We start from the raw sequence: 57,671 nt of genomic DNA on the forward strand, positions 1-57,671 counted from the left end.
GAGTGGTGCCTTAGGAAATGCATGGGATCGATATTATCTAGGCGCTGTTGTGGATTTCTTTGACTTTAGAATTTGGCCTATATTTAATGTGGCTGATATTGGTATTTGTATAGGTGTAGTTCTATTGGCTATACATGTTTGGCGTTCACCACAGGGAGGAGAACATAATGGATAATGAATTGGCAACAACGGTTCAGTTTGAACCTGGCAAGACGATTACCGTAGTGGTGCCTCAAGATAAAGAAGGCGAACGGTTGGATATATATTTGACCTCTCTTATGGAAGGGTCACGTAGCTATGTGCAACAGTTAATTAAGGGGGGCGCTGTTACGGTAAACCATAAAGTGGGCAAGAGTAATTTAAAATTAACAAGTGGTATGACTATTACGGTGGCTGTACCTAAACCGCAAGCCGTGGAAGTAAGACCAGAAGACATTCCTCTTGATATTTTATTTGAAGACCATGATATTATTATTGTCAATAAACCGCGGGGGATGGTTGTCCATCCAGCTATAGGAAATTATACAGGTACATTAGTTAATGCTTTATTATTTCACTGTAAAGATTTATCAGGCATTAATGGTGAAATTCGTCCTGGCATTGTTCATCGTTTAGATAAAGATACGTCTGGTGTTATGATGGCGGCGAAGAATGACTTAGCCCATATTGGCTTAGCAGAGCAGGTTAAGGCTCATTCAGCGACACGCACATATTATGCGCTAGTTCAAGGCAATATTGTTGAAGAACGAGGGACTATCAAAGCGCCTATAGGGCGCCATCCTAAAGACCGTATGAAAATGGCCGTGGTATTTGAAAATAGCAAAGAAGCGGTGACGCATTTTAAAGTGCTAGAACGATATGGTAAGCATACTCTGGTAGAATGCGTGTTAGAAACAGGTCGGACACATCAAATTCGTGTTCATTTTGCGCATATTGGACATCCCGTAGTGAATGATCCATTTTATGGATATCGTAAGATGGAGTTCCCTATTGAAGGGCAAGCGTTACATTCTTATAGTTTAGATGTGAAACATCCTATTTCAGGACAGGCCTTACATTTTGAAGCGCCATTACCAGATGATTTTTTAGCTTGTCTTGAATATGCTAAAACTCATAATGTATAAGGAGTCTAGTTATGGAAGAAAAGCGAATCCTTATGGACGAACAGGCTATGATGCGTGCTGTTCGGCGTATTAGTCATGAAATATTAGAACGAAATAAGGGCCTAGAAAATGCGTTGATTTTGGGCATTGAACGACGTGGTATATATCTCGCAGAGCGATTACAGGCGCAAATTGAAGCTATTGAAGGTGTTCATATTGAGGTAGCTACAATCAATGTAGCTATGTATCGAGATGATCGTACCACTAAAGGCAAAGAAGGCCCGCCCTTTACCTTGGATACAACGGGTAAGCTTGTTATCTTAGTGGATGATGTACTATATACAGGGCGCACGATACGGTCCGCTTTAAATGCATTAATGGAAGTTGGGCGTCCGCGTGCCATACAATTAGCCGTTTTGGTGGATCGCGGTCATCGGGAATTACCAATACGTGCTGATTATGTGGGAAAAAATATTCCTACATCGCATATGGAAACTGTACGGGTTAATGTGAAAGAACAAGATGGGGAAGATAGTGTTACTATTTCCTAATAAAAGAACCTCAACATATTGTATACCCTTAGGTTAACGTGAATCGAGTTAACCTAAGGGCGCAATGTGTTGAGGTTCTTTTTATATATACCAAGGCGTGAACGTGTAGTCTGTACGCCCCCTTCGTTTTTGTGGGGCGAATAGGCAAAGCTGTTGTATATCGGTAGCTTTTTGGTCTAATCGAGCTAATTGAGCCGTTAAGCCTTGTGCCTGTTTTACAAAAGGAGCCCATTTCTGGATGAGGGGAATGGTAAAATTTTTAGCTTGTAACCAAGGTCGTGCTTCGTGAGTAAAGCCTAGTAAGCGGGCATAGGTTGGCCCTTGATGATGGGCGTTTGTTTGTAATTCTTGCGTAATATTAAGCAGCGTATAGCTGGCCATTCGATTTAAACGAGCATAGGAATAGCGTTTTGTTTTTAGTAGTTCCCGTGCGTCAGCCCAAGTGGCTGCTTGGCTGGCCTGGAGCCAACGATTTTCTAAACCTTCGTTAAAATCGCAAAGCCTTTGTAATTCTGATTGTGTTCGGCACCGACTTTCGTACAATATAAAATCTTCATAACGCTTAGGATCCAGCAAGTCACCTTCCTTAATTAGCGTGGCGTAGTCGGTATGTATAGAGCTAGGAATATAGGACGCTATATCGTGTATGATGCCTTGAGGGGTGTTTGCGTAGAGATAGTGACGTAAAGCGGAACCAGACGGCCAAGTGTTAGTTAATATTTCACTATGATGTTCGCCATCGCGTTGCAGAGGGTAAACGTCAATATTTAAATGATATTTTTGGATCGCTCGTATATATTCGACCCCCAGCAATGCATTAGGCTGTTGCAGTAGTGGTTCTATTTCAGGGGCTTGTATAGCCATGGCTTGGCGTAGAGCGGCACCGTAAAACAAACCTTCCTTAAGTAACGCTTGGCAATGGCTTTGTACGCTTGGTGAAGTGCTGAGCTGGGCCATTCGCGTTAGAGTCGGTAAATCGGTTGTTTCAGAACCAAAGGATATAGCGGTAGCGCCCATGGCCGCTAATAAGCGTATGGCGCCGGCTGCAAAGCGTTCCGCATTAGCTGTGGCATAAATAGTGGGGAGTTCTATGACGGCGTGAGCGCCATTGAGTAATGCCCAACGAGCTCGTATAAACTTATTGAAAATGGCAGGTTCGCCTCGTTGCACAAAGGATCCGCTCATAGCAACGACGATAAGTGCATCGGGGTGATCCTTGCGTAGTTGTTGTAATTGATGGGCATGGCCAATGTGAAAGGGATTATATTCGGCAACAATGCCAATACATTTCATATATATCTCCTTTTAAATGTATTTATAGATGGGTATGTATTGTATGCTCATTATAGCATATATAGCGCATAATATTTATCATAAGTCATATTGCCATTCGTTATAAAGGGCGCAGTTCGTATGTGTAAAATTAATAATGAATATGTATAAAAAGAGAGGTGCAATGATTAAGAAAGAATGGTATAATTTAAGCGTACGTGATTACTTGTACAGACAAACTGAATCGAGGGATAGTATGAAGAAATGGTTCACTGTATGTCTTATGGCGCTTATGGTGCTCGTTATGAGTGGCTGTGGCAGTGATAATGCATTAGATTCTTATAGTTTTGGTCACAAGGTGATTAAAGCCGGTTCATCGGAGGTTACAGTGGCATTGCCGTATGATATTGGGGTTCAACCTAATACGTCGCAAAATGCACTAGGGTATCCCGTGACGACTTATTTAGGGGCCGACAAGAATTTTTTAGTTTCTATTGAAGCGGTGACTCCTAAAGCGGGGCAACCATTGCCAACGGCACAGGCGTATGGCGCGGAAGCTAAACAATTTTTTGAAAAAAGCTTTGGTAAGAGTTTGACTTGGGCAGAAGCAATGAAGACTGTTGATGGTGTAACAGCTTTTACAGCGGATGCTTCACTTAATTCAGACAAAGCAAAAATTCGTTTCTTTCAATACACGTTTGTAGATAAGGGTGTATTGTGGAATATAACCTATCAGTACCCAATAGATAGCACGATGGGTGCTCAGATTTCTGACCTCGTGGTAGGCAAAATTCAAATTACTAAGAAAGAGGGATAAGTAATGAATGTTTTAGTAGTAAACTGTGGTAGTTCTTCCTTGAAATACCAGCTTATTGACATGGACAAAGAAGCGGTATTAGCTAAAGGACAATTTGAAAAAATCGGCGCTGAAGATGCTATCTTCACTCACAAACGTCCTGATGCTGAAAAGTTGGAACGTGTAGAACCAATTTTGGACCACAAACAAGCACTTAAAATTTTGCTTGATATCTTAATTGATGCTGAATATGGCGTAATTGCATCTATGGATGAAATTGATGCTGTAGGTCATCGTGTGGTTCATGGGGCTGAAAAGTTTGCTGACTCCGTGTTGATTACACCTGCTGTTATGGAAGCATTACAGGAATGTGCTAAAATTGCACCTCTTCATAATCCACCAAATATTCAAGGTATTGAAGCTTGTGAAGCGATTATGCCAAATGTACCACAAGTTGCTGTATTCGATACAGCGTTCCATCAGACTATGCCTGCAGAAGCTTTCCTTTATGGTTTGCCTTATGAAGCATACACTGAATTAGGTGTTCGTCGATATGGTTTCCACGGTACTAGTCATAAATATGTATCTCAACGTGTTGCTGAATTAATGGGTAAACACATGAGTGATTTACGTATTATTTCTTGTCACCTTGGTAATGGTTCTAGTGTGGCTGCTATTAAAGCAGGTCGTTCCATTGATACATCCATGGGCTTCACACCACTATCTGGCTTGATTATGGGTACTCGTTGTGGTGATATTGACCCAGCTATCGTGCCTTTCTTGATGGATAAATGGGATATGACATACCATGAAATCGACGCTATTATGAACAAAAAATCTGGCGTACTTGGTATTTCCGGTGTATCCAATGACTTCCGTGTGATTGAAGAAGCTGCTGAAGAAGGTAACAAACGTGCTCAATTGGCACTTGATATGTTCCATTACAAAGTTCGTTCCACAATTGGTGCGTATGCAGCTGTTATGGGCGGTGTAGATGCTATCGTATTTACGGCTGGTATCGGTGAAAACGGTATTGGTAACCGTGATGCTATCTGTAATGGCTTAGAATACCTTGGCACTCGTCTTGACCGTGAACGTAACAACGTACGTGGTAAAGAAACTGAAATCAGTGTAGAAGGTTCTAAAGTTAAAATCTTTGTAGTTCCTACTAACGAAGAAATCATGATTGCTCGTGATACTAAACGTATTACAGCAAGTCTTGTAATGAAAAACTGGTAATTACATATTCGTGTGAACGAAATATAACACATACGCGCAGTACCTTAGCAGGTACTGCGCGTTGTAGTTTATAGTCTAATCGGGGGTAAGGATAAACGATGAAATTATATTTGGCTTCTGGTTCGCCACGGCGACGAGAACTATTAGATCAATTAGCTATTCCTTTTACAGTCGTAAAAAGTACCTATGAAGAGCATAATGAACAATATGAATCGCCATATGAGTTGGTGGAACAACAAGCTTTAGGTAAAGCCTTAGAAGCGGTGCTACCTGAGATTACAGCTAATGAAACTCCTTATGTTGTGCTAGGTGCTGATACGATAGTTGTACATAGAAATCATAAATTAGGCAAACCAGCCAATGAGATAGAAGCTAAGACTATGTTACAGGAATTGTCTGGTGAATACCATGAGGTCGTTACTGGTGTTGCCCTTTGTCGGTATGAGGGAGCACATCAACTAGTTAGTCAAAAGGTATTTCATGTGCGAACGAAAGTTTATTTCTTTCCACTCAGTGATAAAGAGATTATTGATTATGTGGCTACTGGTGAACCACTTGATAAAGCGGGTGCTTATGGTATTCAAGGCAAAGGCGCGTATTTAGTAAAAGGGATTGAAGGGTCTTATACCAATGTGGTGGGATTGCCAGTAGAAATGGTAGCTAGAGAATTAACGCAATGGTAGCTAGAGAATTAACGCAATGGTAGTAAAATAGGGGAGACGATATATTCATGAGAGCGATGACAACGGGCTGTGTTCGAGAATGGCAGCCTTGGCAACAACCGCGGGAGAAGTTTTTTCAATTAGGACCTAATAATGTAAGTACGGAAGAGTTATTGGCGATTTTATTGCGTACAGGGCGGCCTGGGGCTTCTGTATTAGAATTAGCGAAGGAAGTGTTGCATACCGTACAACATGGTGCGTATGGACTCAATGAAATTACAGTGCAGGGTCTGCAAACTATCAAGGGGATTGGCCGTGATAAGGCTGTTACTGTGTGTGCAGCTATTGAATTGGGACGACGGCTAGGGCAATTAAAAGTCAAACAACGCTATGAGGATTTTAGTAATCCTAAAGCCGTTGCATCCTATGTTATGGAACGATTGCGATATGAAAAGGAAGAACATGTATGCGCTGCTTTTTTAAATTGTAAAAATAAGTTGATTACGATTGATACGATGTCTATTGGTGGGCTCACTGGGAGTTTGGCGGAACAGCGAACCGTGTTCCGCCAAGCTTTGCAGGCTAATGCGGCCAGTCTAATTTTAATCCATAATCATCCATCAGGCGACGCCACCCCTAGCGAAGATGATGTGACGATTACAAAGGTGTTTATTAAAGCGGGTTTGGTGATGGGCATCCCTGTGCTTGATCATATAATTATTGGTGATGGCATATATACCAGTCTTTGTGAAAAAGGGTTGTTATAATTGAAGAACTCCTATGTGGTTGGTTGATTTATCCTTGCTGGCAATAGTATAATTAAGAGATGAGTTAAGTAAGGAGACTAAACAAATGATTCGTATATTTTCGTCCTTAGGACGAGACTTAGGCATAGATATAGGCACAGTTAATACACATATCCATGTACAAGGACGTGGTGTTGTTTTATCTGAGCCATCATTAGTAGCGACTGACACTAAACAAGAGGGCATTGTAGCGGTAGGGGCGGATGCAGAACGTTTGTTATTACGCACCCCTGATATGCTTGATGAAATGCGTCCTTTACGGGATGGTTTTATTGTAGATTATCGGGTAATGCTTACGATGCTTCGCCATTTTATGAATAAAGCATCTCGCTCAGTAGGGCGTACGCGCGTGATTATGGCCGTTCCTTGTGGGATTACGGATGTAGAAAAGCGGGCTATGACAGATGCTATTATTCAAGCTGGTGCACGGGAAGCCTATTTGTTAGAAGCCCCTATTGCAGCGGCCTTAGGTTGCCATTTACCTGTATTTGAAGCTTGTGGGAGTATGGCCGTTGATATTGGCGGGGGAACTACTGATATTGGCGTTATGTCTTTAGGTGGCAAGGTAATAGCGCATTCTGCCCGTATTGGCGGCCATGATTTTAATGAAAGTATTTTACAGTACATAAAAAATACCTTCTCTGTTATGGTGGCGGTAGAGACTGTAGAAGCGATTAAATTAGAATTAGGTACAGCGTTACCACCGCAAGAAGAAATGGAATTATCTTTTTTAGGCCGCGATATTGCGAATGGTCTTATGAAGCGGATTATAATTCGTAAATCAGAAGTTTATCAAGTGATGCAGGAAACCTTGCAACGCATTGTAGATGAAATTAAATCAGTTGTGGAACAAACACCGCCTGAACTTGCTGCTGATATTATGGAACGGGGTATGATTTTAACGGGGGCTACAGCGCTTATGGAAGGGCTAGGACAGCGATTGAGTGAGGAATTAGGAATTCCTGTACAAGTGCCACCAGAGCCGGGTTTTGCAGTGGCTGTGGGTTTAGGTCAGGCGGGCAAGGAATTTGCGCGCATGGAACGCTTTATAATTGCCTCGAAGAATCGGAAAGGAAGGGCGTAATGTTTTCATCAGAACGACGTTTAATTGCTATAGTAGGGCTTTGTTGTGTATTCTTAGCCCTATTAGGCTATGCTTGGAAACAACGGACGAGTATTCCCTATGTAACAGTACCATTTGAGCGGATTACAACACCTTTTACATATGGCGCTTCACGGTTCTTAGGAGCTATTCATACGGGCATTTCTGTTATTGATACAGCTATTAATGGCACGAAAGAAATGGATGCTATTCGGGAAGAAAATGCGCAACTAGAGCAAAAGATGACTAATTACGATGAAGTGGTTGCTGAGAATATGCGCCTGCGCCAATTGTTGTCGTTTCAGAATAGTCATCCTCAATTTGATATGATGGCGGCGGCCGTGGTGACTCGTGATGTAGGTACTTGGACTAATACCTTTACTATTGATCGTGGTAGTGAGGATGGCATTGAACCTAATATGGCGGTAGTTATTCCTGGTGGGGTCGTTGGTTTTATTAGTGACGTGTATACGCATTCGGCACGGGTTCAGACAATCCTTGATCCCCGTACTGCCATTGGGGTTATTGTACAGCGACCTGAATCGCGGGTAGCATCTATTGTAAAAGGCAATGGGAGTAATCCTGATGAGCCTTTATTGGTGAATGTGGCTCGTGACGGGGATGTGTTGACGGGTGATACGCTGATTACGTCAGGCTACGGTGGCATTTATCCTAAAGGTCTTTTAGTTGGTCATGTGGCTCGTATTGATAATGACTCAGAAGGATTTGTGAAAAATGCTGTTGTTCAATTATCCGCTGATTTACGTAATGTAGAAGAAGTATTTGTCATTCTTCGTTCCCGTGAAGGGGAGTTAGATAAACCAAGTTTAACACCTAAATTGGTACCTCAGACACAGCGTGACCAAGTAGAAGGGGTTAAAGGAGCGACAAAACAATGAGAACTATGATTTATATACTCATGGGCGTTTTTACGTTTCTTATTCAGGCCAATGTATTTCCTATGTTATTTCGCCAAGGCTGGTTACCTAATTTGATTTTAGTATGGGTTATTGTACTGGCACTGATTAAAGGACGCCGTATTGGTTTGATGGCAGCTATTGTCGGTGGCTTGGTGCATGATATACTCATATCTAATTCCTTTGGGTTACATTTTTTCCCTTATATTGCTGTGGCTTATTTGGTAAGCATTTGGTCTCATAGCGTATATGAAGAACAATGGTATGTTACCTTTGCTTGGGTATCGGTAGCCACGATAGTTGATATGCTGGTGCGCATAGGTATGTTATGGCTAGGCCGTGAAGATATATTGATTGGCACTTACATTTGGCATCACATTTGGCCCGTTTGGTGGCTCAATGGATTGCTGGGGATTATGATTCATGAAATTCTCTGGAATATGGAAGAGAAAGATGAATATATTTGGTAGTACTTTATAATAGGAGGCATCGGCGTGCTTGAAGCATTATATAAAAAGAATAAAAAAGGCCGTTTTGATGCCTTAGCATATACAGTGATGGCAATTTTTGTCATCTTGGTGATTCGCTTGTTTTACTTGCAGATTATGGATGGCGAGTATTATCACACAAAGGCAGAAGGCAATCGATTGCGCATGGTATCGGTGACGGCCGCTCGTGGTGTTATGTATGATCGCAATGGGCAAATTGTAGCGGGTTCACGACCAGCTTATACGGTATCTATTGTGCCAACCGGTAAGGATATTGATCCTGCCGAATTAGAGCGTTTGGCCACGATGCTTAATATTAAGCCTGAAACGATTCAAAGTAAGATTGCTGATCATAAAGGGGGCTATGAACCCATCCGGTTGGCTACGGATATTACGATGGATAGGGTGACTATGATTGAGGAACATCGACATGAGTTGCCGGGCGTATCCATTGAAGTAGAACCATTGCGTTATTATCCGTATGACTCCTTAGCTTCTCAGTTATTTGGCTATGTAGGCGAAGTGAGTGAGGATGAATTAAATGAGATTAAAGCTGAAAATCCTGAAACTACAGTAGGTCCAGGTACAATTTTAGGTCGTTCTGGCTTAGAAAAAATGTATGATGATGTATTGCGAGGTACTGATGGCGGTAAACAGGTGGAAGTTGATGCTACGGGCCGGCCTGTAGCAGAAGTAGGGCGTAAGGATACGATTCCGGGGCGTAACATTCACTTGACGATTGATTTACCATTGCAAAAGGCGGCTGAAAAGGCGGTGGCGGATCAATTAGCTTCATTGCGTTCACAGGGTATACCTGCTCGTGGGGCGGCCGTAGTTGCTATGGATCCTAATACGGGTGCAGTACTCGCTATGGTTAGTGCTCCAGGTTTTAACCCTAATTGGTTTGCTCGTGGCATTACTTCGGCGCAGTGGAATCAACTCAATACAGATCCTAATCATCCTTTTGATAATAAAGTTATTTCTGGTGAATATCCACCAGGGTCACCTTTTAAAATTGTTACAGGCGCCGCCGCATTAGAGTTAAAGAAAGTGACGCCTAATGAAATGATTTTCGATAGTGGGCGTCACTGGTTAATTGACAAACGAAATGCAGAAGGTGAAGCCTTAGGTTGGCTTGATTTTAATACGGCATTAGCTAAATCGGATAACGTGTATTTCTATGAAATGGGGAATCGCGTAGGGATTGAAGAATTAGATCGGTTTGCCAAACTGTTTGGTTTAGGTGAGAAAACTGGCATTCGGCTCTATGGTGAGTCTAGTGGTAACTTAGCTAGTCCGGAATATAAGCGCAAAGTATTTGATCAAGACTGGTATTTAGGGGAAACCTTTGATGCGGCCATTGGTCAGTCCTTTACTCTCGTAACGCCTATTCAAATGGCGGTACTTATGTCGGAAGTGGCGAATGGGGGTATTCGCTATCAACCATATGTAGTAAGCCGTGTAGATAATAGTGATGGTACTCCGGCTGAAATTTTTGGCCCTAAAAAAATAGGGGTATTGCAAGTGTCTAAAACGGTAATGGATTTAATTCGCAATGCGTTGCGTGATGTTACTGCTGAAGGTGGTACGGCCGGCTCTTTATTTAAAGGTTGGCCCATTGAAATTGCCGGTAAAACAGGTACGGCCGAAAATGCTACGGGACGTGACCACGGTTGGTTTGTAGCTTATGCACCGTATGATAAACCACGTATTGTAGTGGTTGCTTTAGTAGAACAAGGTAGTTTTGGCGCTGGTTCGGCGGGGCCTATTGTAAAAGATGTATTAGCAGAATATTTTCAGATTAATGAAGGTAAAGGACCTAATAATGCTAATGGCACAGCTGGTGCTGGCACTAATACGGCAACGGGTACGACTACGAATGATACCGTTACAGGGCCCAAAGTTCCATAAAGGGAAAGAAGTCTAAAGGAGAAAGGAGTAGCTATGGGAAAAATTATAGCCATTATGTCAGGTAAGGGTGGCGTTGGTAAAACCACGTTGACTGCTTATGTAGGTGCGGCATTAAATCGTCGAGGGTATCGCGTACTCATTACGGATGCCGATTTTGGCATGCGTGATCTTGATTTAGTGCTTGGCAAGGAAAATGATATTTTCTTTGATGCTGTTGATATTTGGAAAGACCGTTGTAATAAAGATAATGCTATGGTACCTTTGCGTGAAGGGTTTGATTTTTTACCAGCTACTCAAAGCCGTCGTTGGGAAGATGTGGGCCGTAAAGGGTATGGTAAGTTAATTAAAAAAATTGCGAAAGATTATGACTATGTAATCATTGATGCGCCAGCCGGTATTGGACGAGGTAATGAAGCTATTTTTAGAGTGGCTGAACAGTTATTACTAGTGGCTGAACCGATGTGGGTTTCCTTGCGGGCTGTACAGCGAGTTATGCAATTATGCCATGAAGAGCGTTTATTTAATTATGGTTTGGTGTTAAATAATGTGGGCCGTAGTGAAGCGGCTGTACCTGTTGAGGAAGCACTACAAAGTTTACAAGTAGAAAACTTAGCTACCATATGGCCTCACAGTGCTAATATTTTGAATTGGTCGCAAGCCGGGGTCCTTCATGAAGAATGCGACGAAGCCATCGAAACTATGATGGAACCATTATTAACCTATCTTGAGTCAGATACGGCTTGGGAAGAAACTGATATTTTGGAACGGTGGCATTCCTTGTTTGACGTGCAGAACGTTGATGAAGAGGAAGCGATTACTGAAACAGATACAGATACAGATACTGATGAGTCTGTTGAGGTAGCTATGACACCAGAGAATAAAACTGAGACTATTGAGCTAGTTACAGAGACTCAAGCTAATGAGGTTGAACAACAAAACGAAGAGCCCCCTAAAAAAACAAGTTTTGGGTCGCTTTTAAAACGTCGGTTTGCGAGTTTTTGGAACCGTGGCGGACGTTTTCGCTAGGAGGTATATATGTGGCATAAAATCTGGCGTGAATGGGATTGGACAGTAGTAATTTCTACAGTTTTGCTCATTTGCGTAGGGCTTGTCATTATTGGCAGTGCTACCCATGTGAACCGAGAAGGTTTAAATTTTACAGATTTAGTGAGTAAACAAATTTTATTTTTCTTTATTAATGCAGTCATTGTTGTACTTATGCAATGGTTTGATTATCGCCGTTTGCGGGCGTGGGGACGACCTTTATATTTCGTTACCATAGTTTTACTATTAGCCGTTATGTTCATTGGGACGTCAGCTCTAGGGGCTCAGCGGTGGATTCAAATTGGGCCAATTACGATTCAGCCTTCTGAATTTACAAAATTGCTTATGATTATTAGTATGGCTAAAATGATGGAACATCGAGTGAATCAGTTAAATACGTTCCGCTCTTTGGTGCCCATAGTAGTGTTTGTAGGGATTCCGGCGTTATTAGTGTTTAAACAACCTGACTTAGGAACTTCCTTAGTATATTTGGCTATTCTTTGTGGGATGCTTTTTGTAGGTGGCATTCGAATGCGCCTTGTTCAAATTATTGTAGGCGTAGCGGTGGTACTAGCTCCACTAGGATGGTTTATTTTAAAAGAGTATCAGAAGCAACGTATTTTGGTTTTCTTAAACCCGAATATCGATCCTTTTGGCGCTGGCTATCATATTATTCAGTCTAAAATTGCCATTGGCTCGGGTATGATTTTAGGTAAGGGCTTATTTGAAGGTACGCAGAGCCAGTTAAACTTTTTACCAGAAAATCATACAGATTTTATTTTTTCTGTAATCGGCGAAGAATTAGGCTTTGTAGGTTGCGTTATTGTGTTAATTTTGCTATTTACTTTAATTTATCGCAGTATTGTCATTGCTCGCAGTGCTAATGATACCTTTGGGATGTTGTTGGCCACTGGCATTGGCTCTATGTTAGTGTTCCAAGTATTAGTTAATATTGGTATGACTACTGGGATTATGCCTGTTACAGGGATTCCACTACCATTCATTAGTTATGGTGTCAGTGCATTGACGACGAATATGATTAGTGTTGGTTTATTGCTCAATATTGCTATGCACCGGAAAAAATTAATGTTCTAGGCTAATCCTATACCTTATATTTGGCGAAGGTAACCGTTATATTGTATAATAAGAATCTGTACATGATATATCGAATGTTATAGATGTTATGATAGAGTTTGAATCGGAGGTCCTATGGTTCAATTAGATGCTAGCTGGTTGCAACATGTGCAAAAACCGGCCCGCTATACTGGCGGTGAATGGAATAGTGTTGTGAAAGATCACAAAGACATGGATGTGACCATGTGTTTTGGTTTTCCTGATGTATACGAAGTGGCTATGAGCCATTTAGGAATTAAAATTTTATACTCCTTATTAAATGAATTACCATATGTGGCGGCTGAACGAGTTTGTGCACCTTGGCATGATATGGAAGAGGAGATGCGCAAGCGCAACATTCCATTATTTTCTTTAGAAACAAAAACACCAGTTAAGGATTTTGATTTTCTCGCCTTTACTTTACAGTATGAAATGAGCTACACCAATATTTTAAATATGTTAGATATGGGGGGGATTCCGTTTTATAGTAAGGATCGTGACTTATCCTTCCCATTGATTACAGCGGGTGGTCCTTGTGCGTACAATGTAGAGCCTATTGCTGACTTTGTCGATATTGTTAATTTGGGCGAATCAGAAGAACATATTGTAGAGATGGTAGAACTATATCGCCAAGAAAAAGCTGCTGGATTCCCTGGGGGGAAAGAAGGCTTGCTTCGTAAAATGGCACAAATTCCAGGTAACTATGTACCATCTTTATATGAGCCACAATACACAGCTAATGGCGATTTTAAGGGCATGAAAGTATTGGCTGATGAAGCGCCTGCAGTGGTTAAAAAGCGTATTATTGAAGATATGGACAATTGCCATTATCCAACGAAACCAGTAGTGCCATACATTGATGTAGTGCATGATCGGGCTGTGTTAGAATTGTTCCGCGGTTGTACACGTGGCTGTCGTTTCTGTCAGGCGGGTATGTTGTATCGTCCAGTCCGTGAACGTTCGCCAGAAAAATTGGTGCAATTGGCAAAAGAAATTATTGCTAATACGGGCTATAATGAAATTTCACTTATGTCTTTAAGTTCAGCCGATTACTCTAAGCTACCAGAATTGGTAGATATGTTAATGGAAGAATTTAAAGATAAGCAAGTGAGCGTTAGTTTGCCATCTTTGCGTATTGATGCGTTTTCCATTGATATTGCGAAGAAAGTACAACAGGTTCGTAAAAGTGGCTTAACCTTCGCACCAGAAGCTGGCTCGCAACGCATGCGTGATGTTATTAATAAAGGGGTAAGTGAAGAAGATTTAATCGCTGCTTGTACGAATGCGTTTAAGTCTGGATGGAATACTGTGAAATTGTATTTCATGATGGGCTTACCTACTGAAACAGATGAAGACGTAGCCGGTATTGCTGATTTGGCATATAAAGTGTTAGATTTACATCGTGAAATTACCGGTAAACGAAATGGTAAAGTCACAGTGAGTGTATCTTTCTTTGTTCCCAAAAGCCATTCACCGTATCAATGGTATGGCCAGCAATCAGTGGAAGAAATTCATCGTAAACAACAATATTTGAAAACCTTAATTAACAACCGAAATATTTCCTATCATTATCATGATGGGGCAACGGGTTACATGGAAGCTGTATTTGCTCGAGGGGATCGTCGTTTGAGTAAAACGTTGATAGAAGCTTGGAAACTCGGTTGTAAATTTGATGGTTGGACAGAGTTCTTCTCCATTGATAAATGGATGCAAGCCTTTAAAAATACAGGGATTGATCCTGATTATTATGCACGGCGAGATCGTGATTTTGATGAGCCATTACCTTGGGATCATTTGGATGATACTGTGTCTAAGAAATATCTTAAAATGGAATGGGATAGAGCGGTTGAAGCAACATTAACGCATGATTGTCGCCGTTTACCATGTAATGGTTGTAATGTATGTCCTGAATTAGATACTGCTATTGTTGATTATAAGGAGGGTGGCCGTGTTGAAAAAGTTACGTTTGGCCTTAAGTAAGGGCGAAGCTATGCGATTCTTGTCGCATTTAGATTATGCACAAGCTGTAGAACGCATGATTCGACGGGCTACCATTAAAATGGCCTATTCAGAAGGTTTTAATCCGCATATGAAGATCAGTTTTTCTTCGGCGTTGGCCTTGGGGATTACAGCTGAAGTAGAATATTTAGATATGGATATTGTTGAAGATTTGTCCGTCGCTGAAGTTACAGACCGATTAAATCAAGTGGCACCGCCTGGGTTACAGGTGCTTGCAGGTCGTGAAATGCCTGATAAGGTAAAAAAATTGATGGCTATTTGTAACTATGCTGTGTATGAAGTGTCTGGCCCCGTAACAGCTGATGTAGATTGGAATAATTTGTTGAAATCTTTTAATGAAGCTACTGAGATTGCTTATGAAAAGGTGACTCCTAAGAAAACACGGACTATTGATGTCAAACATTTTGTAAAAGAGCCTATTACAGCTAAGCTTGAAGGTAATCGGGTTACCTTGACTATGGGAATTGGTATTTATCCCGAAGGGACTATGAAGCCTGGGGATGTTTGGCAATTAGGCCGTGATGCTTATGGCTGGCCAGTAACGGATGGATATTCAATCCATCGTAAAGCGATTATGGTAGAACGGGACGGGCAGTTGCTATCACCTTTAGATGTGACTATATAAGAATTATGGCATAGGTAAAAGCTTTGCTGATGTAAGAACGTAAGAATGTAAGAACGTAAGAAAGGAGTTTGCCATGAAACGAATTGTAGCCAATGTAATGGCTGAAGAAATTCGTATGGTTTTGTTAGATGAAGCGAATCAGCTCATTGATACAGCGTTTCATAGACCGAGTCGCGAAGAAACGATTAACCATATTTATAAAGGGATAGTACGCAATGTATTACCTGGTATGTCGGCTGCGTTCGTAGATATTGGACTTAAACAAAATGCCTATTTGAATTTGAAACAAGGCAAACAGACTAAGGCCATGGGCAAACTCCATGTAGGGCAGACTGTATTAGTACAAGTTGTCAAAGAAGAGATGTTAGGCAAAGGGGCTCGCGTTAGTGCTGACGTTAGTTTGGCTGGCCGCTTTATGGTGCTATTACCTTATTCTGATGGCTTGCATATCTCAAAACGTATTACAGACGATGCGTTGCGGGCTCAATTGGCTGAATTGGCCGCTCCTTATTTAGCCCGGGGATGTGGATTTATTTTGCGTACCGCTGCGGCCACAGCTTCCGCAGAAGCGCTTCAAGGGGACATGGAATTTCTTTGGAATACCTGGGTTCAACTACAAAATCGTTATAAAGTGGCTAAAGGCGCTACGGAATTATATAGTGATGCTGATTTTTGGTTTCGCTTGATTCGTGAATACTTAAGTCGTGACGTTAGTGAAATTATTGTTGATGATAGAGGCGCTTATGAACATTTGCGTGATTTACTAGAGGTTACGAATATGTTAGATACCGTTAAGCTCATTTGTCACGAAGGAGCAGAGCCTGTATTTAAGGAATGGCAAATCGAAAGTCAACTCGATACATTACTTAATTCACGCGTTGATTTGCCATCAGGAGGCTTTTTAAAAATTGATACTACAGAAGCTTTGACGGTCATTGATGTCAATTCAGGTCATTATACTGGTCGTTCAGGTACTGCCAGTGAAGTGGCCTTAGAAGTCAATCGTGAAGCGGCCCAAATGATTGCTCGACAATTACGGTTGCGTGACATTGGAGGTATCATTATATGTGATTTTATTGACTTACCTAAAAAGACACAACGAGAAGCTTTGGTAGCTTATTTAACTGAGTTAGTCCGTAAAGACCCTATAAAAACAGTGGTATGTGGCATTACGTCCTTAGGTCTAGTAGAAATTACGCGCAAGCGAGAACGGCAAGGATTACAGACTATTTTGTATGATACTTGTTCACAATGTGGTGGCACGGGGCAATTACTATCGGCTGAAACGGTATATTTACAAATTGTAAGACGGTTACGCGAATTATATAGAGCGGGGCGTTTGAAATCAGATATTCTTATTGAAGTGAGTGAGGATGTAGGTCGTTATTTTACCAAAGCGGTTATAGCGCAGTTGGAAGGTGAATGTAAGCGTACGATTCGTCTTGATGTGCAGTCAACAATGAATCGAGAAGCGTACTCCTTATTAGCAGTTAATGAAAATTAAGAAGACTTAGGTTGCTAAGTCTTCTCTTTTTTTATATAATATATAGGTTATCATTGCGCCCGATTGTTTAGGTGTAGATACCGTAGAATTGCCCTAATCTTGAGAGAGGATGTCCGTATATGTCGATTTGGGAATTATCTTTGATTGCTATAAGTTTAGCTTTAGATGCCTTTGCCGTAGCTGTCGCTAAAGGACCGTGTTTAACGGATCGTGAAATTGCTAAAAAAGTAGGCATGCCTGTGTTATTCGGTGTATTTCAGATGATTATGCCAATTATCGGTTGGCTTATTGGTGCTCAACTAGCAGGTAACATAGATGCGTATGATCATTGGATAATATTTGGTCTGTTAGCCTATTTAGGAATTAATATGATTCGAAATGGCAAAAAGGAAGAACGCGATGAGGACGATTTAATTATTTGTAGTCTTTTAACTTGGCGTGAAGTCTTAGTATTGGCCTTAGCGACTAGCATTGATGCGCTAGCTATAGGCTTAACGCTGGCTTTCTTTGATATAAATATTATAGCGGCTACCAGTCTCATTGGGATTGTGGCGTTTGTATTATCTTTAGCTGGCGTATATTTGGGGCAACAGCTTAAAAAGATATTTGCTGGTGAGGCTGAAGTTGTTGGGGGCGTTGTATTAATTCTTATCGGTCTAAAAATATTGTTGCAACATTTACAAATTATTTAAGTAAAATAATAGTCATGGCTCGCTGTTAGTGGGCGTCTATCTCTTATGGTTTCAATAAATACTCGCAGTAAGTAGTTGACTTACTGCGTTTTTTCATGTAAAATAAATTAGTCATAGTTTGGGTACGCCCAGCTATTGCAGCCGCGTGGAGAGGTTTGTAAATGTCCCTCATTCCATCAGGCATGAGAGAATACCGTATTCAGCGAGTTCGAAAACAAGGAGGTGTCACAATGTACGCAATCATTAAAACTGGTGGTAAACAATATCGCGTTGCTGAAGGCGATGTAATTACTATCGAAAAATTGGAAGCAGCTGCTGAAGAAACTGTAACGTTTGACGAAGTATTAACTGTAGTTAATGACAGTGATGTTAAAGTAGGCGCTCCACTTGTGGACGGTGCAAAAGTAACAGGTACAGTACTTGAACATGGTAAAGCGAAGAAGATTTTAGTTTTCAAATATAAAGCAAAATCCAACTATCGTCGTCGCCAAGGTCATCGTCAACCATTCACAAAAGTTCGCATTGAATCCATTCAGGCATAAGCTATGATTCAGATTCAAATTAAACGTAATGAGGCACAACAGATTGTAAAGTGTCACATTAGTGGACATGCTGATTATGATGAGCATGGCTATGATATTGTATGTGCGGCTGTCTCTGTGTTATCTTGTACGGCTATCTTAGGGCTGCAAGATATTGCTAAACAGGCAGGAACATATAACAATCATTCTGGTGAATGTACCATTTCATTAGAAGGGGATATCACTGAGAATGGACAGGCTATATTGGCTACCATGAACCTTGGTTTACAAGAGATTGTTAGACAATATGGTGATTTTGTATCACTAAGTGAAACATAGGAGGTGAACGGAATGTTTACTTTTGATTTGCAATTATTTGCACATAAGAAAGGTGTATCTAGTACACGTAATGGTCGCGATAGCGAATCCAAACGTCTTGGCGTTAAATGCCATGATGGTTCCGTTGTAAAAAGCGGTAACATCATCGTTCGTCAACGTGGTACTCATTTCCACCCTGGTACTAATGTAGGTATTGGTAAAGATGATACTTTATTCGCATTAGTTCCTGGTAAAGTTGCTTTCGAACGTGCTGGTCGTTATAACCGTAAAGTTAGCGTATACCCAGTAGAAGTGTAAGTAAATAATAAGTCCCTATTAACTGAGTTATCAGTTAATAGGGGCTTTTTTATGTTATAGTAGATTTTTTCTTAGCAATTAAAGATTGAATATATTCATGATTCCAGGTGCCTGCACCACCTTTTGAAAGATTTTTATAGTGATTGACTTTTTGATTCAGTATGTCGAGTTGTACTTGTAGTTCGTTTAATTGTGATATAGTTTTATCGCGTTGTTCTTGCATTAATTTGAGGCGTTCGGAGAGGGTGACATCTCCTTTTTTGTATAAATCAAAATAGTGCTTTATCTTTTTTAAATTCATTCCTGTATCACGAAGTACTAAAATCATAAAAATCCATTCTAAATCATTGTCATCAAATAGACGCGTGTTTGCTTGCGAACGTTTTGCATAAGGGATTAACCCTAAATCATCATAATAACGAATTGTGTGAACTGAAAGTTTAAAAATTTTAGCAACATCTTTAACAGTATACATACTTACTCCTAATAATTTAAAATTATTTTTTCTTTTATAAAATTCTGTCTGGGTTGATAGCCGCTAAGAACTCAAAGGCGCCATCAGAAATTTGCAATGTATCTTTTTCGATAGGCGACATAGTATGGCGGATTGAATCATCTTGGTGAGTAAGAATTTTTTGAATCCAATGTGGATCTAGTAAAATAGCAGAACCTATAGCTGCTATATCAGAGTGTTGTAGGGCGGCTTCTAAATCTTTACGAGTATGGATTTGGCCTACAGAAATTAAAGGGATACGGCCGTTAATTGTTTCATAAATATATTGTAGCATGGATTTCTCTTGATAGTCTGGTAGATTTGTTTTTCCGTGAAAGTATGTTAGTGAGAGATGCAAATAATCAAGATCTGTGTCAGCTAATTTATCGACTAGCCACAGAGTTTCTTCTAAATTATAGCCTGGGGTAGTTTCTTCACGCGGTGAAATGCGATAACCTACAATAAAATTTTGTGGTGCTAATTCATCCACTGTTGCTAAAACTGCATCAACTACTTCTCTTATAAATTGATAACGCTTTTCTAAACTGCCACCGTATTTATCAGTACGTCGATTACTGTGTGGTGAAAAGAATTGTTGTAATAAGAAATGATTAGCACCATGAAGTTCTATACCATCAAAACCAGATAAGATAGCTCGCCTTGTAGCTTCTTTAAAGTTTTGGATAATGTCTTCAATGGATTCGATGGTAAGTTCTTTAGATATTTCAGCATTTGGTCTATTGGCAGGAACTTTACTAGGTGCAACGATAGGTAGCCCTTGTAAAGTTTGGCTATTTGTCATACGTCCAGCATGAAAAATTTGTAAAATAGCACGGGAGCCATTTTCTTTAATGGCAGCGGCAAGTTTACTTAAGCCAGGAATACAGTCATCAGAATGGACACCTAGTTCTCCAGTCCAACCGATACCATCAGGTTGTATATAGGCTACTCCAGTAATGAAAAGACCAGTTTCGCCAGTTCGACTAGCATAATAGTTTATTTCGTCGTTGGTTACTTTACCGTTAAAATAACTCATACGCGTTGTCATTGGTGCGATAGCAATACGATTTTTAATAGTGAGTCCATGTTTAAATGTGATAGGATTAGTAAATTGTTTCATATAATACCTCCCGATATTAAAAAATAAGAATTTATAGAATCATAGATATTTCTATAGTTTAAAATATATAATTAATGTATATAGTGAGTAGAGGGGAAATTTGACTCTCTATAATTAAGAATAAGGGCTCGAGTTAACTCGAAGTCAAGTTTTCAAATATATGTAAAATAATGCAGTATCTTAGAGCCGTGCTATTTTCAAAAGTGGAGAAAGAGTGTATAATTAATACATATTCAAGAGATTCAATATAGTAGAAACGAAGTGCATACGTGGTATGCTCAACCTGAATAGACTATCAAAGTGTAGATGGTTATTGTAGCTCATATTAGGGAAAGGCGAGCGCACAGGGTTTCGCTATGGTAGAGTAAAGGAGATCAATATGTATGATGTAAAATCCTCCAAGGCGGAAGAATTTATTAATCACGAAGAGATTTTAGATACCTTAGCCTATGCTGAGGCCAATAAAGAGAACCGAGAATTGTTAGATCAAATCTTGGCAAAAGCAGCGACGTATAACGGCTTGACTCATCGTGAAGCAGCTGTATTATTGGAATGTCCATTGCCTGAGTATAAAGAGAAATTATTTGCGTTGGCAAAGGAAATTAAACAAAAGATTTATGGGGATCGTATTGTATTATTTGCCCCTTTATATTTATCTAATTACTGTGTAAATGGTTGCGTATATTGCCCATATCATGCTAAGAATCGCCATATTGCACGTAAGAAATTAACACAAGAACAAGTGCGTGAAGAAGTCTTAGCGTTAGAAGCTATGGGACATAAACGTATCGTTATTGAATCTGGTGAAGACCCTGTTAACAATCCATTAGAATATATTTTAGAATGTATTAAGACAATCTATAGTATTAAAAATAAAAATGGTGAAATTCGCCGTGTTAATGTTAATATTGCAGCTTGTGAAGTAGAAGATTATAAAAAACTTCATGAAGCAGGCATTGGTACGTATACTTTATTCCAAGAAACCTATAATAAAGAAAACTATGAAGCTCTTCATCCACATGGGCCAAAGAGTAATTATGCATATCACACAGAAGCTATGGACCGTGCTATGAAAGGCGGTATTGATGATGTAGGGATTGGCGTATTGTATGGTCTTGAACATTATCGCTATGATTTTGTAGGCTTGTTGATGCATGCGGAACATTTGGAAGCTGTTTTTGGGGTAGGGCCTCACACAATCAGTGTGCCTCGTATTTGTCCGGCTGATGATATTGATGTAGATGATTTTAGCAATGCGGTGCCAGATGATATTTTTGAAAAAATCGTAGCATTAATTCGTGTATCTACACCATATACAGGTATGATTATGTCTACTCGTGAAAGCCAACGTATGCGTGAACGTGGTTTAGCACTTGGTATTTCTCAGATTAGTGGTGGTTCTCGTACTAGTGTTGGTGGCTATAAAGAAGAAGAGTTGCCAGAAGATAATTCGGCACAATTTGATACAAGTGACCGTCGTAGCTTAGATGAAATTGTGGATTGGCTATTAGAACTTGGTTATGTACCAAGCTTCTGCACCGCTTGTTATCGAGCAGGGCGTACAGGCGACCGCTTTATGGCGTTAGCGAAGAGTGGCCAGATTCATAACTGTTGCCAGCCAAATGCATTGATGACATTGAATGAGTATTTACTTGATTATGCATCTGATGAAACGAAGGCGACAGGGGAAGCTGTTATTGAAAAACAACTTCATAAGATTAAAAATGAAAAAGTAAAAGAAGCATCGACTAATTATATTAAACAAATGGAACATGGGGAACGAGATTTCCGTTTCTAATATAATTGTTAATGAATTGCTGTACAATAAACGTTTTATATACGCTATAAACAAATAGGAATGATAGAGAATGAGTGGTTATAAATTGATAATCGCTCATTCTTTTTTTATAGTTTTAAATATCTCGTATTGAGAAAAAGAATAGAAAAGAGTTTAATTTAATTGGTAAATGATGTATAATAAAATATATTGAGAATGATAATACACTATTTTTAAATGAATATTTTTAATATTGAGATTGAAATTCGATACCTGAATATATAAGTGAGACGAGATAGATATGAGACAGAGTAAAGCAAAACGATGGCGCTTAGCAACAGGTAATGAACAAGCCGAACGCGAGTTAGTACGTCATTTAGGCGTATATCCTGTAGTGGCTAAGCTATTAGTAAATCGGGGCATCGATACAGTAACAGCTGGGCAAGATTTTTTATATGGCACAGTGAATGATTTATTAGATCCATATGACTTAAAAGGTATGGCCGAAGCCGTGCCCTTAATTCAACAGGCCATTGAAGAACAGCAACGAATTGTTATATATGGCGATTATGATGTAGACGGTATTACGGCGACCTCTTTGATGTATCGCTTTTTGGTACGCTGTGGAGCTAATGTGAGCTATTATATACCGGAACGTCAAAGTGAAGGCTATGGACTTAATGCAGAGGCTCTCGAGCATATTATTGAGCAAGGTACTGAACTTGTCATCACAGTAGACTGTGGTATTAGTTCGTATGATATTGTAGAAGCAGTTCGTAATCGGCTGACTATGATTATTACCGATCATCATACAGCACCACCAGATATTCCACGGGCAGCGGCCGTCATTAATCATAAACAGCCAGGTTGTCCTTATAAAGATAAGAATTTATCTGGTGTAGGGGTGGCGTTTAAGTTGTGCCAAGCGCTTTGGCGAGAACGTACAGGCGAAGCCTATTTAGAAGATTTAGATATTGTGGCTTTGGGTACTGTGGCTGACGTAGTTCCTCTAGTTGGCGAAAATCGTATTATTGTTCGTGAAGGTCTTAAGAAAATGACAGAATCGCCAAACCTTGGTATTGCGGCCTTAGTAGAAGTGGCAGGCCTAGGGGGGCGTAAATTAACGACGGGTCATATTGGCTTTACGTTGGCCCCACGACTTAATGCAGCCGGTCGTGTAACTCATGCAACGCGAGCCGTAGAGCTTTTAATCACGAAAGATATAGCCACGGCTAATACGATTGCAGAAGAGTTACAAGCGACGAATCAAGAGCGACAACTCATTGAACGGTTAATTCACGAAGAGGCGCGGCTTGATGTAATTAATCAAGGTGAGGAAGCGAATAAGGTCATTGTAGTGGCTGGTGAGAATTGGCACTCAGGTGTGATTGGGATTGTGGCCTCACGCTTAGTTGAGGAGTTTTATCGTCCCGCGATGGTGATTAGTATTCATGATGGCATTGGTAAGGGATCATGCCGTAGTATAGAAAATTGTAATATTTACGAAGCCTTAAAGTCGGCTGAAGATTTACTGTTACAGTTTGGTGGGCATAAGCAAGCGGCTGGCTTTAGTATTACTGCTGAGAATATTCCTGCTTTACGTCAACGCTTAACGGCTTATTGTGAAGCTAATTTAACGGAAGAAGACTATGTCCCTATTATTGATATTGATACGCCTTTAGAGCCGGCTGAAGTGACCGTAGAGTTGGTGGATCAAATTGAAACATTAGAGCCTTATGGTATGGGGAATAGTACACCTGTATTTTCTATTGATCCCATAGCAGTGCAAGATGTGTTTTTATTAGGGCAACAAAAGAACCATTGCAAGATTATTTTACAGTCACAAGTCGGGCCTTTAGATGCAATTATTTGGCATGGGGCTGACTATCATCGGGAGATTTTTCCAGATGAAAAGCTAAAGGTGGCGTTTGCCTTACAAAAAAATGAATGGCAAGGTCGCGTTTCACCACAATTAATGGTACAAGATTTAGCTCTTTTAGGGGAGCAACGAGCGCATTTAACAGCGGAAGGATTACGTGAAATGTATGTCATTGTACGCAGTGTATTCCGCAGTGCCACGGCGCCTCGCTATATTGTCGAATCAGAAGTGTTACATCGTCATCCAGAGAATCAGACCGACAAAGAGGCTATGTTAGCCTTAGACGTTTTTAAAGAATTGGGAATTTTACAAGAAGAAGCAACGGAAGATGGGATGGCTTTGTATCGTTGGTGTCATGTGAAAGAAAAATTAGAATTGATTACGTCATTGACGTTTCTAAAATACAGTGCTTAAGGAGGTGGGACGTATGGTAGAAAATGAAGAAGGCAAAGTATTGGTTGATATGCCAGCCTTTAATAAAGACGTTGAATTAGCCCACCTTATGGAAATCGTTAGGGTGTATTTGGATGAGGCTGATTGTGAACTCATTATGCGTGCCTTTGAAATGGCGGATAAAGCGCATGCCCCGCAAAAAAGAGCCTCTGGAGAGCCTTATATTTTGCATCCGTTAGCTGTGGCTACCATTTTAGCTAATTTGCAAATTGATGCTACAACTGTTATTGCAGCTTTACTTCATGATGTGGTGGAAGATACCGATGTGACACTGCCACAAATTGAAGAAGCCTTTGGTAAAGAAGTCGCTTTTTTGGTAGATGGGGTAACAAAATTAAATCAATTTCAGTATCACACTAAAGAAGATCAACAGTTAGAAAATTATCGTAAGATGATTTTAGCCATGGCGAAAGACGTGCGCGTAGTTGTTATTAAACTTGGTGATAGACTGCATAATATGCGGACTTTGAAGCATATGCGCAGTGATAAACAAAAGCGAATTGCTCAGGAAACGTTGGAGATTTTTGCACCATTAGCGCATCGGTTGGGTATCTTTAATATTAAGTGGGAGTTAGAAGATTTATCGTTCCGCTATTTAGAGCCTGATAAATATTATGATTTAGTTGAGCAAATGCAGGAAAAACGGCATGTGCGCGAAGAAATCGTCAATGACACGATGGAGCAGCTTAAAAAAGCGCTTGGTGATGCCCATATTAAGGCGGATGTAAAAGGGCGGCCTAAACATTTTTATAGTATTTACAAAAAAATGAAAAAAGATAATCGTGATTTATCACAGATTTATGATTTGTATGCAGTGCGTGTTATTGTAGATACAATTCCTGATTGTTATGCAGTGTTAGGGATTGTTCATAATTTGTGGAAGCCTTTGCCTTATCGTTTCAAAGATTATATTGCCATGCCTAAGTCCAACATGTATCAATCATTACATACAACGGTCATTGGTACGATGGGGCATTCAGTAGAGATTCAGATTCGTACGTGGGATATGCACCGCGTTTCAGAATATGGGGTAGCGGCTCATTGGCGGTATAAAGAAGGGGCTAAGAACGGTGATAAAGATTTTGACCAAAAGGTGGGTTGGCTCCGTCAAGTATTAGAATGGCAAGATTCGAGTAATCCAAAAGAATTAGTGAATGCTTTAAAACTCGATGTATTTTCTGGCGAAGTATTCGTATTTACGCCGCGTGGTGATGTTTTAAAGCTGCCAAAAGGGGCTGTTCCATTGGACTTTGCCTATCGAATTCATACTGATGTGGGGCATCGTTGTGTTGGGGCTAAAGTAAATGGCAAGATTGTATCGCTTGATTACACCTTACAAAATGGTGATATTGTAGATATTATTACGTCTAAAAATGGAAAACCTAGCTTAGATTGGTTGAATATTGTAGGCTCTACGGAAAGTAAGAGCAAGATTCGCAATTGGTTTAAGAAAGAAAACAAAGAAGAAAATGTCGTTAAGGGTCGTGAACTTCTTGAAAAAGAAGCTCGTCGTCTAAATTATGATTGGAAAGAGCTTAATAAGCCTGGTCGACTAGATCAAATCGCTAAAGCATTAAATGCGGGGAGTGATGCGGAATTGCTGTCGGCTGTTGGGTATGGAGGGATTCCTGTCAATTCTGTATTGCTTCGCTTTGTTGATTTATATAAACGCGATTTAGCAAAGGAAGATAATCGCCGTGATACCATGGCTTTACTTGAACGGTTAAAGACTCATGAGCCGGTGCGTCGCAAGAGCAGTACAGGTATTTTAGTGAATGGTGAGCCTGATGTGATGGTCCGTATGGCTCGTTGTTGTAATCCTGTACCAGGCGATGAAGTTGTTGGTTATATAACTCGAGGCCGCGGAGTATCCGTACATCGTGCTGATTGTCCGAATATTGGTCATACACCAGAAGATGTGGATCGTATGATTGAAGTGGCTTGGGATGTAGGTACTCGTGAAAACTTCCATGTAGCTATTGATATTACGGCTTATGACCGAGGCGGTATGCTCATGGAGATTATGGCCTGTCTATCGGAGATGAAAATTAATATTGTCAATATTAATGCGAAAGTCGACGATACGAAGAATGCCAATATTAGTTTAGTTATCGAAATTCGAGACGTGTCAGAATTAGATTTTGTTATGACGAAGATTCGCCGTATTCGCGATGTATATACGGTGCAACGAGCGAATGGAGGTAGCTAATGAGAGCGGTAGTACAACGTGTCAGTGAAGCTAGTGTTACTGTGGCAGAGACTAAAGTGGGGGCTGTTTCCCAAGGTCTATTAGTTTTATTAGGCGTGGGGAAAGATGATACCGTAGCCGATGCCAATTACTTAGCAGAAAAGATTGTTAATCTTCGTATTTTTGAAGATGATGATGAGAAAATGAATTTATCCTTACTTGATGTGGGCGGCCAACTATTAGCCGTGTCACAGTTTACCTTATATGGGGATGTACGCAAAGGTCGTCGCCCAGGTTTTGATCAGGCCGCCGCGCCTAAGGAAGCGGAAGCGTTATATGAAGTGTTTGTCAAACGTTGCGCAGAATTAGGAGTGGCCGTAGAAACGGGCCAATTTCAAACTCACATGATGGTGGCCCTTGTGAATGATGGGCCCGTGACGATTTTATTAGATAGTCAGAAACAGTTTTAAAAGAAAATGTAATATACAACAAGTATAAATGGAGAAACACTGTAAAGGTGTTCCATAGAGATATTGGAGAGTGATGCCCATGAAGTTATATCGTATGCCCTTAGGACCACTAGGTACCAATTGCTATATTTTAGAAGATGAAACGACACATCATTGTTTTATCACAGATCCTGGCGGTGATGGGGCGCAATTAGTGGCCGTTCTTAATGAAAAAGGGTTAGTGCCAGAGGCCGTGTTATTGACACATGGTCATGGCGATCATATTGGTGGTGTGCAAGCTGTAATTGATGCTTTTCATGTACCGGTATATATTCATGCAGGGGATGAAGCGTTTCTTACGGATAGTGATTTAAATTTGAGCAGTGCTATGGGGCTTACCATAGAAGTCCATGGCGATATTAAATTGGTGAAAGAAGACGATGTAATTTCGTTAGGTAATCATCAGTTTACTGTTATTGAAACGCCAGGTCATACACCAGGTGGTGTTTGTTATTATGGCGAAGGCTTGTTGCTTGCTGGGGATACTTTATTCCAAGAGTCCATTGGTCGCACTGATTTTCCGCGTAGTAGTTATGAGGATTTGATAGAGGCGATTAAGACGAAGCTCTATGCCTTGCCTGATGAAACGGTAGTTTATCCAGGGCATGGGCCTGAGACTACCATAGGTCATGAAAAGACCTATAATCCCTTTGTGCGTTAGGCGGTGAGGGATATGTTAAAAAAGTCAACGCAGTATTGGCTTCGCGTGGTATTAATTGTATTGGCGGTCATATTTTTATGGGCGATAATTCCCGTACTTTGGCCGTTAATTGTATCATTTATTTTTACCCTAATTTTATTGCCTATTGTCAATGGGATTCAAGACTATATGCGTCATCGTGTAGGGGCAACCTGGTTTCCACGGTGGTTAGCTATTTTACCCGCCTTTCTGTTAGTGGTGCTAGTGACAGCCTTGGTAATCCAATTCATTGTTTTGCCATTTATTGTGGAGTTTACTCGTTTATTGAATAATTTACCGTATTTGATTTCCCAATTGATTGTCTTATGGCAAACATTGACTTCAGGACAATGGGTGGCCTTACCGCCACAAATTGATGCTATTGTAATGAATACATTAGCCCGTATTAGTGCGTATGGCGTGGAATTAGCACAACGTGGTATTTTTGCCATCTTTTCCATAGCTACGACCATGTTAGAGCTTCTCTTGGTGCCCATTATGACGTTTTATCTGTTAAAAGATGGGCGTCGTTTGAAGACTAAGGCGTTATCTATCTTTGCGCCCCCTCATAATCGGTACCTGTTAGATGTGGTCAATCAAATTCATCGCACCATGGGTGGGTATTTGCGAGGTCAACTTGTTTTAGCGACTAACATGTTTTGCGTAACTTTGATTGTGGCGTATATTTATGATTTACCGTATCCATTAGTGCTTGCGTTATTAGCGGCGATTGCTGAATGGATTCCTATTATTGGGCCGATTGTGAGTGCTGTACCAGCCATTGTATTGGCTTCTTTAGTAGGCCCTGCATTGGTAGTAAAAGTAGTTATTACCTATGCGCTTATCCAGTTAATTGACGGACAGATTGTTATGCCTAAGATTATGGGGCATGTTATTAAATTGCATCCGTTAGTTATATTAACCGTCATTTTTGTAGGTGGTTATTTCTATGGCATCATTGGTATGATGACGGCCGTGCCGCTTACAGCAATGCTACAAATTGTGCTTACAAAGCTTTGGTATTTTAATTCGTTTTACAAAAAGGATGGGACCGTATGAACACGACATTAGAAAAATTAAAAGAACGTATCAAAGACAAAAAGTATAAATTGACGACACAACGTCAAACGATTTTGCAAGCGTTTATTGATGCTGAAGAAAAACATCTTTGCGCTGAAGATGTGTATGTATTGGTAAAAGCGGTAGCTCCTGATATTGGTTTGGCCACTATTTATCGTACCCTAGATTTATTTACTGAACTTGATTTGTTGAAACGTTTGGATTTTGGGGATGGCCGTAATCGCTATGAATTAAATGATGAAGAATTTGCTCATTTTCATCATCATTTGATTTGCGTAAAATGTGGTTGTGTTAAGGAATTTGAAGATGATATGTTGGAAACGTTAGAGTCAATTATTGCAAAAAAACTTAACTTTAAGACCATTGACCATCAGTTAAAAGTATATGGCTATTGCGGTGATTGCCAAGAAAAAATGAAAGCTGAAGAGGAAGCCGAGGCGGCTCAAAAAGGTGAATAAGTTAACCTATTCGTATAGTGGGCCATTACCACTGGGGAGTGTGGTCGCTCATTATTGTGGAGCGGCTGGGCTCACTACTTATAAGGAAAACCCTATGTGGCGTTTGGCTGGACAAGAGGACGAACATCAGTATGTGCTGTCTGTCTATCGGGACGGGCAATTCATCGCCATTTTTACAGGAGCGCACACGAATGAAGGACGTTTGCAAATTGGTGGCCAATTATTACGATTGTTACGGACCCATCGAGGGTTACCACCTTTGGGTGATTGGGGGACTTTAGTCGGTGTTCGGCCTACCAAGTTATTTCATAAACTCTGGGATAAACTAGGATCTGCTGAGGCAGCTGTGGACTGTTTGCGTCAGCAGTATGAAGTAACCGAGCCTAAAATTGACTTATTGCAACAAGTAGCAACGTTACAGCGACCTTATGTAGCACCCAACGCTAAAGCTGACCGTATGGTGAGTGTTTATGGAGGAATTCCGTTTTGCCAGACTCACTGTACCTATTGTTCATTTCCCTATGGGCTGATTCAAGATTATAAGCGTGTGCCGCAGTTTGTAGAGGCTTTTGTAAAGGATAGTCAGCATTTACAAAGGGTAATAGCTGAGTATGAGTTACAGTTAAGCACGCTCTATTTAGGTGGTGGTACGCCCACAAGTTTGAGCGACGCTGATTTTGAAACGATTGTTAGCTCATTAGCTGAGTTACAGGGGCCAAACGTAACTACGAATGCCTTAGAGTTTACCGTTGAAGCGGGGCGTCCTGATTCGGTGACACCTCATAAATTGCGTGCTATGGAACGAGTTGGGGTTAATCGCATTAGTATTAATCCGCAGAGTATGCATGATTTTATTTTAAAAGCTATTGGTCGTGGGCATACAGCTAAGGCCATTAGGGATTTATATCGCTATGTACGACAACATACGTCATTTCAGGTTAATATGGATTTTATTGCCGGTTTGCCGTATCAGACAGAAGGTCATATGATAGAAAATATGGATTATATTTGTCAGGCTATGCCTGAAAATGTTACAATTCATACATTGGCTTTAAAACGTGGTAGTCCTTTATATGAAGGGGTTGGCCGTGAAGCTATGCCTGAGGAACAGGCGGTAGAAGCTATGGTTGCCTATTGTAAAGGTCGTTTGGAAGCGGCTGGATATGTACCTTATTATGTGTATCGTCAACAGTATATGACCAGTCAAACCGAGAATATTGGTTATACGTTGCCTGGTCATGTGTGTGAATATAATATTCGCATTATGGAAGAGCGACAAAGTATTTTGTCAGTGGGGCCAGGTAGTTCATCTAAATGGATGCGGGCTCCGGAATATCGGCAGTTGCAACAACATATGCCGAAAGATGTATCAGTATATATTGATACACTCGATACACTACTCGGTAAACGTAGTCAATTATGTAAACAATTTTGGGAGGGATAATCATGGGAATTCAAAAACCACGGGGCACACAAGATTTATTGCCTAATGTGATTGGCAATTGGCGCTATGTTGAAGACCGAATTCGCCGTATTTGTAAGGCCTATGGCTTTGAGGAAGTACGGACACCAATGTTTGAAGAAACGGGTCTTTTCTTACGTGGCATTGGTGAAACGACGGATGTAGTACAAAAAGAAATGTATTCATTCCCTACAGGGGATAAAAAGGAACAGACTTATACTTTGCGTCCTGAAAACACGGCTTCTGCTGTGCGGGCGTACTTAGAAAATAAGGTGTATGGTCAAGAAAATTTAACAAAATGGTTTTATATTGGCCCTATGTTCCGTCACGATAAACCACAGGCTGGGCGCTATCGTCAGTTCCACCAATTTGGGGTAGAAGTGCTTGGTACGCAGGCACCAGCGACTGATGCGGAAGTCATTTTAATGGTCTTGCAATTATTTAAAGATTTTGGGCTGCAGGATTTAAGTGTGCAAGTTAACTCGGTAGGCTGTCCAAATTGTCGACCTGCTTATCGTGATAAATTAATTGCCTTCTTTGAACCAAAGAAAGAACAATTATGTGAAGATTGTCAGTCGCGTCTATATAAAAATCCATTGCGTATTTTAGATTGCAAAGAAGAAACTTGTAAAGCATTGTCGGTAGGAGCTCCTGAAATTCACGAAAATCTTTGTGAAGACTGTTCGGATCATTTTGAACAGTTACAGAAATACTTAACGGCGGCTGATGTTAACTATGTAGTAAATCCTCGCTTAGTTCGTGGTTTAGATTATTACACTAAGACAGCTTTTGAAGTACAATATGCGCCATTAGGCTCACAAAGTGCGGTAGCCGGTGGTGGCCGTTATGATGGCTTGGTGGAAGAATTAGATGGTCCACATACACCAGCTGTTGGCTTTGCTATGGGGATTGAACGTCTATTGTTAGCCCTTGAAAAACAAGGCTTATTGCCAGAAGAAACCATAGATCCATCTGTATTTGTAGTCGCTTTAGGTGAGGCTGCTCAAGTGGCTGGCTTTAAAATGGTACATACACTTCGTCAGGCTTATATTAAGGCGGCTATGGATGGCGAAGGCAAAAGTATGAAAAGTCAGTTAAAACATGCTAACAAAATTAATGCAAAATATGTTATTATAGTGGGTGACGATGAATTAGCTCGTGGCGAAGCTATCATTCGTGATATGCAAAGCAGCGAGCAAGAAACCGTGGCATTATCTGAAGTAGTGGCACGAGTAACTTCACTAGTGAAAGGATGACAATAATGGAAACAATGCAAGGATTGCACCGTACCCATGGATGCGGTACTATCAGCGAAGAACAAGTAGGTAAGGAGGTTGTTCTTTGTGGTTGGGTAGAACGCCGTCGTGACCATGGCGGGTTAATCTTTATTGATTTGCGTGACCGTTCTGGCGTGGTTCAGATCGTAGCGTCTCCAGATCATAATTTAGAATCATTCCACAAAGCAGAAGATGTACGTAGTGAATATGTACTTTGTGTGCGTGGTAAAATTACGGAACGTGATGCAGAAGCGATTAATCCGAACTTGGCAACCGGTCGTTATGAAATGTACTGCGAAGAACTTCGTGTATTAAATGCATCTAAAACACCGCCTTTCTACATTCAAGATAATATTGATGTAGATGAAAATATTCGCTTGAAATATCGTTATTTGGACCTTCGTCGTCCTGAAATGCAACGCAATCTAATTTTGCGCCATCGCGTAACGAAAGCTATGCGAGATTTCTTAGATTCTCGTGACTTCCTTGAAATTGAAACTCCAATGCTCACGAAGAGCACACCAGAAGGGGCGCGTGACTATTTAGTACCATCGCGTGTTAATGCCGGTACTTTTTATGCATTGCCTCAATCTCCTCAGATTTTTAAACAAATCTTGATGGTAGCTGGTTATGAAAAATACTTCCAAATTGCTCGTTGCTTCCGTGATGAAGACTTACGTGCTGACCGTCAACCTGAATTTACACAGCTTGACTTGGAAATGAGCTTTATTGATCAGGAACAAATTTTAGCTACCTTAGAAGGCTTGATTCAGCATGTATTTAAAGTGGCCATGGATATTGATGTGCCAGTACCAATGCCTCGGATTACTTGGGATGAAGCAATGGATAAATATGGTTCTGATAAACCAGATTTACGCTTTGGTATGGAATTTACCGATGTAACGGACTTAGTTCGTACGACTGAATTTAAAGTATTCCGTTCCGTTATCGACAATGGTGGTGTCGTTAAAGGTATCGTAGTGCCTGGTGATGCAGGGATTCCTCGTCGTGAATTAGACGATTTAGTAACCTATGTAAATCAATATGGTGCTAAAGGTCTTGCTTGGGCTTGCTTCAATGAAGATGGTACGATTAAATCTCAGATTATGAAATTCTTAGGGGAAGATACAATTCGTGCTATTGGTGAAAAAATGCAGGCTAAACCTGGTGATTTAGTGCTTATGATTGCTGATAAACCAGCCGTTGTAGCGAAAGCCTTAGGTGAACTTCGTCTTGAAATGGGTCGTCGCATGAACCTTATTGACGAAGATCAATTAGCCTTTACTTGGGTTACAGACTTCCCAATGTTTGAATATGACGAAGAAGAAAAACGATATGTAGCTATGCACCATCCATTCACATCGCCTCGTGAAGCAGATATGGATAAATTAGAATCTGATCCAGCATCTGTTAAAGCCATTGCTTATGATATGGTACTTAACGGGGTTGAAATCGGTGGCGGTAGTCTTCGTATTTATCAATCCGATGTACAGGAAAAAGTATTTAAAGCGATTGGTCTTTCCGAAGAAGAAAGTCGTAGCAAATTTGGATTTATGTTGGATGCGTTCCAATTTGGGGCTCCGCCACATGGTGGCTGTGCCTTTGGTCTTGACCGTTTAGTTATGCTTATGGCGAAACGTCAATCAATTCGTGACGTAATTGCGTTCCCTAAAACGCAAAGTGCAGCTGACCTTATGAGTCAAGCACCTTCCACAGTGGCACCTAAACAGCTTCGGGAACTTCACATTAAAACAAATACCGAAAAAGAAAAATTAGTATAATATCAGTTTGTAGGGAATAGCTGGTTAAAAGGTGTTAATGTTGCTCTCTTTTTAGACAATGAGTTAGTACTTTTTGGTCTACCATCCTTTGATATATGCTAAATAAATATCAGTCGTTTGTTTCAAGACCTTGAAATAAACGACTGATTTTGTTAATATAATAGTAAAGAAACACCCCTGCTGTGTGCGTGTGGTATCGCAGTTTTGAGCCAACACTATTACATCGGGAGCTTGGACTCTTGTAATGGCGCTATGCCTGCAAAGGACAGTAAGATTACAAGGAAAGCACCCACCTGCTATCGCAGGATCAAAACACGGTACATATACGGCATGGTGGGGCTCTTTTTAGCCGCCTTAGGGCGGTTTATTTTTTTACCCAAATTTAGAGTATAATAGAAACAAGAATAATAAGAAACAGCAGCAAGAATAGATATGAGTTTCTTTAGATGAAATACTTTAGCTAGTTGGATTATGTATTGCTAAGTTAGCGTTGATATAGATTGCTACGAAAAAGGAGCGTTTAGTTATGGATAGTTTATTTGCTGAATATGAGCCCAAACGTTTTGAGCCTTTGGCTGTTCGCCTTAGACCAACATCCTTAGATCATTTTTATGGTCAAGAAAAGGCCGTTGGTAAGGGTAGCTTCTTACGGGCTATGATTGAAAAGGATACGATTCCGTCACTATTATTTTATGGTCCTTCTGGCACAGGGAAAACGACCTTGGCAGGTATTATTGCGGCTATGACACATAGTCAGTTTGTCGTTCTCAATGCGACAAATGCAGGCATTGGGGAGCTTAGGACGATTATAGATACAGCACGGAAGACTATTCAAAATTTACAACAACGGACGATCTTATTCCTTGATGAAATTCACCGCTTTAATAAAAGTCAACAAGATGTCTTATTACCTTGTGTAGAAGATGGTACGATTATATTAATTGGTGCCACTACAGAGAACCCTTTCTTTGAAGTCAATCGGCCATTGTTATCACGGCTTCGCTTGATAACGCTTGAAACATTGACACCAGAGGCCATTGTGAAGGTATTGCAGCGAGCATTGACTGATGAAGAGAAAGGGTTAGGCAAACAGCAGTATAAAGCAACACCAGAAGTACTTCGTGAAGTAGGCATGTTTGTGAATGGCGATGCTCGCATGGCGCTAAATATATTAGAGCAGGCCAGCGCTATGATTGAACCAGGTGGGGAATTAACTCTTACTGTGCTAGAGGGCGTTGTGGGGCGACGGATTTATAGCTATGATAAGAAAGGGGACAATCATTACGACACGATTTCTGCTTTTATTAAAAGTATGCGTGGTTCTGATCCGCAAGCGGCTGTTTATTATTTAGCCCGTATGATTGAAGCTGGGGAAGATCCCAATTTTATAGCTCGCCGTATTGTAATTTGTGCTGCTGAAGATGTAGGTCTAGCAGATCCACAGGCCTTAGTAGTGGCCAATGCAGCTGCGCAAGCCGCCCATTTAGTGGGATTTCCGGAAGCGCAGATTATTTTATCAGAAGCTGTGTTATATGTAGCTTTGGCGCCTAAAAGTAATAGTGCTTACATGGCTATTGCAGCCGCTACCAGCGATGTGCGTCATTATGAACATGGTGAAGTACCGGCCCATTTACGAGATACGCATTATAGTGGCGCTAGTAAATTGGGACATGGTGTTACCTATAAATATGCTCATGATTATCCGAATGGTTATGTAAAACAACAGTACCTACCAACAGCCTTAAAAGATAGAGTGTATTATAAAGGAATTGACCGTGGTTGTGAAAAAGAATTGTTAGCCCATTGGAGCGAACGTACAGGCGGTAAAACTTCTAAAAAGTAGTCAAGGTGTGGTATAATAAAATGCTAAGGTATTTATTTTTATAACAGATGATTACAAGGTTGAGGTGTACATATAGATTATGGCAGAACAAAAGGAACGAGCGAAAGCAACGCCTCGAAAAACAGCTACGAGACGTAAAGCGACAACCTCGTCAAAAACGACAAAAAAAACAACAGCAAATACACAGGTCCCTAAAATTCGAAAAGAAGTGAGAGGCCTTTTTACCATGCTATTTGCCTTTGTGGCATTATTAGGGATGTTTAATATTACCTCTGGTACAGTAGTAGATGTAATTGCTGGCATTTTTAAATACGGCTTTGGTTTTGGCGGTATTATTCCTTGCCTCTATGTGGGGTATGTAGGGTGGCGTATCTTATACGCTGATGAAGGTTTTAGTTTTACTAAGCGAGGCCTATTATTGAGTCTTGTTTACTTATTTGGCATTACCGTTATTACCTTATTGTTGGCAGATCCAGGTCAGGAATTATTGACAACTAAAATTGCCACTCAAGGTGGTGTTATCGGTGGCTTATTGGCCGTGTTACTACGCACCCTATTAGGTGATGTAGGGGCTATTATAGTGGCTGTTGTACTTATTTTAGGGTTATTGCTATTGATTTATCAGATTTCACTTCGTTCTGGTTTGCATAAAGCTAAAGAAAAAACAGACGTTGGGTTAGAGATTGCTCGCAATATTACAGAAGAAACAGTACATCAAGCCAAAGAACGTTATACGGAATGGAAAGAACAGCAAGCTGAAAAAAGACGGGCCTATAATCAGGAAAAAGATGAACGATTTACTAAAAGTGCGGCTGCTGAAGTGATTGCTAATGCCGCACAAGTATCCGCGGAGGCGCGCGCTGAAGCCGAAGTTGTATTAACGACAGAAACACCGAGTCAAGGTATTACCATTGAATCTTCCGTTGATTCTAATCAGATTAAAGAAGTTCTTGTTTCACAAGCTTCGCATCAATCGGATGAAAGACCGGCTGAGGAACAGGTAGCTAATATGGTGGCTGATGAGGATGATGCGGACGATGAATTAGAAGTACCACCATTTTTGCGGGGCCCTTCATCATATCCAAGTGTGGTTGATGATTCGGCACATAGTGAAGCGGTTGAGTCTACAGCAGCTCAAGAACGTTATGAGGATGAAGCTGTAGCGATTGATGAGTCTGACATAGAAGCAGCGTCTATTACAAAACCAGTAGCGCCGAGCACGGCTAGTTTAACGGCTATGCATCCAGTACCTACTATGGATGGGACGGCCGAAGATACAGCGGCCGTGGCCGTTACTGTGGGTGGTGCACCCAAACCGCGACGCATTGAACTGCCGTATCGTTTTCCGTCACTTACTATGTTATCTAAGGGAACAGTAAACCCTGTGACGGGGCAAGAAGTAACGCATAATGTTACGGTTTTAGAAGAAACTTTAAAAAGTTTTGGTGTGACTGCGCGTGTAGTAAATGCAACACAGGGGCCAACGGTTACTCGCTATGAAATAGAACCGGCACCAGGTACTAAGGTAAGTAGAATTTTAAATTTATCCGATGATTTGAAAATGGCACTGGCTGCTATTGATATTCGTATTGAAGCCCCAATTCCTGGTAAATCGGCGGTAGGGATTGAAGTGCCTAATAAAAATGTAACAGCCGTTCATTTGCGTGATGTATTAGAAGCTGAAAAATTCCAAAAAGCACGTGGTGGTATTCCCGTTGGTCTTGGTAAGGACATTGCAGGCGAAGCTGTCATTACAGACCTAGCTAAAATGCCTCATTTATTGGTAGCCGGCTCTACGGGTTCTGGTAAATCTGTATGTGTAAATACTTTGATTTCGAGTATTTTATTTAGTCGTAAACCAAGTGAAGTACAGCTTATCTTAGTGGATCCTAAGATGGTAGAACTTTCGGTATATAATGGAATCCCTCACTTAAAGGTGCCAGTAGTAACAGACATGAAAAAAGCGGCAGCTGTCTTGCGCTGGGCGGTTCGTGAAATGGAAGCTCGTTACCTTGCTATGTCAGAAAATGGAGTTCGCAATATCAGTGGTTTTAATGAACGGTATCCAGATAAAGCAATGCCATTGATTTTAATTATTATTGACGAATTGGCAGACTTAATGATGACGGCACCAGACGTGGAAGAAGCGATTAATCGTTTAGCCGCTAAAGCCCGTGCGGCAGGGATTCATATGGTATTGGCAACACAGCGTCCATCGGTAAATGTTATTACGGGTACGATTAAGGCTAATGTACCAAGTCGTATTTCCTTTGCCGTCGCTACGCAGATTGATTCGCGGACTATTCTTGATATGGCGGGCGCGGAAAAATTATTAGGCAAAGGTGACATGCTCTTTAATCCAATTGGTGCGAGCAAGCCAATTCGTATTCAAGGGGCTTTCATTTCTGACGAAGAAGTGGAAGAATTGGTGGCCTTTGTTAAGCAACAAGGTCGTCCAGAGTATGATGAATCTATTGTAGAAGAAGTAGAACAAGAGCTGGTAGAAGAAGCGGATCATGATACGGAAGAACAGGATGAATTATTGGAACGAGCGGCAGAACTTGTTATTAGTGCTGGTCAAGGCTCTACATCCATGTTGCAACGTCGTTTCAGAATTGGTTATTCAAGAGCGGCGCGTTTAATTGATACGATGGAAGAAATGCGAATTATTGGTCCGGCTAATGGTAGTAAGCCAAGAGATATATTGATGACCTTCGCAGCGGCTAAAGAGAAATATTTTACGAAATAAGGAGGTAGACCTTGTCAACCATTGGGGAAGAATTACGGCGCGAACGCAATCGTCGTGGATTAACCATTAAAGATATTGAACAAGTGCTTCACATACGATCCGCGTATTTGGAAGCCATTGAAGAAGATAATTATAAAATTATTCCTGGCGATGTATATGTAAAGGGCTTTATTGGTAATTATGCTGATTTGCTGGGCCTTGAACGGCATCGCATGATTGATCGTTATAAAAGTCTGATTGGGGAGCCTTTAGGCGTTCCTTTGCGGCGTATGAAACCACGGAAGTTGGCGCCTCATGAAGAAGTGGAGCGAGAAGTAGATAAAGTGGTGCCGCGCTCAAAACGCTTGAGCTATACTTCTAGGCAACAGCGTCGTCAAAAAACATTAGCCCAAGAGCGCTTAGCTGTTGGTGTTATTATATTTTGTATTATAGTCTTTTTAGGTTGGTTATTTTTTGTATAAAACTAAGTTGTTGATAAATCAAGGAGATATGTGTAGTGAGCGACTTTTTAATTACGGAACGGGCAGAGATGGAGGCACGTGGTTGGGCTGAGCTCGATTTTGTGTTAGTTACAGGTGATGCCTATGTGGATCATCCGTCTTTTGCTGGTAGTGTGATTGGCCGATTATTGGAGCACCATGGGTATCGGGTGGGGCTCATTGCACAGCCTGACTGGAATGATGTGGAGGCTTTTAAAGTATTAGGTAAGCCCCGATTAGCATCCTTAGTGACGGCTGGCAATTTAGATTCGATGTTAAATAAATTTACAGCGGCTAAAAAATACCGACATAATGATGATTATTCACCAGGTGGTGAGAGTGGTCATCGCCCTGATCGAGCTACATTAGTGTATGCGAATCGTATGCGTGAAGCCTTTCGTGATGTACCTGTAATCATTGGTGGTATTGAGGCAAGTTTGCGCCGTTTTGCCCATTATGATTATTGGTCTGATACAGTGCGCCGGTCTATTTTGACAGATAGCAAAGCGGATGCTCTTATTTATGGTATGGGTGAAAAGCAGATTTTAGAAATAGCGGCAGCTTTGGACAAAGGACAACTTAGGGATAGGTTGCCTACTATCAAAGGAGTCTGTTATATGGCGAAAGAAATACCTCAAGGTAAGGTAGTAGAATGTCCATCTTATGAAACGGTGAAGGCGGATAAACAGCAGTTTGCAACGGCATTTCGACAACAGTATTTAGAGCAAGATCCGTTTATTGGTAAAACGGTAGTACAACGTCACGGTGACCGCTATGTAGTGCAAAATAGTCCTGCATTACCTTTGACACAGGCAGAAATGGATGAAGTGTATAATTTGCCATTTTCGCGACGGTGGCATCCACGTTATGATGCTAAAGGCGGTGTGCCAGCTCTAAGTGAAGTACAATTTAGTCTAGTTAGTCATCGCGGTTGTTTTGGGAGCTGTTCTTTCTGTGCGATTACGAGTCATCAAGGTCGTATTATCCAAAACCGTAGTCATCAATCGTTAATTGCTGAAGCGGAGCGTATGATAGCGATGCCTGATTTTAAAGGCTATATTCATGATGTGGGCGGGCCAACCGCGAATTTTCGTCATGCGGCCTGTCAGAAACAGAACACTATGGGCGCTTGTCCTGGTAAAAATTGTGCAGCCCCTCATGCTTGTGAACGTTTAGATACAAGCCATGACGATTATTTAGCTTTATTAAGAAAATTACGTCAGTTGAAAGGTGTAAAAAAAGTTTTTGTTCGTTCAGGTCTGCGCTATGATTATGTCTTGGAAGATAATAATCGGCAGTTTGTGAAAGAACTTTGTGAACATCATGTAAGTGGACAGCTTAAAGTGGCACCAGAACATGTATCGAATCGTGTTACTGAAATTATGGGGAAGGCGGATAAAGCGACGTTTCTTAAATTTAAGAATTGGTTTGAAACAGCGAATAAACAGCTGGGTAAAAAACAATTCTTAGTGCCTTATTTTATGAGCTCTCATCCAGGTTGTACGCTAGAAGATGCCATTGAGTTAGCTGAATTTTTACGTGATCAAGGTATGACGCCAGAGCAGGTACAGGACTTTATTCCCACGCCTGGTAGTTTATCTACGGCCATGTACTATACGGGAATTCATCCTTTGACCGGAGAAACTGTTTATGTAGCTAAAAATGGACGTGATAAAGCTATGCAACGGGCTCTGATGCAGTATAAAAATCCTGATAATTATAAATTAGTGCAAGAAGCGCTTATTAAAGCGGGTCGCACGGATTTGATTGGCTTTGGCCCACAGTGTCTGATTCCGCCAAGACCAATAAAGAGCATGGACAAAGGTAAAACTGATATATCAAAGCAACACAGCACTCGTTCACGGTCAAAGACAAAGATGAATGACCGTGGCAAAATTAGTATAAGCAGAGGGAAGAAACGGAGTTTTTCATCTAGTAAACTTCGGCCCTAGTGTGTCATAATGGAGGCAGGTAAACGGATGAAACGATTTTGGCCGATTGCATTACTCATTGTGTTTGTACTTATCGTCTTTGGCGTAGGTGCACGAATAGAACAAAATAAGCAAAAAGAACGGACTGCCGTTCCTGTTAGGGCAGAATTGACAATATATTCTGATTTACCTACGAATTTGACAACCCTATTGGCGCAGCAATATGAAATGCAATATCATGTGCGTTTGAATATGTTGCCACTGACAGAGGAACAGATGGCTACACGGATGACGTTGCCCGTATCAGATCAAAAAGGAGACTTGGTACTAACTACACGAGATAACTTGGATATTGGTGTAAAATATAATCAATTAAAGCCAGTTCTTACAGAAGGAGTGGATGAAATCTCAGATCGTTTTAAGAATAACGATGCTTTCTGGGTAGGAATTTGGTATGATCCAGTTATATTTGCACAAAGCGAAGGCTTTTATAATCGTATGGGGCGCTATGTAACAGCTTGGCAGTCTTTAATATTACCTGGTGACTGGGCTGTTATTATGACAGATTTTGTAGCGTCTCGCAGTGCGGCTAATATTTTATACAGCTTTGTAGAAATAGATGGGGAGGAAAAAGGGTTACAGTATTTTGTAGAATTAAAACCTCATGTAGTGCAATATGCTAAATTTTTATCCACACCAGTTCGGTTAGCCGCGCTTGGTGAAACTGATTTGGGGATTGGCAACTACTCTGATGGGCTACAATATGCTAAACATAAATACCCAGTGAAGATTATTTTTCCTGCCGATGGAACGCCGTATTATTTAACGGGTGTTGGTATGTTACAAAGTGTAAGTAATGAAGAAGAAGCTACGCGCCTAGTGAAGTGGTTATTGTCTAAACAAGTGGCTCAACTGTTAGAAGATAACGGTTTTTATTATGTGCATACTAACCCTGAATTACCAAAGCCGATTGATTCCTTAGGTCGTGAATTAGTGCTTTGGGGAACACAGGGTGGTTATACAGAAGATGGTAAAAAAGTACTGTTGAATAAATGGATTAGTCAAGTGCGTTTTAGAAAGGATATATAATGAGTAAAAAGTTAGGCTATGTAAGCTTAGGTTGTGCAAAAAACTTAGTAGATACTGAGATTATGCTAGGTGTATTAAAAGATAATGGTTATGAGATTACGGATACGTTAGCTGAGGCCGAAATTATTATTGTTAATACATGTACTTTTATTGAAAAGGCAAAACAGGAGTCGGTTAATACGATTCTTGAAATGAGTGAATATAAACAATTTGGTGCTTGCCGTGGCTTGATTGTTGCTGGCTGTTTGAGTCAGCAATACCAAGAAGAATTATTCGCTGAAATTCCTGAAATTGATGCGCTTATTGGTACGGGCTCTTGGAATCGCATTATGGAAGCAATAGAGTCCATTAATGAAGGTCATCGAATTTGTATTATGGATTCTATTACGAATATTTACAATGAGCGCATGCCACGAATGCAGACGACACCGACATATAGTGCTTATGTGAAAATTGCGGAAGGTTGTGACAATGGTTGTACTTTCTGTATTATTCCTAAAGTGCGTGGCTCCTATCGTAGCCGTACTATTGAGTCAATCGTGGAAGAAGTGGAACGATTGGCCGCTATGGGTGTTAAAGAAATCAACTTAATTGCGCAAGATACGACTAGCTATGGTGCTGATTTGAATCAGGGTAAACCTATGTTAGTAGAATTGTTAGAAGCATTGATAAAAGTGGAAGGTATTCAATGGTACCGTTTACTTTATTTATATCCTAAGTATTTCACCGATGAATTATTAGATATTATTGTGCGTGAACCGAAGATTTGTAATTATATTGATTTACCATTGCAACATATTAATGATGATATTTTGCGCCGTATGAATCGTAAGGATCGCAAAGCTGATATTGTAAATTTATTGCAGAAAGTTCGCAGTAAAGCAAGTCATGTAACACTTCGTACATCCTTAATTGTGGGTTTTCCTGGTGAAACGGATGAACAGTTTGAAGAACTTTGTGATTTTGTCAAAGAAGTGTCCTTCGATAATATGGGTGTATTTACATACTCACAAGAAGAGGGAACTCCAGCTGGCGCTATGACTGATCAAGTGCCTGAAGAGGTAAAAGAAGAACGTTATCACACGTTGATGGCCATTCAGGCAGCTATTTCGGAAGAAAATAATCGTAATTTAGAAGGTACGGCACACGAAGCGATTATTGAAGAAATCAGTGAAGATGAACAAGGTCATTTATTAGCTAAAGGTCGTTTAGCTTGTCAGGCTCCTGATGTAGATGGAAATATGTATATTGAAGATTGTGAAGGGTTAGCTGTTGGTGATATTGTACCCGTTACAGTGGCGCAAGGTTTCTCCTATGATGTAGTGGCAGAGGTTCGTAAAGAAGCGTAAGCCATAGACAATATGTAAGTCAAAACAAAGTAGTGAGTGCATTGCTAAAGAATCGAGGCAAAGTATGATTGTAGAGTTGATTTCCACAGGTTCTGAATTATTATTAGGTGATACGATAAATACAAATGTTGCGTGGTTAGCTAGAGAGCTCAATAAATTGGGATATACGGTTGCTTTTCAAACAACGATTGGCGATAACCCAGAGCGTATGGAAGCTTGTTTTAAGGCAGCGGCTAAACGAGCGGATATAGTGATTGCGACTGGTGGCTTAGGGCCCACCCAAGGGGATATTACGCGCCCTGTGTTAGCTAAGGCCATGGGCGTAGAGTTAGAACTTAATAAGACAGCTGAAACGTTTGTTAAAGACTTTTTTAGAAATAAGGGTTGGGATATGCCCGAACCAAGTCGGCGTGAAATGTTGTTACCTATTAATAGTGTAGCGTTAGCTAATAGTCGTGGCGTGGCACCGGGGGTGGCTGTACAATCTGAAGGCACTACTTACATTTTATTGCCTGGGCCACCAGCTGAAATGAAAGCTGTTTTTGATGAATCTGTGCGTCCGTATTTAGCTAACCATTTTGGTGGCCAAGGGGTAGTTTTATCCCATCGCTATGCTGTATATGGTATGCGTGAATTAGCTTTAGAAGCCGCTTTGATGGATTTAGTAAAAGCACAACACAATCCTACCATTGCGTTTTTAATTAAGAATGGTTATATTGAATTACGTATTACTGCTAGTGCTACGACGATAGAAGCAGCAGAAGCTATCTTGGCTCCTTGGGATGGGATTTTGAAAGAACGGCTAGGCAATGCCTTAGGGCGTCGTTTGGAAAAATCTATGTTAGAATTAGTAAGTGAAGCCTTATTAAGTACAGGGGCTACTGTCGCTACGGCAGAATCTTGCACTGGTGGCTTAGTGGGTAAACGATTGACGGAATTACCTGGTAGTAGCGCCTATGTACAGGGGGGCGTTATTTCGTATTCTAATGATGTTAAGCATAAAGTATTAGGTGTACCGCAAGCTGAACTAGATGAGTTTGGTGCAGTTAGTGAAGAAGTGGCTAAATCAATGGCTATGGGCACTCGTAAATTACTAGGTACTACTTATGGCGTGTCTACTACAGGTATCGCAGGTCCTGGTGGCGCTACGCCAACTAAACCAGTGGGGCTAGTATATATTGGTATTTCAGGTCCTAAGGGAACGGTTGCTTATAAAAATGAATTTATAGGAGATCGGGATAGTATTCGTGAAAGTACGGCCGAACGGGCCCTTTACTTTTTGTATCAGACCATAACTGAGCAAGCTTAATATAGCAAGTGCGTCATAAAGGGTATCAGTGACTGGTTTGTAGTGTAGGTCATATATTAGATTTTATTTGAGTCATATGCTAGGTGTGTATGAATTCAATTAAATAGATTTTTATTTAGAATAGGTCATATAATAATGAAAAGTCCTTTGCTCATTAATGGTAAAGGCAAGAAAGGATGTATCATGGACGGTAGAGAACAAGCCTTAGATAATGCATTAAAAAAGATAGAAAAAGATTATGGTAAAGGGGCGATTATGCGCCTTGGGGATATTACGGACCGTATGAATGTGGAAGTGATTTCTACCGGCTGTTTAGCTATTGATTTAGCTGTTGGTGTAGGTGGCTTTCCACGAGGCCGTGTCATCGAAATTTATGGGCCTGAATCATCTGGTAAGACAACGGTAGCCTTACATGCTATTGCAGAGGCGCAAAAAGAAGGCGGTATTGCTGCTTTTATTGATGCGGAACATGCATTAGATCCTGTATACGCTCGCCGTTTAGGGGTTGATATTAATAATTTATTAGTATCGCAACCAGATAATGGGGAACAAGCACTGGAGATTACGGAATCATTAGTGCGCAGTGGTGCCGTAGATATTATTGTTGTTGACTCCGTAGCGGCTTTGGTACCAAAGGCGGAAATTGAAGGGGAAATGGGCGATGCTCATGTAGGTTTACAAGCTCGTTTGATGAGTAAAGCTCTTCGTAAATTAACGGGGATTATTAGTAAATCACGTACTGTTGTAGTATTTATTAACCAGTTGCGTGAAAAGGTAGGGGTTATGTTTGGTAATCCTGAAACAACAACAGGTGGTCGTGCTTTAAAATTCTACTCTACGATTCGCCTTGATGTGCGTAAAGGGGAAGTTATTAAACAAAATAATGAAAACGTAGGGAGTCGTACTAAAGTAAAAGTTGTGAAAAATAAAGTAGCGCCTCCATTTAAAACGGCCGAATTCGATTTGATGTATGGTACAGGCGTATCTTATGAAGGTACGTTGATTGATATTGGGACGAATATGGAAATTATTAAAAAATCTGGTGCTTGGTATTCCTATAATGATGAACGCATGGGTCAAGGTAAAGAAGCAGCGAAAGATTATTTACGCACACATCCAGAGATTGCTACAGAAATTGATAAAATCGTTCGTGATACATTAATGGCAGAACCTGAAACCTTTGATGTAGTCGGGGAAGAACAGCCAGAAGAGTAAATCAACTAGTAGTTAAGGTGGGAAAGGTAGCGCATACATGGGATTCAAACCGAGTAAAACGGAGTATACGGACATAACAGCTATGGATCAAGCTATGCGCTTCTTGGCGCCACGGTTTTTGAGTCGCTTAGAATTGACACAAAAACTACAACGTAAAGGTGTATCTAGTGAGTTAATTCATACAGTGTTACAGCGGTTGGAAGAGTTAGATTATATTAATGACGAACGATTAGCTCATGATGTATTACAATTTTATATGGCTGAAGCTAAGTATAGCGTGCAATATATTCGCAATAAAATGTTTCAGCGTGGTTTAGTCGTAGGTAATGAATTAAGTTATTATGATGAGTTTAAACCAGCTTTAAAGCTGATAATACGGCATTTTTTAGGTATATCAGCTATTACCGACCCTGTTTGGTATGAAGAGGCTTGGCCTGAAGAAGCGCGGTTAAATCAAAAAAAAGTTATGAATTTTTTGAAAAACCGGGGATTTAGTGTAAGCACTATACGAAATATTTGCTCACAAGTAGCTCGCTATGAATAGTCTATATAGAGTTTTTCTTGACAGTCTTTTCATGACCGACTACAATTATAGTAGTCTCACGGTAGTGGGCAATTTTCAAATGTGTATGAAATAGACGGCAATCTGGGAGAAGCCTAGGTGGGCTTCTCACTTTTATATGAGGAGGTGAATCTTATTTTAGAGTATAGCATTATTGCAGTTGTAATGGTGCTCATCGGTCTTGGTGTTGGTTACATGATGCGTAAAAACATAGCTGAAGGTAAGCTGAACCAAGCGGAAACAGAAGCAGCGCGCATTATCGCTGATGGTGAACGCGTAGCTGAGTCAAAGAAAAAGGAAGCTTTAGTGGAAGCTAAAGAAGAAATTCATAAACTTCGTGGTGAAGCAGAAAAAGAAAACCGAGATCGACGCAATGAATTACAACGTTTAGAACGACGTATTCTTCAAAAAGAAGAACATCTTGATGGTAAATTAGAATCATTAGAAAAGAAAGAAGATGCGTTGCATCGTAAAGAACAAGAAGCAAAAGCTTTAAAAGAACGTACAGAAGCATTGTACGATCAACAGATGGCAGAATTAGAACGTATTTCTGGTATGACATTTGAGGAAGCAAAAGGAATTTTACTTTCTAATGTAGAACAAGAGATTCGTCATGAAACGGCGGTCCTTGTAAAAGATTTAGAACAACAGGCAAAGGAAGACGCGGAAAAGAATGCCCGCGAAATCATTGCAGCCGCTATTCAGCGCTGTGCTGCTGACCATGTTGCAGAGTCTACGGTATCCGTAGTAGCTCTTCCAAATGATGAAATGAAAGGGCGAATTATTGGTCGTGAAGGCCGTAATATTCGAGCCCTAGAAACCTTAACAGGTATAGATCTTATCATTGATGATACCCCAGAAGCAGTTATCCTTTCTGGATTTGATCCAATTCGTCGTGAGGTAGCGCGTATTGCGCTTGAAAAATTAATTGTGGATGGTCGTATTCATCCTGCCCGTATCGAAGAAATGGTTGGTAAAGCTCGTAAAGAAGTGGACCAAGTTATTAAAGATGCAGGGGAACAGGCTACTTTTGAAGCCGATGTACATGGCTTACATCCTGAAATTGTACGTATTTTAGGTCGTTTGAAATATCGTACAAGTTATGGTCAAAATGTGTTGAAACACTCTATTGAAGTTGCTCATTTAGCAGGTATGATGGCTGCAGAATTAGGCTGTGATGTAACCTTAGCTAAACGAGGTGGCTTACTTCATGACTTAGGGAAGGCGCTTGACCATGAAATTGAAGGCTCTCATGTACAAATTGGTATTGATGTAGCTAAAAAATACCATGAAAGCGTATTGGTACAGAATTGTATTGGTGCTCATCATGGGGATGAAGAATTTAAATCTGTTGAAGCTGTCTTGGTAGCCGCAGCGGACGCTATTTCAGCTGCTCGTCCAGGCGCTCGTCGTGAAACTCTTGAAAATTACTTGAAACGTTTGACTAAATTAGAGGAAATTGCCGAGTCCTTTGATGGTGTTGAAAAATGTTTCGCTATTCAAGCAGGTCGCGAAATCCGCGTAATGGTTAAACCAGATAAAGTGGATGAAGCAGAAGCCACATTATTAGTACGCGATATGGTTAAACGTATTGAGTCTGAATTGGAATATCCAGGTCAGATTAAAGTGGTTATCATTCGTGAAACTAGAGTTGTAGATTATGCTAAATAGTAGTTGCCGTTTATCTTTCGTGACTATTGGTGCATAAGAGCATAGTATATGAGTTTATTAACTACATATAGCTAGATGTTTTAAGAGTTTAATAAAAGACTACAATTGTAATCGCTTAGGCAAAGGTCATAAGGCGGTGGACAATTGTAGTCTTTTTTTATGTCTTGCAATTTAATAGTAAAAAGCAGTACAATAGATTTCCGTGTGAATATCATAAAAGATAATCAAAATTCGCGGACATGTATTTATTGTTGCAAAATCAGCATAAAAATTTTGCAGATTAAAAATAGAGATATTTGAAAAAATCTTCTTGACATAGCAGGAGAAATAATATCCTTTGTAGAAATATATATACAGAGAAATTTATTTATGGGATGTGAAGAGATGAGTAGACACTTTGATGCTGAATTAATTGAACAAATAAAAGACGCAAATGATATTGTGTCAGTGATTTCTGAGCATATAACACTAAAAAAGAAAGGTAAGAACTATTGGGGCTGTTGTCCCTTTCATAACGAAAAAACGCCTTCTTTTAGTGTGAACCCAGAAAAGGGCTTTTTTTATTGCTTTGGTTGTCATGAGTCTGGTAATTCAATAAGTTTTCTTATGAAGTATAATGGGGTGTCTTTTCCAGAAGCCATGGAGCAACTCGCTAATAGAGCTGGTATTGCTTTACCGGAGAAAGAATTGACTGTTGGTGAATTGAAACGTAAGGAACATCGTGATGAATTGTACCGTGTCAATCAATTAGCGGCGAAATTTTTTCACAATTGTTTGACACAAACTGAAATGGGAAAGCCGGGCCTTGAGTATTTACAAAGTAGAGGCCTATCTAAAGAAACGATTGAACGCTTTCAGCTTGGCTTTGCTCCCAATAATTGGGACAAATTATTTCGTTCGTTTCATGAGCGAGGCATTGATGAAAGAATTTTAATTGAATGCGGTTTATGTCGTAAGAATGATACGGGGCGGATTTATGATTATTTCCGCAATCGAGTTATGTTTCCCATATGCGATGGCAAGGGTAGAGTGGTTGCCTTTGGTGGTCGTGTGCTTGATGATAGTACCCCTAAATATTTAAACTCACCAGAATATGAATTATTTAATAAGGGTCATATGCTCTTTGCTTTTGACAAAGCGTACCGAACTATTCGGGAGAAAAAACAGGTCATTTTAGTAGAAGGGTATATGGATGTTATAGGTGCTCATAATCGTGGTGTTACTAATGTAGTGGCATCATTGGGGACGGCGTATACAAAAGATCAGGGACGATTATTGATTCGTCAAGCTGAAGAAGTTGTATTAGCCTATGATATGGATACTGCCGGGCAGAAAGCAGCGCGTCGAGCTATTGAGCTATTACAAGATACGGAATTTAAAGTGCGTGTGGTGGCTATGCCCGATGGCAAGGATCCAGATGATTATGTGCGCAACCATGGGCCAGAAGCTTTTTTAGAACTGGTAGCAAAAGCTGTTTCGCCATTTGAGTTTTACTTAAATAGCGCTTTAATTAGCCATGATAGTAATACGGCGAAAGGTAAAGAGGCAATTTTAGAGGAAGTCTTTCCTTTAATTAGTGTTACCAGTAATCAGATAGAACGAGAGAACTATCTGAAGGCACTGGCATTGCCTTTATGGCTTGATAATAGTACGATTTATCGTATGTTTAGACAGTATTTAACAAAAGGCGATATTAATTTGCCTGAGTCGACACCCGATACTGCAGTATCATCGACGACTATAGGTGAAGAAGATAGACTAGTAGCTATAGCTATAACGGATCCGTTAGCTTGGCAACGAGTACAGGCCTACTTACCGTTGGAGGATATAACCAATCCTTTGTATCAAGCTTTATTTAAAAAAGCAGGGGAACTTCTCAGTAAGTCAGGGGCGCTACAAGAAACAGCGTTGGAGGAAATGCTTACTGATGAAGAAAGAAGTGCTTACGGTCGCCTGATGGTTATAGGTGAAACGGAATTTAATGAAGCACAATTGGATGGCTATATACGCGCAGTGCGCTTGAAGTCATTACGAAATCAATATAAAACGCATAGTGTGTTAGCAGATCAGTTAAATCGGGCAGGGGATGCTCGGTTTATAGAAGAATTAAAGTTTTGTCAAGATTTGCAGGCATTAATCAAGGAATGGACTTGAGAAACTATGAAGGAAAGGAAGAGCATTGTGGCTAAGAAGCAAACTAAATCGCGGTTAGAAGAAATTATAGAACAATTACTAGCAAAAGGACGTAAAGCAGGAGCATTGACCAGTAAGGAAATTACGGATGCTCTTCACGAAGAAGTGGAACTTACGGCAGAACAGCTAGATGATATGTATGAAGTATTACAGAAGAGTAATATCGAGGTTATTACAGACGACGTAGAAGTAGCCGATGATGATGAGGATATCATTGAGGAAGACGAAGTCAGTGATGAAGTACGGGAAGCTAAAGAGGTTAGTCTAGACCTTAGTATTCCTGAAGGGGTTAATATTGATGACCCTGTGCGTATGTACTTGAAAGAAATTGGCCGTGTTCCCTTGTTATCGGCGGATGAGGAAATTTTATTAGCACAGCAAATTGAAGCGGGTGCTAAAGAAGATGCGTCCTATAAGGAAATGCGTGCTGGCGAAAAGGCTAAACAAAAATTGATTGATGCTAACTTACGTTTGGTAGTTAGTATTGCTAAACGTTATGTAGGGCGTGGTATGTTATTCTTGGATTTAATTCAAGAAGGTAACCTTGGTCTTATTAAAGCGGTTGATAAATTTGACTATACTAAAGGGTATAAGTTTTCTACTTATGCAACTTGGTGGATTCGTCAGGCTATTACACGGGCTATTGCCGACCAAGCGCGCACAATTCGTATTCCAGTTCATATGGTAGAAACAATTAATAAATTGATTCGTATTTCACGTCAATTATTACAAGATAAAGGCCGTGAACCATTGCCAGAAGAAATTGCAGAAGGTATGGGCATCAGTGTAGAGCGTGTTCGTGAAATTCAAAAAATTGCACAAGAACCAGTGTCTTTAGAAACACCTATTGGTGAAGAAGAAGACTCTCATTTGGGCGATTTTATTGAAGACCAAGATGCTATTGCGCCAGATGATGCTGCTAGTTATATCTTGTTAAAAGAGCAAATTGAAGATGTATTCTCTTGCTTGACGGAACGAGAACAGCAAGTTTTAGTGTTGCGCTTTGGTTTAAAAGATGGCAAACCACGGACATTAGAAGAGGTGGGTCAGCATTTTAATGTTACCCGTGAACGTATTCGTCAGATCGAAGGTAAGGCATTGACTAAACTTCGTAATCGAGGTAAACGAGATAAAATTAAAGACTTCTTATAATTTCATTGACGGCAATAAGTTATTTTGTGTATAATAATTTGGTGGAGTACTACGGTATTTCCCTATGGGCCTATAGCTCAGGGGTAGAGCAACCGGCTCATAACCGGTCGGTCCCTGGTTCGAACCCAGGTGGGCCCACCAACTTTTGTAAAAATAAACCGCTTATACAACGTGATAGTTGTATAAGCGGTTTTTAGTTATGGTAAAATAAATATGTGAATAAAAAGGTCCAATATGTTCAGTAAATATTTTAACGTATTTATTGTTCTTAAGGATATACTAATATATTTAAGAGTAGTTTTATGTTACATAGTGTCATGCTATGTAGTGTTATGTTACATAGTGTTATATAAAGGAGTCATTGTGACAATAAAAAAGCTAACGAACCGTTTAGAAGCGGTATTTACACTAATACCTAAAGCAATAGCTATTGCCGATATTGGTACAGATCATGGTTATTTAGCGGTTGAATTAATACAACGTGGTCGTGCTGATCGAGTGGTAGCGGGTGATGTGCACAAGGGGCCATTGGAGTCCGCTAAAGCATATGTAAAATCTAATGGACTGGAAGATCGAATTGATTGTCGTTTGGGCGACGGTTTGCAGGTTACTGAGTCTGGTGAATTGCAAGGAGCCGTACTTTGTGGCATGGGTGGTTTTCTCATGCGGGATATTATTGAAGCAGGCCCTGAACTATTAGATTTTTATGTATTACAGCCTCAAAATGGGCAAGCTGAATTGCGACAATTTTTAGTGAAAAAAGAGTATAAAATTGTAAAAGAAATTTTGGTAGAAGATATGGGCAAACTATATCAAGCACTATTAGCTGTTAAAATCGAACGATTACCTGAATATGTAAGTGACATAACCTTAAGTATGCAAGATGTATATGAAAAGTTACCATTAGATTCCTTACTTTGGTCAGTGGGCGCTTTATTAGCACAGGAACGCCCGCCATTATGGAGTAAGTATATAGAGCGACTTATTTATTTACGTCAGATTGCTTTAGATAATATGTCGAAAGAATTAGCAAATACAGAAAAGTATAAACTGTTGGAAAAAGAGATTGCAGAATTGGAGGTATTATGATGAATGAGATATTTGATGAAACGAATGAGCAAATTGTCATAGCAAAAGAACAAACAGATAATAAAAAACAAACAGTTGTAGCAAAAGAATCGTTAACTACAGTAAAAGAAGGGGGCGCCACAGTTAGCGTAAAGCAAATCGGTCACATTGTAGAGGCTTTGGCACCTACGCATTTAGCAGAATCTTGGGATAATGTAGGTCTTATGGTGGGACAACAACAGACCGAAGTGACAGGAATTTTAACAGCCCTTGATGTAACGGATGAAGTTGTGGAGGAAGCTATCGCTAAAGGCTGTAATTTAATTGTCAGTCATCATCCGCTAATTTTTAAAGGTCTAAAACAAGTAACGGATGATACCGCATTAGGGCGTTTAGTTTATAAATTAATTAGTCATAAGATAGCTGTTTATAGTGCGCATACGAACTTAGATATTGCTTCTGGTGGACTAAATGATTTAGCAGCGGCTCAAATTGGGCTAGGGCAAGTAACAGGCCTTGAAAAAGTCCATGAAGAAGGGCTGTATAAAATTGTTGTTTTTGTACCCACTACGCACACGGACGCTGTATTAAACGCTATGGGCGATGCAGGGGCTGGACATATTGGTAATTATAGTCACTGTACATTTCACAGTGAAGGAACTGGCACATTTTTACCTTTAGAAGGAACACATCCATATATTGGGGCTGTTGGTGAAATTACAAAAGTAGCCGAAAATCGGTTGGAAACGATTGTTCCTAAAGCTCAATTAGCTACTGTCCTTGACGCAATGAAAGAAGCTCATCCATATGAGGAAGTGGCCTATGAAGTATATCGATTAGCTGAGCCAGCACAGGTGGCAACAATTGGGCGCCTTGGTGTATTAGCTGATACTTTAAGCTGGGAAGCCTTTGTAGAATTAATAAAAGCTGCTTTTCCGCAAGGTCGTGCACGTTTTGGTGGCGCTAAAGTGGCGGCGATTACTAACGTTGCTCTTTGTACTGGCTCTGGTGCTGAATTTATAAAAGCTGCGGCTAAGGCTGGTGCACAGGCTTATGTGACAGGTGATGTGAAATATCATGATATGCAATTAGCTAAGGAATTGGGCATTTTGGTGGCTGATGTAGGGCATTTTGGTACGGAAGTAGGGGCGTCCTCTTTACTGGCTGCCCATATTGAAATGAAATTACGAGAACAGAGTATAACAACGATTCCTGTTCATATCAGTGAAACACAAAAAGACTTTTTCTTTGCATAATCGACATCCTTAGATGTGCTATCTGTTCATATTAATTTTGAGAAAAAGATAATTGACCTAATATCTTGTATCTGCTAGACTTTAAGTAGCAAGTATGAAAGGTGATTGCGAGCGTAAGTTCGAGGAAAGTCCGAGCTCCGCAGGGCAGGATGCCGGATAACGTCCGGCGTGGGTAACCATAGGGAATAGTGCCACAGAAAAGTAAACCGCCGCTTTAGCGGTAAGGGTGGAACGGTGTCGGTAAGAGCGCACCAGCAATGCAGTAATGTATTGGCTCGGTAAACCCCATCCGGAGCAAGGCCGAATAGGAAAGGGATAAGGGTGGCCCGCCTACCTTTCGGGTTGTGCCGCTTGAGCCTATAGGCAACTATAGGCCTAGAAAGATAATCACCACTGCGCAAGCAGAACAGAACTCGGCTTATTGATTGCTTGCTTAAAACCGCTCCTTGGGGCGGTTTTATTTTGTCTAGTCATTATCATTTAAAGAAAATGATTGATTTTTGACTAAACATTGTCGCCGTCATCATACAATTAAAAGTATACAAAGAGGATATGGTATAAGGAGGAATTAGTAATGGCAGTAACAAAAATTGAAAGTTTAGAAGCTTTGGAGACCCTGTTAAAAGACTCTTCAAAAGTTGTGGTAGCTGATTTTTGGGCTACCTGGTGCAAACCTTGCGAATTGATGAATCCTGAAATCGAAAAGTTAGCGGAAGATATGAAAGATGATCTTGATGTGGTAACCATTGATGTAGAAGCACTCAAAGACGTAGCTTTGAAATACAATATCCAGGGTATTCCGACATTGATTTGCTTTAAAAATGGTAAAGAAAAAGATCGCATTGCTGGGTATAAACCAGCTCCTATTGTAGAAGGGTTGATTCGCTCCATTATAAAATAAAGCGATAAAGTATATAGTTAACTTTCAAGAGTATAGCAAGTTTTTATGATATATTCTATAGAAATTAAAACCGTAACGTGTTATACTATCAATACTATTTAATAAAAGATTTATTTAATGTTTAACAAACGGACAGTAAAGTTATTGCAAGCAAGGGGGGTCCACCTGTGAAAGAAAAGACAAATAGTCTGTGGAAATTGTTCCAGGAACGTAAACTCAGTCGCCGCACATTTATGAAGACCTGTGTGGCTTTGACCGCCATTTTAGGCCTACCACCAACAGTATTGAATAAAGTTGTTGAGGCAGCCGATACGAAAGAGTTGCCAACAGTTATTTGGTTACATGGTCATGAGTGTACAGGTTGTGACGAATCGTTTATTCGTTCTACATCGCCATTTGCATCAGATGTGGTATTGAATATGATTGCTTTAGAATATGATGACACATTGGCTGCAGCAGCGGGGGCTCCTTTTGAAGCACATTTACATAAACTATTGACTGAAAAGAAAGGTCAATATGTATTAGCTGTTGAAGGTGGCGTACCTCTTGATGACAATGGTACCTATTGTATGGTAGGTGGTCGTCCTTTTGTTGATGTGTTAAAAGAATGCGCTGAAGGGGCTGCATTTATCATTGAATATGGTTCCTGTGCGGCTTGGGGCGGTGTACAGGCTGCGAAACCAAACCCTACGAATACTGTGTCAGTTTCGAGTGTCATTTCAGGTAAGAAAATTATTAAAGTACCTGGGTGTCCACCAATCCCAGAAGTTATGACGGGTGTGATTATGCATTATGCATTATTTGGTGAAATTCCACCACTTGATGTGGAAGGACGTCCAAAACAATTCTATGGTAATCGCATTCACGATACTTGTTATCGCCGACCATTTTTTGATTCGGGGCTCTTTGTTGAAAAGTTTGACGATGAAGGGGCTAAAGCTGGTTGGTGTTTATACAAGATGGGTTGCCGCGGTCCAGTTACTTACAATTCATGTGGTAACTTGCGCTGGTGGAACGGTTTATCCTATCCAATTCAATCTGGTTCTGGTTGTATTGGTTGTAGTGAAAAAGGCTTTTGGGATAATGACAACTTCCATCAACGATTACCTCAAGTTCAAGTGGCTAATACCATTACGACGGCTGATACGATTGGTACCATTGCAGGTTTAACTGCGTTTGGTGCTGTAGTAGCCCATGGTGGTGTTACCTTGGCTAAACATAAATATGATACGATTCAATTAGAAAAGAAATATCAAGAAGAGCTTGATGCGCAGAAGGCCGCTAAAGAACAGGCTAAGAATGAAGGAGGTAACCACTAATGAAACGTGTAGTTGTAGATCCGATCACTCGTATTGAAGGTCATTTACGAGTTGAAGTCAATGTTGATGAAGCAACGGGGAAAGTAGAAGACGCGTTATCCAGTGGTACGGCTTGGCGTGGTATTGAGTTAGTAGCAAAAGATCGTGATCCACGAGATGTGTGGGCGTTCGTACAACGTATTTGTGGTGTATGTACATCGACTCATGCATTAGCTTCTTTACGCTCTGTGGAAGATGCATTAAAAATTGAAATTCCTAAGAATGCGAATTATATTCGAAATATTATGCATAGTTGTTTAGATGCTCATGACCATATTGTACATTTCTATCACTTGCATGCGCTTGACTGGGTGAGTCCTGTAGAAGCATTAAAAGCAGATCCTGCTAAGACCGCTGCTTTACAAGAAACCGTACTTAAAACATATAATTTAAGTGGCCTTGAACCAGCTGAAACACAGTCCACTACATCGGCGTATCCAAAAGAATTTCCTAAAGGCAATGCAACGTACTATGCAGCTGTTCAAGGGAAAATTAAAAAGATTGTTGAAAGTGGTCAATTAGGTATTTTTGCTGCACAATGGTGGGACCATCCAGATTATCAATTATTACCGCCAGAAGTTCATTTGATGGGCGTGGCTCATTACTTGAATATTTTGGATAAACAGCGTGATATTGTTACACCACATGTTGTGTTTGGTGGGAAAAATCCACATCCACATTATATTGTTGGTGGTATGCCTTGTTCCATCTCTATGGATGATATGAATGCGCCTGTCAATTCGGCTCGTTTAGCTGTTGTTGATGAATCGATTGCATTAGCGAAAGATTTGGTTAATTACTTCTATCTTCCAGACGTATTGGCGATTGGTCAGATTTATGCAAAAGCAGGTATGGTTGATGGTGGCGGCCTATCTAAGAAACGTGTGCTTGCTTACGGTGATTATCCAGATGAACCATACAGTGGTATTCAAAATGGTGATTATTTCAAAAAATGCTTAGTTCGTGCTAATGGCGTTGTTGAAGATTTTGGTCTTGGCGTAGATAAAGCAAAATTCATTCCACTTGAAGGGGAAGACCTTATGAATCCAGACTTCTTGTCAGAAGAAGTGGAACATTCTTGGTATGAGTATCCTGATGGTAAGAAGACAATTCATCCATCAGAAGGGGTTACGAAACCAAATTATACAGGCCCTAAAACAGGGACTAAAGAACATTGGGAATTCCTTGATGAAACGAAGAAATATTCTTGGATTAAATCACCAACCTTTAAAGGGAATGCTTGTGAAGTAGGTCCTTTGGCTAAGTATATTATTGTATATACAAAAGTAAAACAAGGTATTATTAGTAATCCATCCTGGGCTGAACAGATGATTGTTAAGCAGATTGATACAGTATCTTCTGTTTTAGGTGTACCTGCTCATGTATGGA

General features: G+C 40.4%; 50 protein-coding genes, 1 tRNA gene and 2 other RNA genes (2 of these 53 cut by a window edge). 50 read left to right on the forward strand and 3 right to left on the reverse strand.

Annotated elements, in window-relative coordinates; genetic code table 11:
* The 3 genes in view from lspA to pyrR are tightly spaced (at most 11 nt apart) and all read left to right on the forward strand, a layout consistent with a single transcriptional unit that may run on beyond the window.
* On the forward strand, positions 1-175 hold the final stretch of the coding sequence (gene lspA / locus DYE54_RS09545) for a signal peptidase II (protein ID WP_115311137.1). Its footprint begins 275 nt before the window's first position; the window shows 175 of its 450 coding nt (coding positions 276-450); the start codon falls outside the window, past its left edge; the stop codon is at positions 173-175.
* A complete protein-coding gene (locus tag DYE54_RS09550; protein WP_245935718.1) occupies positions 168-1,124 on the forward strand; it encodes an RluA family pseudouridine synthase in 957 nt (318 codons plus the stop codon). The genes lspA and DYE54_RS09550 overlap by 8 nt, the downstream gene beginning before the upstream one ends.
* Positions 1,125-1,135: 11 nt before the next feature.
* Positions 1,136-1,654: a bifunctional pyr operon transcriptional regulator/uracil phosphoribosyltransferase PyrR gene (gene pyrR, locus DYE54_RS09555; RefSeq protein WP_115311001.1), complete on the forward strand. Its 519-nt coding sequence runs from the start codon at positions 1,136-1,138 to the stop codon at positions 1,652-1,654.
* 81 nt (positions 1,655-1,735) lie between these two features.
* Here the strand turns inward: pyrR and DYE54_RS09560 are convergent, their stop codons facing one another.
* Positions 1,736-2,947: a tRNA(Met) cytidine acetate ligase gene (locus DYE54_RS09560; RefSeq protein ID WP_115311002.1), complete on the reverse strand. Its 1,212-nt coding sequence runs from the start codon at positions 2,945-2,947 to the stop codon at positions 1,736-1,738.
* A gap of 163 nt (positions 2,948-3,110) precedes the next feature.
* Here DYE54_RS09560 and DYE54_RS09565 point away from each other — a divergent pair, with 163 nt between their 5' ends.
* The 17 genes from DYE54_RS09565 (at position 3,111) to rpmA (ending at position 19,001) form a co-directional block, all read left to right on the forward strand.
* Entirely contained in the window at positions 3,111-3,743 is a 633-nt protein-coding gene (locus tag DYE54_RS09565; RefSeq protein WP_115311003.1) for a hypothetical protein, read from the forward strand.
* A gap of 3 nt (positions 3,744-3,746) precedes the next feature.
* Positions 3,747-4,961 (forward strand): acetate/propionate family kinase, encoded by a 1,215-nt coding sequence (locus DYE54_RS09570; RefSeq protein ID WP_115311004.1) that lies wholly within the window; start codon positions 3,747-3,749, stop codon positions 4,959-4,961.
* 98 nt (positions 4,962-5,059) lie between these two features.
* Complete coding sequence (locus DYE54_RS09575; protein WP_115311005.1) at positions 5,060-5,644, forward strand: Maf family protein; 585 nt, start codon at positions 5,060-5,062, stop codon at positions 5,642-5,644.
* Between the two features lie 47 nt (positions 5,645-5,691).
* Positions 5,692-6,390, forward strand: coding sequence for a RadC family protein (gene radC / locus DYE54_RS09580; protein ID WP_422822094.1), 699 nt, complete (start codon positions 5,692-5,694; stop codon positions 6,388-6,390).
* A gap of 85 nt (positions 6,391-6,475) precedes the next feature.
* The gene (mreB, locus tag DYE54_RS09585; protein ID WP_115311006.1) at positions 6,476-7,513 is read left to right on the forward strand and encodes a rod shape-determining protein; all 1,038 of its coding nucleotides are present in this window, start codon (positions 6,476-6,478) and stop codon (positions 7,511-7,513) included.
* Positions 7,513-8,430: a rod shape-determining protein MreC gene (gene mreC, locus DYE54_RS09590; protein WP_115311007.1), complete on the forward strand. Its 918-nt coding sequence runs from the start codon at positions 7,513-7,515 to the stop codon at positions 8,428-8,430. Before mreB ends, mreC begins: the two co-directional genes overlap by 1 nt.
* On the forward strand, positions 8,427-8,918 hold the full coding sequence (mreD, locus tag DYE54_RS09595) for a rod shape-determining protein MreD (RefSeq protein ID WP_115311008.1): 492 nt from the start codon (positions 8,427-8,429) through the stop codon (positions 8,916-8,918). Before mreC ends, mreD begins: the two co-directional genes overlap by 4 nt.
* 24 nt (positions 8,919-8,942) lie before the next feature.
* A complete protein-coding gene (mrdA, locus tag DYE54_RS09600; RefSeq protein WP_115311009.1) occupies positions 8,943-10,847 on the forward strand; it encodes a penicillin-binding protein 2 in 1,905 nt (634 codons plus the stop codon).
* A 33-nt stretch (positions 10,848-10,880) separates the two neighbouring features.
* A complete protein-coding gene (locus tag DYE54_RS09605) occupies positions 10,881-11,873 on the forward strand; it encodes a P-loop NTPase (protein WP_115311010.1) in 993 nt (330 codons plus the stop codon).
* Between the two features lie 9 nt (positions 11,874-11,882).
* Positions 11,883-12,986, forward strand: a complete 1,104-nt coding sequence (gene rodA, locus DYE54_RS09610) for a rod shape-determining protein RodA (protein ID WP_115311011.1) — start codon at positions 11,883-11,885, stop codon at positions 12,984-12,986.
* A 114-nt stretch (positions 12,987-13,100) separates the two neighbouring features.
* Positions 13,101-14,984 (forward strand): TIGR03960 family B12-binding radical SAM protein, encoded by a 1,884-nt coding sequence (locus DYE54_RS09615; RefSeq protein WP_115311012.1) that lies wholly within the window; start codon positions 13,101-13,103, stop codon positions 14,982-14,984.
* On the forward strand, positions 14,956-15,648 hold the full coding sequence (locus DYE54_RS09620; RefSeq protein WP_115311140.1) for a TIGR03936 family radical SAM-associated protein: 693 nt from the start codon (positions 14,956-14,958) through the stop codon (positions 15,646-15,648). Before DYE54_RS09615 ends, DYE54_RS09620 begins: the two co-directional genes overlap by 29 nt.
* 73 nt (positions 15,649-15,721) lie before the next feature.
* Entirely contained in the window at positions 15,722-17,152 is a 1,431-nt protein-coding gene (locus DYE54_RS09625; RefSeq protein ID WP_115311013.1) for an Rne/Rng family ribonuclease, read from the forward strand.
* 119 nt (positions 17,153-17,271) lie between these two features.
* The gene (locus DYE54_RS09630) at positions 17,272-17,844 is read left to right on the forward strand and encodes a manganese efflux pump MntP (protein ID WP_115311014.1); all 573 of its coding nucleotides are present in this window, start codon (positions 17,272-17,274) and stop codon (positions 17,842-17,844) included.
* 230 nt (positions 17,845-18,074) lie between these two features.
* Positions 18,075-18,386: a 50S ribosomal protein L21 gene (gene rplU, locus DYE54_RS09635; protein ID WP_115311015.1), complete on the forward strand. Its 312-nt coding sequence runs from the start codon at positions 18,075-18,077 to the stop codon at positions 18,384-18,386.
* A 3-nt stretch (positions 18,387-18,389) separates the two neighbouring features.
* The gene (locus DYE54_RS09640; RefSeq protein ID WP_115311016.1) at positions 18,390-18,704 is read left to right on the forward strand and encodes a ribosomal-processing cysteine protease Prp; all 315 of its coding nucleotides are present in this window, start codon (positions 18,390-18,392) and stop codon (positions 18,702-18,704) included.
* 12 nt (positions 18,705-18,716) lie between these two features.
* Positions 18,717-19,001, forward strand: coding sequence for a 50S ribosomal protein L27 (rpmA, locus tag DYE54_RS09645; RefSeq protein ID WP_115311017.1), 285 nt, complete (start codon positions 18,717-18,719; stop codon positions 18,999-19,001).
* 49 nt (positions 19,002-19,050) lie between these two features.
* Here rpmA and DYE54_RS09650 read toward each other — a convergent pair whose 3' ends face one another.
* Positions 19,051-19,476, reverse strand: a complete 426-nt coding sequence (locus DYE54_RS09650) for a MerR family transcriptional regulator (RefSeq protein WP_115311018.1) — start codon at positions 19,474-19,476, stop codon at positions 19,051-19,053.
* A 34-nt stretch (positions 19,477-19,510) separates the two neighbouring features.
* Entirely contained in the window at positions 19,511-20,614 is a 1,104-nt protein-coding gene (locus tag DYE54_RS09655) for an NADH-dependent flavin oxidoreductase (RefSeq protein WP_115311019.1), read from the reverse strand.
* 379 nt (positions 20,615-20,993) lie between these two features.
* Here DYE54_RS09655 and hydG point away from each other — a divergent pair, with 379 nt between their 5' ends.
* The 30 genes from hydG to DYE54_RS09805 all read left to right on the forward strand — a co-directional run.
* Positions 20,994-22,412 carry a [FeFe] hydrogenase H-cluster radical SAM maturase HydG gene (gene hydG / locus DYE54_RS09660; protein WP_115311020.1) on the forward strand — a complete coding sequence of 473 codons (1,419 nt, stop codon included), beginning with the start codon at positions 20,994-20,996 and terminating at the stop codon, positions 22,410-22,412.
* Positions 22,413-22,692: 280 nt separating this feature from the next.
* Entirely contained in the window at positions 22,693-24,684 is a 1,992-nt protein-coding gene (gene recJ / locus DYE54_RS09665) for a single-stranded-DNA-specific exonuclease RecJ (RefSeq protein ID WP_115311021.1), read from the forward strand.
* Between the two features lie 13 nt (positions 24,685-24,697).
* Entirely contained in the window at positions 24,698-26,932 is a 2,235-nt protein-coding gene (locus DYE54_RS09670) for a RelA/SpoT family protein (RefSeq protein ID WP_115311022.1), read from the forward strand.
* Positions 26,932-27,381 carry a D-aminoacyl-tRNA deacylase gene (gene dtd / locus DYE54_RS09675; protein ID WP_115311023.1) on the forward strand — a complete coding sequence of 150 codons (450 nt, stop codon included), beginning with the start codon at positions 26,932-26,934 and terminating at the stop codon, positions 27,379-27,381. Before DYE54_RS09670 ends, dtd begins: the two co-directional genes overlap by 1 nt.
* Before the next feature lie 79 nt (positions 27,382-27,460).
* Positions 27,461-28,081: an MBL fold metallo-hydrolase gene (locus tag DYE54_RS09680; protein WP_115311024.1), complete on the forward strand. Its 621-nt coding sequence runs from the start codon at positions 27,461-27,463 to the stop codon at positions 28,079-28,081.
* A gap of 12 nt (positions 28,082-28,093) precedes the next feature.
* Positions 28,094-29,158 (forward strand): AI-2E family transporter, encoded by a 1,065-nt coding sequence (locus DYE54_RS09685; RefSeq protein ID WP_115311025.1) that lies wholly within the window; start codon positions 28,094-28,096, stop codon positions 29,156-29,158.
* Positions 29,155-29,637 carry a Fur family transcriptional regulator gene (locus tag DYE54_RS09690; RefSeq protein ID WP_115311026.1) on the forward strand — a complete coding sequence of 161 codons (483 nt, stop codon included), beginning with the start codon at positions 29,155-29,157 and terminating at the stop codon, positions 29,635-29,637. The genes DYE54_RS09685 and DYE54_RS09690 overlap by 4 nt, the downstream gene beginning before the upstream one ends.
* Positions 29,630-31,081 (forward strand): coproporphyrinogen dehydrogenase HemZ, encoded by a 1,452-nt coding sequence (gene hemZ, locus DYE54_RS09695; RefSeq protein ID WP_245935720.1) that lies wholly within the window; start codon positions 29,630-29,632, stop codon positions 31,079-31,081. Before DYE54_RS09690 ends, hemZ begins: the two co-directional genes overlap by 8 nt.
* 2 nt (positions 31,082-31,083) lie before the next feature.
* A complete protein-coding gene (gene hisS, locus DYE54_RS09700; RefSeq protein ID WP_115311027.1) occupies positions 31,084-32,355 on the forward strand; it encodes a histidine--tRNA ligase in 1,272 nt (423 codons plus the stop codon).
* Positions 32,356-32,360: 5 nt separating this feature from the next.
* Positions 32,361-34,157, forward strand: coding sequence for an aspartate--tRNA ligase (gene aspS, locus DYE54_RS09705; protein ID WP_115311028.1), 1,797 nt, complete (start codon positions 32,361-32,363; stop codon positions 34,155-34,157).
* 171 nt (positions 34,158-34,328) lie between these two features.
* Positions 34,329-34,501, forward strand: a non-coding RNA gene (ssrS, locus tag DYE54_RS09710) — 6S RNA.
* 182 nt (positions 34,502-34,683) lie between these two features.
* The gene (locus tag DYE54_RS09715) at positions 34,684-36,000 is read left to right on the forward strand and encodes a replication-associated recombination protein A (RefSeq protein ID WP_115311029.1); all 1,317 of its coding nucleotides are present in this window, start codon (positions 34,684-34,686) and stop codon (positions 35,998-36,000) included.
* 79 nt (positions 36,001-36,079) lie between these two features.
* Positions 36,080-38,749, forward strand: a complete 2,670-nt coding sequence (locus tag DYE54_RS09720) for an FtsK/SpoIIIE family DNA translocase (protein WP_115311030.1) — start codon at positions 36,080-36,082, stop codon at positions 38,747-38,749.
* An 11-nt stretch (positions 38,750-38,760) separates the two neighbouring features.
* Positions 38,761-39,210 carry a helix-turn-helix domain-containing protein gene (locus DYE54_RS09725; RefSeq protein ID WP_115311031.1) on the forward strand — a complete coding sequence of 150 codons (450 nt, stop codon included), beginning with the start codon at positions 38,761-38,763 and terminating at the stop codon, positions 39,208-39,210.
* Positions 39,211-39,278: 68 nt separating this feature from the next.
* Entirely contained in the window at positions 39,279-41,180 is a 1,902-nt protein-coding gene (locus DYE54_RS09730; protein ID WP_479694055.1) for a YgiQ family radical SAM protein, read from the forward strand.
* 27 nt (positions 41,181-41,207) lie between these two features.
* Positions 41,208-42,248 carry an extracellular solute-binding protein gene (locus DYE54_RS09735; protein WP_115311033.1) on the forward strand — a complete coding sequence of 347 codons (1,041 nt, stop codon included), beginning with the start codon at positions 41,208-41,210 and terminating at the stop codon, positions 42,246-42,248.
* On the forward strand, positions 42,248-43,597 hold the full coding sequence (rimO, locus tag DYE54_RS09740) for a 30S ribosomal protein S12 methylthiotransferase RimO (protein WP_115311034.1): 1,350 nt from the start codon (positions 42,248-42,250) through the stop codon (positions 43,595-43,597). The genes DYE54_RS09735 and rimO overlap by 1 nt, the downstream gene beginning before the upstream one ends.
* Positions 43,598-43,661: 64 nt before the next feature.
* Complete coding sequence (locus DYE54_RS09745; protein ID WP_115311035.1) at positions 43,662-44,906, forward strand: competence/damage-inducible protein A; 1,245 nt, start codon at positions 43,662-43,664, stop codon at positions 44,904-44,906.
* Positions 44,907-45,089: 183 nt separating this feature from the next.
* Positions 45,090-46,121: a recombinase RecA gene (gene recA, locus DYE54_RS09750; protein ID WP_115311036.1), complete on the forward strand. Its 1,032-nt coding sequence runs from the start codon at positions 45,090-45,092 to the stop codon at positions 46,119-46,121.
* 37 nt (positions 46,122-46,158) lie between these two features.
* Positions 46,159-46,665 carry a regulatory protein RecX gene (locus DYE54_RS09755; protein WP_115311037.1) on the forward strand — a complete coding sequence of 169 codons (507 nt, stop codon included), beginning with the start codon at positions 46,159-46,161 and terminating at the stop codon, positions 46,663-46,665.
* 144 nt (positions 46,666-46,809) lie between these two features.
* On the forward strand, positions 46,810-48,354 hold the full coding sequence (gene rny, locus DYE54_RS09760; protein ID WP_281267715.1) for a ribonuclease Y: 1,545 nt from the start codon (positions 46,810-46,812) through the stop codon (positions 48,352-48,354).
* A gap of 384 nt (positions 48,355-48,738) precedes the next feature.
* The gene (gene dnaG, locus DYE54_RS09765) at positions 48,739-50,508 is read left to right on the forward strand and encodes a DNA primase (protein ID WP_115311038.1); all 1,770 of its coding nucleotides are present in this window, start codon (positions 48,739-48,741) and stop codon (positions 50,506-50,508) included.
* Between the two features lie 27 nt (positions 50,509-50,535).
* Positions 50,536-51,699 (forward strand): RNA polymerase sigma factor RpoD, encoded by a 1,164-nt coding sequence (rpoD, locus tag DYE54_RS09770; RefSeq protein ID WP_115311039.1) that lies wholly within the window; start codon positions 50,536-50,538, stop codon positions 51,697-51,699.
* Between the two features lie 66 nt (positions 51,700-51,765).
* A tRNA-Ile gene (locus DYE54_RS09775) sits at positions 51,766-51,840 on the forward strand.
* Positions 51,841-52,062: 222 nt separating this feature from the next.
* Positions 52,063-52,788, forward strand: coding sequence for a tRNA (adenine(22)-N(1))-methyltransferase (locus tag DYE54_RS09780; RefSeq protein WP_422822095.1), 726 nt, complete (start codon positions 52,063-52,065; stop codon positions 52,786-52,788).
* Entirely contained in the window at positions 52,788-54,023 is a 1,236-nt protein-coding gene (locus DYE54_RS09785; protein ID WP_115311041.1) for a Nif3-like dinuclear metal center hexameric protein, read from the forward strand. The genes DYE54_RS09780 and DYE54_RS09785 overlap by 1 nt, the downstream gene beginning before the upstream one ends.
* An 88-nt stretch (positions 54,024-54,111) precedes the next feature.
* An RNA gene (gene rnpB, locus DYE54_RS09790) (RNase P RNA component class A) lies at positions 54,112-54,460 on the forward strand.
* Between the two features lie 137 nt (positions 54,461-54,597).
* A complete protein-coding gene (trxA, locus tag DYE54_RS09795; RefSeq protein ID WP_115311042.1) occupies positions 54,598-54,924 on the forward strand; it encodes a thioredoxin in 327 nt (108 codons plus the stop codon).
* Between the two features lie 167 nt (positions 54,925-55,091).
* A complete protein-coding gene (locus DYE54_RS09800; protein ID WP_115309313.1) occupies positions 55,092-56,243 on the forward strand; it encodes a hydrogenase small subunit in 1,152 nt (383 codons plus the stop codon).
* Positions 56,243-57,671, forward strand: the 5' portion of a protein-coding gene (locus DYE54_RS09805; protein ID WP_115309314.1) for a nickel-dependent hydrogenase large subunit. The gene runs 473 nt beyond the window's last position; only the first 1,429 of its 1,902 coding nucleotides appear in the window; it begins with the start codon at positions 56,243-56,245; the stop codon falls past the right edge of the window. The genes DYE54_RS09800 and DYE54_RS09805 overlap by 1 nt, the downstream gene beginning before the upstream one ends.

It is taken from the genome of Veillonella criceti (assembly GCF_900460315.1).
In the GTDB taxonomy this organism is placed as follows: domain Bacteria; phylum Bacillota; class Negativicutes; order Veillonellales; family Veillonellaceae; genus Veillonella_A; species Veillonella_A criceti.

Bases quoted from the DNA above. Each gene is read 5' to 3' on its own strand.
- DYE54_RS09550 (WP_245935718.1), top strand. From the start codon at position 168: ATGGATAATGAATTGGCAACAACGGTTCAGTTTGAACCTGGCAAGACG.
- pyrR (WP_115311001.1), top strand. From the start codon at position 1,136: ATGGAAGAAAAGCGAATCCTTATGGACGAACAGGCTATGATGCGTGCT.
- DYE54_RS09560 (WP_115311002.1), bottom strand. From the start codon at position 2,947: ATGAAATGTATTGGCATTGTTGCCGAATATAATCCCTTTCACATTGGC.
- DYE54_RS09565 (WP_115311003.1), top strand. From the start codon at position 3,111: ATGATTAAGAAAGAATGGTATAATTTAAGCGTACGTGATTACTTGTAC.
- DYE54_RS09570 (WP_115311004.1), top strand. From the start codon at position 3,747: ATGAATGTTTTAGTAGTAAACTGTGGTAGTTCTTCCTTGAAATACCAG.
- DYE54_RS09575 (WP_115311005.1), top strand. From the start codon at position 5,060: ATGAAATTATATTTGGCTTCTGGTTCGCCACGGCGACGAGAACTATTA.
- radC (WP_422822094.1), top strand. From the start codon at position 5,692: ATGAGAGCGATGACAACGGGCTGTGTTCGAGAATGGCAGCCTTGGCAA.
- mreB (WP_115311006.1), top strand. From the start codon at position 6,476: ATGATTCGTATATTTTCGTCCTTAGGACGAGACTTAGGCATAGATATA.
- mreC (WP_115311007.1), top strand. From the start codon at position 7,513: ATGTTTTCATCAGAACGACGTTTAATTGCTATAGTAGGGCTTTGTTGT.
- mreD (WP_115311008.1), top strand. From the start codon at position 8,427: ATGAGAACTATGATTTATATACTCATGGGCGTTTTTACGTTTCTTATT.
- DYE54_RS09605 (WP_115311010.1), top strand. From the start codon at position 10,881: ATGGGAAAAATTATAGCCATTATGTCAGGTAAGGGTGGCGTTGGTAAA.
- rodA (WP_115311011.1), top strand. From the start codon at position 11,883: ATGTGGCATAAAATCTGGCGTGAATGGGATTGGACAGTAGTAATTTCT.
- DYE54_RS09615 (WP_115311012.1), top strand. From the start codon at position 13,101: ATGGTTCAATTAGATGCTAGCTGGTTGCAACATGTGCAAAAACCGGCC.
- DYE54_RS09625 (WP_115311013.1), top strand. From the start codon at position 15,722: ATGAAACGAATTGTAGCCAATGTAATGGCTGAAGAAATTCGTATGGTT.
- DYE54_RS09630 (WP_115311014.1), top strand. From the start codon at position 17,272: ATGTCGATTTGGGAATTATCTTTGATTGCTATAAGTTTAGCTTTAGAT.
- rplU (WP_115311015.1), top strand. From the start codon at position 18,075: ATGTACGCAATCATTAAAACTGGTGGTAAACAATATCGCGTTGCTGAA.
- DYE54_RS09640 (WP_115311016.1), top strand. From the start codon at position 18,390: ATGATTCAGATTCAAATTAAACGTAATGAGGCACAACAGATTGTAAAG.
- rpmA (WP_115311017.1), top strand. From the start codon at position 18,717: ATGTTTACTTTTGATTTGCAATTATTTGCACATAAGAAAGGTGTATCT.
- DYE54_RS09650 (WP_115311018.1), bottom strand. From the start codon at position 19,476: ATGTATACTGTTAAAGATGTTGCTAAAATTTTTAAACTTTCAGTTCAC.
- DYE54_RS09655 (WP_115311019.1), bottom strand. From the start codon at position 20,614: ATGAAACAATTTACTAATCCTATCACATTTAAACATGGACTCACTATT.
- hydG (WP_115311020.1), top strand. From the start codon at position 20,994: ATGTATGATGTAAAATCCTCCAAGGCGGAAGAATTTATTAATCACGAA.
- recJ (WP_115311021.1), top strand. From the start codon at position 22,693: ATGAGACAGAGTAAAGCAAAACGATGGCGCTTAGCAACAGGTAATGAA.
- DYE54_RS09670 (WP_115311022.1), top strand. From the start codon at position 24,698: ATGGTAGAAAATGAAGAAGGCAAAGTATTGGTTGATATGCCAGCCTTT.
- dtd (WP_115311023.1), top strand. From the start codon at position 26,932: ATGAGAGCGGTAGTACAACGTGTCAGTGAAGCTAGTGTTACTGTGGCA.
- DYE54_RS09680 (WP_115311024.1), top strand. From the start codon at position 27,461: ATGAAGTTATATCGTATGCCCTTAGGACCACTAGGTACCAATTGCTAT.
- DYE54_RS09685 (WP_115311025.1), top strand. From the start codon at position 28,094: ATGTTAAAAAAGTCAACGCAGTATTGGCTTCGCGTGGTATTAATTGTA.
- DYE54_RS09690 (WP_115311026.1), top strand. From the start codon at position 29,155: ATGAACACGACATTAGAAAAATTAAAAGAACGTATCAAAGACAAAAAG.
- hisS (WP_115311027.1), top strand. From the start codon at position 31,084: ATGGGAATTCAAAAACCACGGGGCACACAAGATTTATTGCCTAATGTG.
- aspS (WP_115311028.1), top strand. From the start codon at position 32,361: ATGGAAACAATGCAAGGATTGCACCGTACCCATGGATGCGGTACTATC.
- DYE54_RS09715 (WP_115311029.1), top strand. From the start codon at position 34,684: ATGGATAGTTTATTTGCTGAATATGAGCCCAAACGTTTTGAGCCTTTG.
- DYE54_RS09720 (WP_115311030.1), top strand. From the start codon at position 36,080: ATGGCAGAACAAAAGGAACGAGCGAAAGCAACGCCTCGAAAAACAGCT.
- DYE54_RS09730 (WP_479694055.1), top strand. From the start codon at position 39,279: ATGGAGGCACGTGGTTGGGCTGAGCTCGATTTTGTGTTAGTTACAGGT.
- DYE54_RS09735 (WP_115311033.1), top strand. From the start codon at position 41,208: ATGAAACGATTTTGGCCGATTGCATTACTCATTGTGTTTGTACTTATC.
- rimO (WP_115311034.1), top strand. From the start codon at position 42,248: ATGAGTAAAAAGTTAGGCTATGTAAGCTTAGGTTGTGCAAAAAACTTA.
- DYE54_RS09745 (WP_115311035.1), top strand. From the start codon at position 43,662: ATGATTGTAGAGTTGATTTCCACAGGTTCTGAATTATTATTAGGTGAT.
- recA (WP_115311036.1), top strand. From the start codon at position 45,090: ATGGACGGTAGAGAACAAGCCTTAGATAATGCATTAAAAAAGATAGAA.
- DYE54_RS09755 (WP_115311037.1), top strand. From the start codon at position 46,159: ATGGGATTCAAACCGAGTAAAACGGAGTATACGGACATAACAGCTATG.
- dnaG (WP_115311038.1), top strand. From the start codon at position 48,739: ATGAGTAGACACTTTGATGCTGAATTAATTGAACAAATAAAAGACGCA.
- DYE54_RS09785 (WP_115311041.1), top strand. From the start codon at position 52,788: ATGAATGAGATATTTGATGAAACGAATGAGCAAATTGTCATAGCAAAA.
- trxA (WP_115311042.1), top strand. From the start codon at position 54,598: ATGGCAGTAACAAAAATTGAAAGTTTAGAAGCTTTGGAGACCCTGTTA.